Below are 57,671 nucleotides of genomic sequence, written 5' to 3'. Positions count from 1 at the left end.
ATTTTTATGAATCAAGTGACTGAGCAATGCCGCTTTTCGACCCTTGTCGACCGGGTGAACAGTTTGTTTAATTGTCGCCACAGTCGTATTGCGTGGTGCTACATCAATTTCAACAGGATTATTAAGTATATTTTTTACAAGCGATCGAATCTGCTCGGAAAAAGTGGCTGAAAACAAAAGATTCTGCCGATTTTTAGGCAGTAAGTTGATAATCCGTTTAATGTCATGGATAAAACCCATATCCAGCATTCGATCCGCTTCATCAAGCACCAGAGTATTAATCTGATCAAAAGAAATCGCTCGCTGCTGATGTAAGTCCAGCAACCGTCCGGGAGTTGCAACTAATAGTTCAACACCGCCCCGCAACTTCATCATCTGAGGATTAATTTTTACCCCGCCAAAAACAACAGCGGAACGCAATGGCAAATGACGTCCGTATTCTAAAATACTTTCATGGACCTGCGCTGCCAACTCTCTGGTTGGAGTTAATATTAGAATGAGAACCCGGTTGGATCTTGCCCGTGGCTTATCATGGATCTTTTGTAAAAGAGGCAGGACAAAACCTGCTGTTTTTCCTGTACCTGTCTGTGCGGAAGCCAGAACATCTCTTCCTCCTAAAACAGCGGGAATCGCCTGTGTCTGAATAGGAGAAGGCTTAAGGTATCCCAGTTCGCTGGTTGCCAATACTAAGGGCTCAATCAATCCCAGCTCTTTAAAACTCATAATTTATTCCTCGAATGCAATAGTTATTTACAATGAATTTTAATCCTATCCATTCAATGTGCTTTTTATAATGAGGGATTATACCATAATTCGAGATTAAATGTTTTATTCCAATTGTTTCCTAATTAGTCAGTAGCAACAAAGAAAAGCTGGATTACAAACCCAACTCTTAGTACAATGCAAGACCACATAGGCTTTATTAGAGACACAATGGATAACGAAATTCGCGAATTTATAGGCAAAACTCTGGCATCTCTTTCAGATATGGCAAAGGAAATTGAATCGGCAGATCCTTTGCAGACGATGCATGAAAAAGCAATTCGAGCCTATACCCTCCATTGTCATCAGGTATTTGCTAAGTTATCCGAATCAGAAAATGCCTCAGAAGCACTAGAACAAGCCCTTAAAAACAATTGGGAATTAATAAAAAAAAGCCTTCTTTCCTATACTGCCTTACCGTTTCACCCGGTGACGGCGTTCTGGTGCGATGCTGCAAAATGGGTTGCCTTATCCAAACCCAAATCTCAGGAACCTGCCAATCCCCTTTTATTTTTGATTCCTGATTTACAGTGCGTCGTCTCGGTGCATGAGGACTACCCTGATTTGCTGCCCGTCTCCAATCAGACGACAGGGAAATGGGAAATGGACCTGCTGAAAATTATATCCACTCACATCCTGAATGACGCGGGCACCCATTTGATTCCGCTGCGCTGCCTGCTCAGGCAAGACGAGGCAGTGGGTTTGCCAACAATTTATAATCCTTATATTGATGACGATACGGACCCCTCTGTGGTTCAATTGAATGAAAAAGAAATCTTCCGTATCTTCCATTTTTCATTGGATACCCAGACTATCTATGAGTCAAAGCAGCAGTTTGATGCTCTGGCGGCAAATAATGATGATTTATTAGGCCAGCTGACTTTGCTTCGCAAAAAAATGAAAGAAAACAGTGTTCATGGCCGTGGAAGCGAATTGGCGGCAGGTCAGTTTTTTGATAAAAGTCTTATGGATTTTATCACCTGGTATAATGCCATCGAAGATCATTCCAATGAACCGGTAGAAATTCACCAGTATATTCATAGACTCCGCGGTTTCAGCGGGCCTGTAATAAATCCATTCAACAAAGCTCTTATTGTCGAAACTCTTGAAATTGTCGAACAGCTGCCGCCAGAGGACAATGAATTTTTTCAGAAGTATTTTGCCCCTCTCAAAACCCTTGTTGCAATGGATAAGCCTGATGAACAGCAATTGGAAGAGGCTCGCCAAATTATTTATAACTTGCTGGTACAACTAGGTATTATTGCCTCTTCAATCAATATACCTCCCTTGCAAAGGGTGCTTCCGGAAACCCTTGCTGATAAGGTATCCAGCCTGAAACGCTATGCTTTTAAGAAAGATAATCGCGAAAATCCCAGCACCTGTCTTTCAATTTTAGGGACAAGACTGGATGAACTATTAATTAAACATCATGAGGCTTTGGCTAAAATAAAAACCAGCACAAACAGGCAGCAATCGCTGGCAGAAGAGGCCTTGAAAATTCTCAAAGCGGCGAAAGAAGCATTTCAGAGAAAACTCGATAATTCCGAACCTTTAAATGGTCATGATAAACTCCCTCTAAATTCCCAGGTTCTTGATAAATTACAAATCTCTTATTCTTTTCAGGAGCCTGAAGATTTAGACATTCTGGAAAGCCTTAGCCCCGATGAAATTACCAGCATTTGTAACGATGGAAGGCTCGCTGCCTCTTTACTTGATCCACACGTTAGAGATCAGTTAATTCTGTTCTCCCTGACCACCTCAACTGACAAATTGCATGCGCTACTGAAGGGTTTAAGCGTTTCTCTGCTTCCATTCCATAAAGCACTGGATAGGTTGATTCCATTGTTGCGCCATCTTTCAGAAGCTCTGGATGTAGAGCAATGCCGGGCTGTTTACGAAACCACGAAAGATTATCTGGTTCGATTATGCATAAACAGACCATCCCAATTCTCCTGGGACCTGATTGCTGAGCTTGATCAGCAAAAAAATAATCTTCTCTTGGGTTCAATTATCGATGAGCTTTCAAAACGGATTACAACAGCAGACTCTTTTTGCAAAGTCTATAGAGTAATCTCCACACATAACACCGAAAAAAGGACGGTTTTTTTCAATCAAATGCGAGGAAAGCTGCCGTCCTTGATGAACACAGTGAATAATCGAACACTGGTATACAAGAAATTGTCGCCTGAGCATCGGATGATAATATTTCCAAATGGCTTAGCCGATCAGTCTGTTCCGGTAAAAACGTTTAATGAGTTTAAATCGCTTTACTCTAATTTACATCACTATGAACAGACAGATTTGTTTCAAACTTATAAAAGCCAGCTAGCGGCATGGGTTCAATCATCAGCCCAATTATTACAGTTACTGAGGATTTTAATACCGGCACAATTTGATGAACTGCTTTCAGAAATTCAACTGGATAAACTGGAAAAAACAAGCCCCAGTGAGGTTCGTTCTGCACTTGAAAGCAAGCATGGGGGGAGTCTCTATATACCCAGACGGTATCTTCATTTGCTTGTCACATTAACTGATTTTTCCAACATCAGTTCTTTTCATAGTCTAGGTCATGCTATCCAACTCATTCATCAGGAGCGGCAGCGGGTCTTCCAAAGAGCCAGTGTGTTTACAGTGGACAGCTCCTCATCGGTAACTAGCTTCGCTCTGGAATCACTTGATGCCGAAGATCGCCAGTTTCTACTCAGCTCACAACAGCATATTAATACTCTTTTTGAAAGCGTCGAATTTCGTCTGGAGGGGTTTTCACGCATTGGTACTTATGCAGTTGCCAATGTACTTCAAGGCCTCAGTATCCAGCAACGCGATAGTGTTTTTGACAGGTATATAATACCCCACTTGAGGGATTTGATAAAAACAACGGCTGATTGGAAGAATTTATTGATTTATCTGTCTCCTCAGCAGAGGGAAATAATCAATCATTTTGTATTTCATAATCTTGCGAGTCTCAAACTATTCTCTGATATGAACTCTTTTAATAGAGCTCCCTTCCAGTATCTTGACGAAGAACAGTGCCGCATTATTTTCTCAACTCAAAAAGAGGTCTTACTGGAAAGCATTAAATCATTCCAATCATTCACTGAATTTCTGATAAAAACAGACCGCCCAAACAAAGAAAACAAAGAAATCTTTGATTTGTTTAAAAGCAGGTTCAGCCGCTGGCAGTGCAAGAGTGTATTCACTCTCGGCACCCTTTTTTCATGTCTGGGACCTTCCGAGCTCCAGGAGGCCTTCGGCCTGTTGAAAAGATTTATTCCTGATCTTATTAAATCAGCGAAAGATCTTGTTTCAATTGGCCGTTTTCTGACAAAAGCCCAGCTTCAGGAAATAAGCCCAAGGATTAAATTGGAAACAGATGGACATTCTATTGCACAGACTGCACTTGAACTTGGCACAATGAAACCAGGCGAATGGGCAGCAACCATAGAAACAATTTTTGATTTCCTTCCCAGGCAAATCCATTCAACTCAACAATTTTCCCGGCTCAGCAGCTTCTTAAGTAACACTCAGTGCCGAGATCTATTTTTATTATGCGTTGATAATTTAGTCAGTCTTTCTGATGTCAACGAGAGCATTGAATTTCTTAAATCATTGCGATTGACACAAGCCTGTATGATTTATCGAGAGGCTGGAAAGAAATGTCCGGAACTTCTAGGGACAGGTATTTTCGAATCTCTGGTTGATGCTTTTAATTCGGCTCCGCTGAGCAGCCTCTCACAAAAAGATTTCATCAATCTGGGCAAGTACTTATCAATTTCCGAATGCCAGCTATTGTTCTCTAAAACTATTCACAAAATTACACCGGCTTTAACAACGGCAAGCGATTACCTGAACCTGCTTCAATCATTAGAGTTTGACCACGCCTATATAATTTATTTAGAAATAGCCAGGAGACTCTCTGAGGATTTACATTTATCCAGAACCATTTTCTGTTTGCTGCTTGAAAGTTTAAATGGTGACCCGGATAAGTTTCTGAGAATTTGCAATAACCCCTATTTTCCTCTGTCCTGTTGGATTCGCAACCTGGATGATTTCATCTTCTTTATGGAGAAAAATTTATTTCTAAATACCGAATTGCTCTTCAAAGCAGCTACACCCATCCTGCAAACATTTAATCCATCAGCCAGTGAAATAGACAGGCTAAGACAATGTTTATCACCAGCCGAATGCGCGGCAACAATTAAATGTTTTCCAGCCCCGGAACAAGAGGGTCAACCCAGAATCGACTCTCCAGGTACCAACTCCCATGCTTTTTTTGGCTCAACGAAACGTAAAGCTGTCAATGAATGCAAAGACAACAAACGACTACGCCGGGAAATGATTGATTGTGGTCATACCTACAATCTACCGGATGAAGAGGAGCCTTCTTTAGCACGTTCGATTGAATCATTATTCACTGGATGGAATGAAACTTGTGACGACTGGTTGATGGAAGAAACCGAGAGTGAATCTATGGATTTCGAGACTGGATTTATAAGATAAATTTTGAGTTCACTCTGGTCTTTCACCTACGTTGTAGAAGGTCAGTAAAGTGGATAAATATACACCGCCATTTAGACAAATAAGAGGCCCAATGAGCAACGATATTCGATTATTTTTAGACAACAGCCTGGAAACACTTGCCAATGTGATTGCAGAATTTGATTCAATGGGCCCCTTGCAGAATATGCATGAAAAATCCATCCAGGCATATACTATACGTTGTGCAAAGCTGCTTCGTGAATTAATTGATTCGCAAAATCCATTAGAAGCATTGGAGCAAGCCCTTCGGAATAATTGGAAGTTGATAAGAAACAGCTTACTTTCATATACAGCCTTACCATTTCATCCATTGACCGCTATCTGGTGTGAAGCGGCGAAGCTGATAGCTTCTGCCAGATCCAGAGCCGAAGAACCTGTAAATCCACTTTTATTATTAATTCCTGAATTGCAGTGTGTAATTTCTCAGCATTTTGATTATCCTGATCTAACTCCGGTTTATAATCAGACAACTGGCCAATGGGAAATGGATCTCCTGAAAATTCTGTCAACACATATTTTGAATGATGCAGGCACTCATCTTATTCCCTTAAGCACCCTGCTTAAACTGGATGAAACAGTGGGCTTGCCGGTAATTTATAATCCCTACTTCGATGATGATACTGATCCGGCATCAGTTGAATTAAAGGAAAAGGAAACTTCCCGTTTATACCATTATTCTTTTGATACACAGATTATCTATGAAGCAAAGCAACGTTTTGATGTGCTTGCTGAAAATAATGAGGGTTTATTAGGTCAGCTAAGACTTCTGCGCAAGAAGATGAAAGAAAACAGCAGACAGGGAGGCCAGGGAACTGAATTGGAGGCGGGTGCGTATTTTGATAATAGCATGCTGGATTTCATCAGTTGGTATAATGAAATTGAAGATCATAGTGAAGAGCCCAATGAAGTCAGACTGTTCATTCAAACACTTCGTGATTTCAGCGGTCCTCTGGTAAGGCCTTTTAAAAGATCGCTCATTGTGAAGACCCTTCAAATCGTTGAACAATTATCTCCGGATGATAAAAATGTGTTTCAGCATTTTTTTGCTCCTTTGAAAACAATTGTAGCAATGAATAACCCCGGTCCGGAGCAACTGGAAGAGGCAAGGCAAATCATTTATCAATTGCTTGTGCAATTAGGTATTATCGCAACCGCCACACACAATAACCCTCTTCCTCATGCCATTCCCGAACCGCTCGCTCATAAACTAGGCAAGCTCAAACGATACGCGTTTAAAAAAAATAATCAGGAAGATCCCAACACCTGCCTCTCTATTTTGGGAACCAAACTGGATAATCTGTTAATCAGGCATTCTGAAGCATTATCTCGAATCAAAACGAGTGGTGACCGGCAACAAGTGTTAATGGAAAAAGCACTTAAAGATTTCCGATCAGTTAAAGAATCATTTAAGGAAAAACTGGATAAGGGTGAACCACTGAATGGTCATGACAAATTAATGTTAAATCGTAACATTCTCAATGAGTTGAATCTCAGACTGTCATTTGAGCATTCTCAGGACCTGGAAATTTTAGAAACGCTAAGTGCTGATGAGATTACCTCCCTGTGTACTGATGAAAGGCTGGTATTGTCTTTGCTTCACAGAAGGAATAGCGACCAGCTAATTCTCTTTTCCCTGACTGCATCAACCGATAAACTGTATGCGCTTATGGACGGTCTAAGTCAGTCATTACTTAATGGGGAACAAAAAAATCTGGAAAAATTAATTCCCTTGTTGCTCCATCTTTCCGATGCCTTTGAGATTGAGCAGTGCAAGTTGATATACGAAAGAATTAAGGACTATATCCTTCGTTTATGTACCGATAAAACGAGTATTTTTTCCGTTGATCTTCTTGCGCCGCTTAGACAGGCCAAAAAACAACTTTTGCTTGATACCATAATCAATGAACTTCCAGATTCGATTAAAACAGCAGCCTCTTTTTGTAAAGTTTATTCGCTGCTTCATACGAACAGCATAGAGAAAAATGAACTGTTTTTTAATCAAATGCGACCTAGACTTCCTGGTATGATGAGAACAATAAATGGCAGCACTCAGGTGTATAACAGACTAAAAGCCGAGCATCGTGATCTCATTTTTCCTGATGGTCTGCTGAATCAATCAGATAAGGTAAAAACGCTCAATCAGTTTATTGCACTTTTCAATAGCTTAAATTTTCAGGAACGAGAGCATTTGTTCGCCTCATACAAGCCTATGCTTCTAACGTGGATTAAATCATCAACTCATTTATTGCAACTATTTAAAATCCTGATATCGTATCAATTTGATGAGCTGCTTTCAGAAATACAGCTTGATAAACTTGAAATAAAAACGAGCTCACGAGAGGTACGCTCTGCACTTTCAAGTAAATATTCCAATCAGATTCCTCATAATTATCTTTCTTTGATTGTTCCTTTGACTAGCATTGAAAACGTTCATTCCTTTCAGTGTTTATGGGATGCCATCGAACCTATCTATCAAGAGCAACAGGAGGTAATGCGAAAGGTCCAGCGTTTTGACATGAGCGGCCCTCTTCCGGAAACAAACGCTGAGTATGAATTGCTTCTCAGTGGAGCAGATCGTCATTTTTTAAATATCTCCAGAGCCCATATTACTTATCTTTTTGAACGTATTAAATTTCGCATCGGAGGGTTATTACACAATTCCACTTATGTTATCTCACAAGTGCTGAAAGGACTGAGTGAAGCGCAGCGCGATAAAGTATTTGACAAATATATTCAACCCAAATTGGCTATTTTAATTCGCAAGCCTCAGGATTGGACAAATCTGTTATTTTATCTGAATCCTATTCAACGTCGAATTATTAACAAGTTTGTCTTTGACAATCTTCAGCTCTCGCAGCTATTTACTAAACAAAGTGATTTTATAGATGGCCCGTACAGATTTCTTGAACCCGAACAAAGCCATTTCATATTTTCAAGTCAGAGACACTCCCTGCAAAAATGTATTAATTCGTTTGGAGCCTTCACTCAGTTATTAAGCAATTTAGCCCGTCCCAAAGAAGAAAGTAAGGAGCTGTTTGATTTATTTAAAAACAATTTAAGCCGTTGGAAAGGCAAAGATGCGGACACTATCAGTCAACTCTTTTCTTGTTTAGAGGATACACAAATTCAGGAAGCCTTCGATCTCCTGAAAAGATTTATACCTGAACATATTAGCTCAGCAAGAAGCCTGATTTTAATTTGTCGGTCTCTGAACAAGAGCCAACTTCAACAGATACGCCCTAAAATAAAGTTTAAAGCAGACCAGTATTCGATTACAGAAACATTGCATGAGCTTCGCCATATGACTCCCGGTGAGCGTGCAGCAGCAGTGGATATTATTTTTGATTTTCTTCCTTCTCAAATCAATTCGCTCAAAGACTTTTCTGAGCTCAGTAAATTTCTAAGTTCAACTCAGTGTGGTGCTCTATTCATAATTTGTTTTGATAAATTATCGCCTCTTCTGTATGGGATGAATGAGTACCTTCAATTTATTCAATCGCTAGATTGGGTACAGGGCTTTTTAATCTATCATGAAGCTTGCAAAAAACGCCCGGAATTGATATCCGAAGCCGTCTTTAATACTCTGATTGGAGCATTTGTGGATGCTTCGCAGGGCGGTATTTCATTAAGCGTACTGATTGAGTTGGACAAATATCTACCCCCTGCGCCCTATCGGCTGTTGATCTCAAAAACGCTTCACCTAATCGCTCCTCGCTTAACGGCCATAGGTGATTATCTTAATTTCCTTGAATTATTGGAATTTGAAAAGGCTTGTCTGATTTATCCAGAAATAACCAGGAATCTTCCCAAGCCATTATCCCGCACTATTTTCTGCCTTATGCTGGAAACCCTTAATGATTCGCCGGACAAATTTTTAGGTTTTTGTAACAACCCTTATTTTCCTCTGTCGAATTGGCTTCATACCATCGAGGATTTCATTTATTTCATGCAAAGAGGTTTATTCCTGAATACCGATTTGTTTCTTGAGGCTGCCAAACCTTTTTTACAAACGCTCAATCCATCGGCCAGCGAGAAAATCAGGTTGAGTCATTGCTTACTCCCTGCTGAATACCAGAAGACAATTCAATGTTTTCCAGCGCTCAGCGAAAGTAATGAGCACGCTCAGGAGGACAGGATGCAATTCGATTACCCTGGCCGTAATCCACAAGCTTTTTTTGGGTTAAAGCGGAAAAATGCCGATGCTCGTATGAAAGATTGCAAACGGCAACACCGCGCGGAGCCTGGCCATGAACAACCACAGAGTACTTATTCCCTGGAGAAGACTGACGCCCTCTCAAACTCATTCAGTTCTATATTCGATGGAGGAATTGATGACTGGTTGAAGGAAGAACTTGAGAGTGAAGGTATGGAGTTTGAAACTGGATTTCTAAGATGAAATCCTCTCTCCCCTCAGGGGACACTGCCATTAAGTTAAGCTCAGTTGTATATAAACTGTCCTCCCCGCGAAGGCGGGGATCCATCTCTGAGCTCGCTATAATGCCAATTGAGGAATGGATTCCCACCTTCGCGGGAAAGACAAAATTTCTTTAACTTAATGGCAGTGAGGGTTGATTATAATCCCTATCTCTAGCTCTGCAGACGAAATCTTCAAAGGACGGCTACCATTCCTGCCAAATTGGCTTGCAATACTCAGGTAGTCTGGCCTGTCGCCCCAGGGATATTCTTGACATTCCCTCACCATGAAAATCAGAGCCGCTTGAGGCAAGTAACTGATAGCGAAGACAAAGCCCCGCGAGTTCCTGGGTTTCATTCGCCATTCCCTCACCTGAAACCACTTCCATACCCTCCCCGCCTGCATCCTTAAATACAGTGATCAGCTCATGCAGTTTGGTACGGGTTAATTTATATTTTGCAGGATGGGCTAACACCGCCTGGCCGCCAGCCTGGATAATTGTTTGTACAGCCGCTTCAATCGAAACCCAGGGGGTTGGTACATAGGCAATTTTTCCATGACCAAGAAAACGGCTAAATGCCGCCTGTTTTTCTACTACTCTACCCTCATCAATCAACAGCTGCGCAAAATGCGGACGACCAATTCGGCGATGGCCGGCTATTAAACTTACTTTATTGACGACATCTTCAATTCCAAGCTGAGTCAGTTTTTCCGCTATTTCCAATGCGCGTTGATGACGATTGGCTTCCTGGCTCTTAATGAGTGCACTTAAGTGTTCGCTCTGCAAATCCAGTTGATAACCCAGGATATGAATATCGTATTTCTTCCATCGCGTACTGATTTCTATCCCAGGAATTATACGAATCGCTTGGTGTTGCGCCAATTCGATGAGACGAATACTGCCTTCTATCGTGTCATGATCGGTCAATGCCATTATTTCAAGCTTTGCCTGGAGCGCTTTATGCAGTAATTCTTCGGGAGAGTGCAGACCATCAGAAAAGGTGCTGTGGCAGTGTAAATCAATCATTTGGGTATCGCTTTGGATTTGAAGAATGTAAACTCTTCTGGCTGTATAACAGATGATTATATCAGCTTATCTGTTTTTCCACACCCCCGGTTAATTCAAATTTTATACAACATGGATAAATAATTAAATATTCAGTAAAACACGCTTATGCACAACGCTGCTTGGAAATATTGACCGATATAGGCCAAGCCAAAGAGCCTGTAGAGGCCATAGAGAGGGTATTGTAGAGCTCCCGTAACTACCCAGGTTGTGGGCCGTCTCAACGTCATCCTGAACGCAGTGAAGGATCTCCTGATTCTGGCTCCGTTCCAGACAGTTTGCGATCCTTCGCTATGCTCAGGATGACGTACCAGATGCTCAGGATGACATAACCGGGGAACTGAAAAACCTGTTCAATTGGTCTCAACGTCATCCTGAACGCAGTGAAGGATCTCCTGAATCTGGCTCCGTTCCAGGCAGTTTGAGATCCTTCGCTATGCTCAGGATGACGTACCAGATGCTCAGGATGACATAACCGGGGAACTGAAACCTGTTCAACTGGTCTCAACGTCATCCTGAACGCAGTGAAGGATCTCCTGAATCTGGCTCAGTTCCAGGCAGTTTGAGATCCTTCGCAACGCTCAGGATGACGTACCTGGGGAGTTATGAATTCCCTTAACTTAATGAGGGGATTTGCTCTTAATTCACGCTTAAGCGCTTCGCAGGAATGACATAGGGCGACCGAGACAGCTTGCGAAATACCCATCACTTAGACTATCCTTAAAGTACGTTATTTAATCTCCATATTGCATTGAGCAGTACACTACATAACAAACATATTCGTTTGCCTGAACTAACAGTTGAAAGGCTAGCGAATCTATGTGGTATTTTCCACGAAAACGTCTCCCTTATTGAAGAAAAATTTTCTGTCTCGATTAAATCGAGCCAGAGCGGTTTTTCATTGTCCGGTCGTTCCCGAGACTCCATCAGCCAGGCTGGAAGCATTATTGTCGATTTATATGAAATGGCTGATGCGCCAATAAGTCGGGACGATGTTCAATCCCTGTTGTTAATTAAGGAATCTAAAAAACCTATGCATCATCCAGTCAGATTAAGCAGAAAAACGATCCTGGCTCGAAATCCCAGGCAGGCAGAATATCTTTCAAGCATTGACTCACATGATATTATTTTTGCTGTGGGCCCTGCCGGTACAGGTAAAACTTATCTGGCAGTTTCTAAAGCCATTGAATGTTTTGAAAAAGGCGAAGTTCAACGGCTTGTTTTTGTAAGACCTGCCGTTGAAGCAGGAGAAAAACTGGGTTTTTTACCCGGTGATTTGGTCGAAAAAGTATTACCTTATCTTCGTCCTGTTTACGATGCCTTATACGAGATGATCGGCTTCAAAGAAGCGCAGAAACTCATTCAAAGTGACGTTATTGAAATTCTGCCCCTGGCGTTTATGCGAGGCAGAACCCTCAATGAGGCATTTATTATTCTTGATGAGGCGCAAAACACAACGATTATGCAGATGAAAATGTTCCTGACCAGGATGGGATTTGGTTCTAAAACAGTAATCACTGGCGATATGACGCAGATTGACTTGCCTAAAAATATAGACTCCGGTTTAATTCATGCCGTAAAATTATTTGAAAAGCTGGACGATATTGCCATTCATACTTTTTCAAGCCGGGAAGTTGTCAGACATCCTCTGGTATCAAAAATTGTGGATTGCTACGAGCAGCAGCAATCCGAGGATGACAAACAATGACTTATCACGTTGACGTACAGGTAGCCTGCGAGAAACCCCTGCCCTTTGCAGAAGAAACAGTAATCAGTTGGGCACAAGCCGCATTACTCACTCATAAGCCCTCCGCAGAAATCACTTTACGATTTGTAGATGCCGGGGAAATTCAGGAATTAAATAACAGTTATCGCAAAAAAAACAAACCAACTAATGTGCTTGCCTTTCCAAGCGCTATTCCTGAGCATATAGAACTCGATTTCCCCTTTCTTGGCGATGTCATCGTTTGTCCTCAGGTGTTGGACGAAGAAAGCCGTGAACAGGAAAAATCGCTTGAATCCCATTGGGCTCACATCATCATTCACGGCGTACTTCACCTGCTGGGTTATGATCACATCGAAGCCAAAGATGAGCAACAAATGCAGCAACAGGAAATCCAATTGCTTGAACAATTCGGCTTTCCTAATCCCTATAACGAAGAGGATGATCATCTTGAATAAAGAGGACGAAGGCGGTTCGTGGTTTGTGCGACTGAAGCAGTTTCTTCAGGTTGAACCGCAAAACAAAGACGAATTAATCAGCCTTTTAAGAGATGCACAAATTCGCTCTCTTATTGACTCTGAAACCCTGGGGATGATTGAAGGCGTTATACAATTCAGTCAGATGCGTGTCAGAGACATTATGCTCCCCAAAAAGCAAATTACCTTCATATCACTTCATGATGATTTTAATAAAATAGTTGAGACAGTCACAAGCTCCGGTCATTCACGTTTTCCGGTAATGGATGATGATGAGGATGATATTATCGGTATTTTACATGCCAAGGATTTATTGAGATTTAATGGGCAGACTGAAGACGAATTTGATTTAAGTGATATTATCCGTCTCGCCACATTTGTACCCGAAAGCAAACGTCTTGATGTGTTGCTGAGCGAATTTCGAAATAACCGTAATCATATGGCCCTGGTCGTAGACGAGTATGGTGCTGTCAGCGGCTTCGTGACTATTGAAGATGTAATTGAACAGATTATAGGCGATATTGAAGACGAATTTGATATCGATGAAGAAGCCTATTTAAAAGCACACGGCGATTCACAATACATTATTAAAGCACATATGCCAATTGAGGAATTCAATGAGCAGTTGAACTGCCATTTCAGTGATGAAGTTTATGATACGATCGGCGGAATCGTGATGGCGGGTTTTGGATATTTGCCCAAGCGCGGCGAGATAATTACCCTTGATCAGTTTGAGTTTAAAGTTATTAATGCAGATGCCCGACGGATTAAACTTTTATCCTGTCTGGACAAACGACCACGCGATAAACATCTGGATCAATCGTTTGCTTTGTAATTGGACTTAGATCAATGACTTCCGGGATAAAATAGCATGAACAGTAATATTTTAATTGTTGATGATGACACAGAATTAACCGATCTTTTAGAGCAATATCTCGAACCAGAGGGTTTTAATGTAGTCTGTGTTCATGATGGAGACAGCGCAGTTAAAAAGGCGCTAAACCAATCCTTTGATGCCATTATTCTCGATGTGATGTTACCTAAACTCAATGGCTTTGAAGTATTAAAAGCTATCAGAGAGCATTTGGAAACCCCTGTTCTGATGCTTACAGCTCGCGGGGATGATATTGATCGTATAGTTGGCCTTGAAATTGGAGCCGATGATTACCTGCCAAAGCCTTGTAATCCTCGCGAATTAGTCGCGAGATTAAGAGCTATACTAAGACGAACTCAGAAAATCCCAGTTCATCGCCCTGTTATTGAGCATCATGACATCCTGGTGGACTGCTCCAAACGAATCGCCACCCATCATGGCGAGGTGATGGAATTAACCAATGCGGAATTCAATATATTAGAGATGCTGATTAAATCTCCCGGGCAAGCGTTTTCCAAGGAAGAGTTAACCGAGTATGCTCTGGGACGAAAATATACCGCCTATGACCGCAGTATCGATGTGCATATCAGCAATCTTCGTACAAAGCTTGGAGATAATCAGGAAGGCGAACCTTTCATTAAAACCGTCCGCGGCTTTGGGTATATGTTTAATGCGTAGTCTGTACTGGAAAATCTTTCTTTCCTTTTGGCTGGCTACCATTCTGATTATTATAACTACCGCTTGGGTAACCAGTGAAATTGCTCAAAAATCGTCAATACCGGCCCGCGAACACGTTTTTATGGACAGTTATGCCAATGCAGCCGTAGCGACCTTTGAATCAGGTAAACACACAGCTTTAAAAACCTGGCTGGCGCAGATTGGAATTGCCCGGCATATGGAATTGTTCTTAATTTGCAGCACCGGTGAAATTATTGGTAATCAGCCGCCGCCTCATGTAGTTAAAGACATTACTGAACATCTGGTTAAAGAAGAACTTGATGACGGCCTGATTAAATACGGAAATTTAATTATTGTCAGCCATGAGATCCTTTCAACATCAGGCAAAGCCTATCGTCTGGTGGCTGTCAGTGAAAAACCCCTTGCTCATTTTGTACAAATTCCCTGGGCAGGACTCACCATTCGTCTGACCATCGCCATTTTTATCAGCGGCCTTATATGCTACTTGCTCTCAATTTACCTGACGCAACCTCTTCGTTCATTAAGAATGGCCGCCAGATCCATTGCCACTGGTAAATTAAATACTCGGGTAGGCAGCTTCAAAGGACACAGCCGCGATGAAATTGCCGAACTAAGTGGAGAATTTGACCGCATGGCTGAGAAGCTGGAAGCGATCATCAGCTCCAAAGAACGATTGTTGCAGGACATCTCCCACGAATTGCGCTCACCTCTCGCCAGATTGCAGATAGCGATAGAACTGGGACGCAAGAAAGCTCAAAGCGCTGCAGATACAGAATTTTGCCGTATGGAAGTGGAGTGTCTCCGTTTAAATACCTTAATTAGTGAAATCCTGCAATTCGCACGCCTTGATAAATCCGCAGATGAACTGCAGCGTACACCCTGCAATATTAAAGAGTTACTTACCCGGATTATTGCTGATGCAAATTATGAATTTGCCAATTCAAAACCACTGGTAAGCTTACAAAAAAGTGTGGATTGCGTGCTCTATATTGACGAGCGCCTGATTCATAGAGCCATAGAAAACATCATACGCAATGGCTTACGTTATTCGCCTCCCAACGAACTCGTTATCGTCCATTTAGATATAGTAGAGGACAATTTGCTGATAGATATCTGTGATTACGGCCCGGGAGTTCCGGAAGACCAGCTCGAGAATATCTTCAATCCGTTTTATCGGGTCGACACATCCAGAGAAAAGAAAACAGGCGGATATGGTCTCGGCCTGTCAATTGCACAAAAAGCAGTGAAACTGCATCAGGGCCAGATTAAGGCCTATAATCGCCCTCAGGGGGGGTTGCAGGTAAGAATCATTCTACCTGTCTTAAGTAATCAGCCTGTTTGTGTATAGCAGCACAAAACCGTCTTTGCGAGCATAGCGAAGCAATCCGCCTTCAAATCTGGTTCGAGTTTCAATCGGGGTTGCTTCGCTACACTCGCAAAGACTGCAGGTTAGTTGCATATTCTATTTATGCAACAACGCTACTTGTCATTACTGCAATTACCCAGTATATTCCTTCCTCTTTTTAGTTTTAAATCGATTGTAAAATGAACGAAATCACTAAAAGCAACCCTTCGCTGGCCGTTTCTGAAATTCGCAAAATACTGCCTGATTTTAAGCCTCTGATTGGTATTGTATTGGGCTCAGGGCTGGGAAGTTTTGCAGAACAGATTGAAGACGCGGTGACTATCAGCTACGACAGCCTGCCAGGATTTCCCTGCACAACAGTCAAGGGACATAGCGGTAATCTGGTATTGGGTAGACTGGCAGGTGTTAATATCGCATGTCTTCAAGGCAGAGCGCACAGCTATGAAGGTCAGAACCATGAGATTGTCAAAAATTATATACGTACTCTTAAATTATTGGGATGTGAATATTTTCTTGCCACAAACGCTTCTGGCTCATTACGTGAAGAGGTGGGCCCCGGTGAATTAATGCTGATCACAGATCACATCAACTTTCAGCCAGGGAACCCTTTGATAGGCCCTAATGAAGAAGAATTTGGACCTCGTTTTTTCCCTTTGGATAACGCCTATGATCTTGAAATGCGGAATAAATTTCTGCAGATTGCAGAACAGACTCATATCAAGCTGCATGAAGGCGTCTACATTTCAGTAATTGGACCTAATTATGAAACAGCTGCTGAAATTCGCGCATTTCGTATCCTGGGTGCGGATGCGGTAGGCATGTCAACGGTGCCTGAAGTACTGGTCGCTAATCATTGTGGGATGAAAGTAGCAGTTATTGCCACTATTACCAACCACGCTACAGGGCTGGCAAGCTGCAGCCATAGTCATGATTCGGTAGTTGAAATGGCCAATGAGGCAGCCAAACGTTTAAATATTCTGGTTAAAGAATTTATTGCTAGTCTGGCATGAATATAGAAACTGGATTTGCAAACTTTTGTCGGGAAAAGCAGGATATTAAGACAGCACAGTCCCGGCAGGCTATTGTATCCTGCATTGATTTAACACTGCTCGATGAGAAAGCCACTGAACAGCAGATTCGCGAGCTGCAATTCAAAGCGAATCAGTATAAAGTGGCCGCTCTTTGCATCTATCCGCAACATTTAGCCTTTCTAGCACCCCAGAATATCTGCAAAAGAGCGACCGTGCTTAATTTTCCCAGTGGCGATTTGCCAGCGGCATTGGTGATGTCACAACTGGAAGACACTCTATCGACTTATCCAGTTGATGAAATAGATTATGTTTTTCCCTACTCGCTCTACCTGAAAGAATACAAACAGCAAGCACTTGAGCGCTGTCGGCAAGCTCTATCCCTATGTCAGCATCGAAATGTTTTATTCAAAGTAATTGTGGAAACCGGTCAGTTTACAGAGTCAGACTCTTTGTATACCCTGGCTCGCGAGCTTATAGATTTGGGCTGTGATTTCCTAAAGACCTCGACCGGCAAAATTGCCATTGGCGCAACACCCTTATCTGCCTACACTCTTCTCAAAGCTATTCAGGATTCTGGCGCCTCAGTCGGGTTTAAAGCCTCGGGCGGTGTTCGCAAAACTGAGGACGCATTTCTCTATGCTGAAATGGCAACGCTATTACTTAAAAAAGAAATCGCTCCTTCCTGGTTCAGAATTGGAGCAAGCAGTTTGCTGGATGAGCTGGTAACTGCCTGAGTTTAAAAACTGATAACCATTCCCAGCCATAAAATAAGACCGTACCAGGTATTGCTAATGAAGGCTCTGAAACAGGCAGCAGGCTCTCGGTTGCTGATTAAATATTGCTGATAGAGCAAATTGGCTCCTGCGGCTATCCAGCACAATGCCAGCACGCCATTAAACAACTCGGCACTGAGCAGTAAATAGAACCAAAGGGCATGAACGACTGCCTGCAATAAACCAATTATCAAACGGTCATTGTCTGCAAACAGAATAGCACTCGATTTAACTCCAATTTTCAAATCATCTTCACGATCTGCCATTGCATACTCTGTATCATAGGCGACTGTCCACAGAAAATTGATTAGAAGCAAACAGATTGCGATAGAATCCAGAGGAACATGAGAAGCAGCATAAGCCATGGGGATACCCATTGAAAAAGCCAATCCCAACACCACCTGCGGGGCCTGAATAAAGCGTTTGCAAAAAGGATAAACAATGGTGATGAGTAATGCGAATAAGGCATAATATGTGCAGGTCAGCGGTAGTTGAACCAGGATCATCAGGGCAGCAAACAGCAGAAAGAACAGGTAGACAAAGGCATTTTTAAGCGGGATCTCCCCTGCGGTCAAAGGCCGATGTTGTGTGCGTCGAACATGGCAATCAATTTTTCGATCAGCAATATCATTGATGACACAACCCGCAGCCCGCATTAAAATAGTGCCGGCTAAAAACTGCAGAAATAAAATCAGGGAAGGCTGGCCCTTATTGGCAAACCATAAACCCCAGGCGGAAGGACTCCACAGTAAGATAATTCCAACGGGTTTATCAAAACGCCCTAATCGATAATAGGCATGCCAATTCATTTTTTAATCCTCGACAAATCAGGTAATAAAATTTCTATCAGATAAAATGGAAAATGACCGTTGATAATAAATCGTGAATAACGTACCCAGAGTTTCGAAGCGTTTCGTATTAACTCTTCTTTAATCCAATAATATTCCTGAAAATTGTTATCGATAGAATAATGACTTAAAGACACTCGCTCCACATTTGGGCTGTTAAAAACGATCTGCCCCAGGGATTCCTTTTGTAATCGATTAAAAAAAGAGTTATTCTGCTCAAAAGTGGACTCTGGTATAACAGAGCGTGCAAACCAGCAGCATTGATTTCCTGAAAACATCATTATATCCCGATGAATTACACTTTCTTCCGAGATGCCTAAGAAAAATCGATCCCACCAATTGCGTTTTGTCATGACCTGCTGAATTAATTCCAGACGCGCATCGCCCGTCTCCTGCCTTAATTTCTCAGTCAATGCCGCTTTATGAGTCAGCCATGTCACCCACTCGGCTGGCGGTAATAGCGTTTGCATAGGAGAATTGTCTCATTCAAAATTTCGGCTAGTATAACATAAGAAACACAAGTTACTGACAGGCAATTCGGCTGATGCTGAGACGTCCGCTGGCGGATATATTCAAAGAGCGGGCGTTGTTACCCTTGCAGCCCGTTGCGGTAACGCTTAAATTCATGGCCCCGCTGGATGCAAAGCCCATACTATTGTAACTGACTATACTGGCATCGGCATTGACCCGTGTTCCTGAGGGCAAGGCTTCATTGACCTTCACTAAATCATTATTGCTATCGATGAGATTGTTGTTATTGGCATCCACAAATACAATCCAGCCCTGTGCCCATTGACTGGCAGAACCGCAGGTGGTTAAAGCGGCATTTCCTGCAGAGCACACCGATACTCGCACTCCACGCTTAATAGCTTCCATTCGAGCGAAATTTAAACTGGCTGACAATCGATTAACCATGGCAACTACTTTATTATTTTGGATTAAAGCATAATAACCCGGCACCGCCACGGTGATAAAAATGGCAGCAATGCAAAGTGTGACTATCAATTCGGTCAGAGTAAATCCTTTTTCAACTATCCTTTTCATGCTGATTGTTCGTTGAATTGCCTCTGATAATTATATCATACAGTTGAGATATACGACTAAGGCCGTGACAAGCTTTTGATTCGTCCCAATCGGTTGACGATCACATCGGAATATCTGTTCCCGGCAAAGAGTTTGAATCGCCCGCTCGATGCCGCCTGAGTAGGATTGGCTGCAAAAACCAGAAACTTGTCTGAAAGAAATCCCTGCCATTTAATGAGGACATTCCGGCAATTCCAGTGCCATTGGTGTTGCAATAAGCTGGTTTCATATCGATGATCAGGAGTATCAGCAAGCAAAACCATTCCTTTTGCCCAGTCATCACTGGCGGGCTCAGCCTGTAGTACCATGGGTTTTCCTGAAAGAATGGCATGATTTCTGGCAAAATGAAGCGCTTGAATCAGCTGATTCTGGCAGACATTTAAGCGAATCTGCTGATCATTATTTTTTAGTAAGGGTGAGATTATAGAGAATGAAATAAGGATGAGTGCCAGGCAAATCAGGCTTTCAATGAGCGTAAACCCGGAATAAAATTTCAGACGCAATCGGATTTCCTTTTCAGTAGTAAATGGGTTCTACACACTATCAGTCTCTGTCAGTTTAAAAGCGTTTTCAATTGCAAAAGATCCTTATAGGCCTTCTTTTTATCCATGGGTTTTCTTAATAAGTAGGCAGGATGATAGCTGACGATACAAGGAGTGCCATCATAATGATGCACGCTTGAGCGCATTTGCGCCATAGAGAGGGCCTCTTTTAATAGAAACTGTCCGGCAAAGCGCCCCACGGCTAATAAAGCTACGGGTTTAATTATCGCAATCTGCCTTGTCAGATACTGGCTGCAGCGGACAATCTCATCGCCATTCGGATCACGATTATCCGGCGGGCGGCATTTCAATACATTGGCAATGTACACTTCGTCCTCTGAAAAGCCTATGCTCTTAAGCATTTGGTCGAGCAATCCCCCCGCTCTGCCCACAAAAGGCTTTCCCTGTTGATCCTCATGATAGCCAGGCGCCTCTCCAATTACCATTAATCGAGCTTTTGAATTACCCCGCGCAAAAACGGTTTGCTTTCTGGTTTTATGCAAAGCGCATTGCTGGCAGGAAGCCACTTCCTGACAGAGAACATTCAAATCATCAGAATCCGGCGCTTTTGCTGGCTCTGTACGCTCCTGCCAAAGCTCAATTCCCATTTGCTGTAAGTAATATTGCTGTAATTCTTTATTCATCGATCAATTAATGCGGTGATTCATGTGAATTGTGCCAGATTAATGATTAAATTTCGACATCTATTCGGAACTGCTCAGGTAACATTCCGCATTGATTACTTAATGCTCTCTTAATATTCTTTTTTATATTAAAACTTAAGGTAAGAACTAAATTACAGCTCATTGATAAAATAAGAGGTTTTTTTAATTACTCTAGTCCCAACACTAAAAATATTAAACACCAGATTGTCGCATAACGATGTCCCGAGCTTACGCGCACACTGGAATTACGATGTTTATTTCTGCTATTTTAGTCACCAACTCATTTACAAAACTGCGTCTGTAACTCATCGCGACTGTTTGCGTGCTGGGATGGTCGGTATCTTTCTGCATTAGCCAGATTAGTCAGACTAGGAAATTCATGCGATTTATAACGGTGTAAAATACTTTCTGCCTCTTTCAACATTGCAAAGCAATTAAATTGCCATTTACTTGCTTCCAAAAGTGTTTGCAAGTCGCTAACTATGCCAGAAAGTTTGCAGGATCCTTTATTTTGAAACCTTCTGAGTTCGTATGCAAAAAACGACCTATCAGACTGATCTGTAAACATTTGATTAAAACTTCTTTTATGAAATCCTGTATCACTGTTCTTGTCCGCAAGATATATCAATTCAGAAATCAAGTACTTAACAGGATTGAGTCGGGGGAGTACAGATTTTAATACCCAATCATGATAATTCATCATACCAGGCTTTTGCAGCAGTGCTTCAAAATAGCTGATAACGCTTTGCTGTGACGTTGAAGGATTCATTGACAGCTGGGTAATTTCCGATATTAGATTCACATTGGTAGATCTATGCATTGCTCTATTCCGGCTTATAAAACTGAAGAATTTAAATTTAGATGTGAACATAGCTTTGTCGCGAAGTTCACAGTCCTTTATTTCCTCGAGTATCTCTTTCAGAATAGAATGGATATCAATGGGCTCATCCATTTTAGAAACAGCATGAAGAGTTTTCTCTAATTGAGTTGAAATTGTACTGGGCAAATCAGGAATTAAGGCTGATAAGCGAGCATATTTTTCTTCATTATCAATTAAATAACCTTTTTTTAAAGTACCTAATAAATGGCCAAGTGATGAAACCCTTTCTGCAGGCTTAACCATTTCAAGACTTAGAATTAACCAGCTAAAGCAATTGATATGGCGCCCATGATAATCGAGCATTTCCTTTGCACCTTCAAACTCAGTTGCCATGCGAATAAACGAGTCTTGCTGATTTACCAAGCTCTCAGGAAGATGCCTGACCCAGGTTTTTACGGGCCGTGTTGCCAAGGGCATCTCTTGTAGAAAACCAGCTACTTCCTCAAAAGTCTTTGCATCACGAATTCGTGGCTCAAGCCAGAGGTTGAAAAGATAATTTACTTTGTCCACTGTCAAGTCAATGTTTTGCAATTCTGCGGCGGTAATATTGAGTAATAGCTTCTTCATTGCCCAGAATCTAAATAATTTGGATATACTCTCCTGATCTGATAGAAGCTCGATACTCGCTAGTAAATCGCTTTTATCGCTTACAATATCATCAATTGAGCAATAATCCACCAGCCAGTCTCTGAGAGCACTTTGCTGAGCAGAAAATTGCTTTAAAAACCCTGTTAGTGACTTAAACTGTAATATCCACTTTCTTAGAACATTAGAAGCACTATGAGAGAATGGGAATATGGAGGAATAACTTGCTTTAATACTAATAGAATACAAAATAAAATCTAATTCCGATTGATTAAATTGATGGTTTGAAACCAGGGCTGATAATTCATTTTCACCCAGTACAGTATTCAATTGATTAATAAACTGTGAAAACTCTTCTTCATTCACAAACCAGTCTGCTGGATTTTTAATTACTAAATTAAAAAAATGCTTTAAAAATTGACTATTTTTCTGAACGATTAATTCATTGATGGCTTCAGATTTTGAAAACTGGCTCGGGAACTTTTTTATTAATAGTAAGATAAAGGAAGAGAGAAACGATGTGGCACCATCATATTGGTGAACAATCGCTAACCCTTCACTCAATGTCCTGCAAGAACCCAGTAAGCTTTCAGCAAGAAGTTCTCGAAATAGATTAGCACTTGCACCTCTCAGATGCCTTTCTAATGTATTTATCGACAAGGAGCTAGTGCAAACTTCTTTCCATCTTGGGGCAAGAAATTTCAAAATCTCTATCTGCTCGCTTTCAGTATAGTTATTCAATAGTCTGGCAATTGTTTCATAACTATATTCATCTACCGATACGGATTTTAGTTTTGCAGATACCGAACTCAAGAATTCTTTATACAGTTTTTCAGCAGTTTCTTCCTGTTTCCTTGTTTCCCGATAAGGGAAAACCATATCGAATAGTGTTTCAAAATCAATCACTAATTCTGCTGCCATATTACTTTTTTCTTCCATGCTCAGTAATGGATTGGCGATCACTTCTCTTGAATATAAGCGCTTCATTGCCCTGGGGCAGTTAATCCCATTATCTACATATAATTTGCGGCTACTTAAGGAAGTTAAAGCGCTCTCCATGAGTGATTGTAAATTGTCTGTTTGCTGTTCCTCTCCCATTAAAATAACAGTCTTTAATAGCGGATAACGGTCCACAAACAAATTCAAAGCCTGAGAAATCTCGAATGCGCAAGGCGTAATTTTTGGCCCTCCAAATGGGTTTAAAGCATTAAACTGCTGGCGCTCAGCTTCAGTAAACTGATCAGGGTCAACAAAACGCATCATCACTGCCAGCAGGTAGTCTTTTAATGTGGCATCTTCTAAATAAGCGGTCTTAGTGCTGAGATTATCAATCTCAGGGTTGGGCGGGAGACTTTTCCAGTAGTGATGAAATTGTATTGCAGCCCTTTTAGCCATCGCTTGATTGGCTAAGGCGTTTGTGCCCTTTCCAACCATGGAAGACTCATGCAGCTCTCGGGCTAGTTCCCTAAGTTTGGCAGCCAACGAATTATCCTGGTAAAAATAGATTTCTGCCTGCTTTAAATAATTATTTCCTTCATTACCGGCAATGCTATATAAAACCTTAATATCCCACTCACTTACACTAGGAAATCGAACTGCTGGATCTTTGGAGAATAATTTTTCTGGATGTGATACACTTCGTTCATAAATCTCACGAACAGGTACTAATTGACCATTTGCATTTAAGAAAAAATGCCTTGGATTAAAGCGGCCTTCCCCATTAACTTTTTCCTCTGTTTCATCTTTAAGTGAATAAACGGGCCAACACAGCAAATCTTCGCTTCTTCCAAGTAAGACACCACAAACTGCTTCCTCTTTTTCAGCAATCAAGTGGGCAATTTCGACACATAATTCATTTAAAGGGTAACCAGGATAGCAAAAATAATTAAATGGCTCTCTCTGGGTGTAGTTGGCTCTTCGAGCCAACAGCTCTCGCAGACAGGCTTTTATTTCCAGATCCGATTTTCCCGCCAGGTTTTTTAGGCTTTGAATAATAATAGCTTTGTCCCACAGCATTCGCACCACTGTGATTGTATCAATATGAGTAACTTCAATGTCTGATCTTGGTTGGTAACTAATTAGAAGTGTATTAATTTGATTAAAAAGTGACATAGTGAGTATGGTTGAAAAATATGTTTATATAATATCAAAACATACTTTTTTTTAGCAAATCATCATAGACAGGAAGATAATCTGTGATTACCAGGAAGTGGAGTTATAAGCCTTCCTTCTGATGCTATCTGGATTATGATCAAAACAAAAAATTCAACTCAATTATTAGATGAAACTAAAAAGCATCTCCCTTACAAATAAAGAAGGTACATTGGCAATTTAGTTACCGTTACGCAATGGATTGAGTCGCTCTTCATGCTCAGGGATGTGTTCATAACGCCCGAACATTGCAGCGGAATTGCTTGAATAAGCGGGAGACGGCTTTCCTATTAAAATTCCTGAGATAATCTGTTCTAATCGCCCCCTCGAAGAATGGGATCGATGCTCAAGCTCGCTTAAGGCTGTTTGCAACGCTTTAATTTTTTCGAGTGAAGTCAGCCGCTCAGATTCCATCGCTTTAATCAACTGTATTGCAGTTTTCCGTTTTTCTTCCAATAGTCGGCTCCCAAACGACACAAAAAGAGAGGAACTGCCAAAACCTGTCTGATCGAGATAGCCCTTGAGTTCATGAATAGCATAGCTACAATCGAATTTATCAAGCAACGCCTTCTCTTGCGGAGTGTAATGGGGCAATAAAGCCGAAAACTCTTCTTCAGTACAACCTAATTGGGTAGCTGAAAACCGGGATGGAATCAGTTTTTGAATTGTTTCCCAGCTAAAAAGAGTCTTAAGATCTGTAAGCTCACTTACAGATCCTATAAAGCGTTCCCAGGGAATTAAATTCAGATAGCGTTCTTTGTCTTTTTCTGGAATTAGCTCTGCAAATTGTGTAAATAGCTCTTTTGAGTCAATCAACGCTTTATACTTCGTGATTATTGTCAAGCGCTCGCGGTGAAGAGTCTCTTTCATGACATCTAGCAGTGTGGTGCTATTATTTACTCCTGTGGGAAACTTAGTGAACAACTGCTGTTGTAAAATTGCCTGTATTGGATAACAATTTTTCCAGCGGATATATTCATTTTTCCAGGTGTCAAATGAGTCTATATTGTCTTTTATCGGGTTTGCGATTAAATCCGAACATTCAACCCAAGCGGCAAAGGAATAGAAGTTATCGGGGGTTATCCATTGGTACAAATGGGGGCTGACAAAATTAATAATCGTCTTTCGCTGCCCACCTGTCTCTGTAAGAAGTGGTAAAACTTTTAGCGTATTTTCGCAAGAACCAAGCAATACGGTATATTTTTTTTTTAGTTTTTCAAAAACCAGGTCCAGTATCGAGCTATCGACCTTCTTTGTTAAGGCACAAAAATCATCTACTGTGTGGATATCAGGCGCCAGAATTTCGGCATATTGTTGCTTCAAAAAATTGAATGGGGCGCTCTTTAAATAGAACTTTAACAGATTGTATTTTTCCAGGGTATTATATTCCTGAATCAGCTTCTTAACATGCGCTTCGATAATCGCTTGTTGTTGCGCTTCAGGAACGAAAGAGAAAAGACGATGTAAACTGGATTCATACGGGAAGGCCGCAAGACGATCATGAATGAGGGGAGTGACTGATGACAGTAGCGCAGGGGTATTTTTCAGGCGCATCAAACAACTATAACTTTTTATTCGCTCTGCTATAAATACTAATCCTTCAGGACGAGCGGGAGCACCGCAATTGCTTTCTATGAGCAGCTGCATGAACTGTGAATCAAGATTGCCCTCACCATCGAATACAGGGGGGCGTTGGAACAATACTTCAAGCAAAGCAGGCAGTAAATCTGCCATTGCCGGCAACTTTTCTACGGGCTCATCTCGGTTATTTTGGATTAAAATATGATATAGCGCAGGATATTGGTTTAGAAACTCGGACAAAATATTAGAAAGCTGATCGGCACAAGGAAAGATGTCCTCTGCCAGAACACGCCTACCCTCCTCCTCAGTGATAGCGAGCTGCATATGAAAAAAAAGGGTTAGAAAGTAACTTTCCAAAGGTAAATCGTATCCATAGGTCTCAACTTTGATATCTTTCACAAAACATATTTCACCTGATGCAGTACCTTGCTCCTGAGGCATACTTAGCTCAGCTGGGAGCTGTTTCCAAAGGGTGTAAAAAGATTTCACCGCATCCCCAAGGACCTTATTGTTGGCCAGTTCTTCTGAACCGGCATCCGATACCGAGGCTTTTTTAAGTTCAGTCGCCAACTTTTTTATCGCAAAGCCTAATGAATTATTATCATAGCGCTGAATATGATTTTGTTTTAAAGCCTGGATAAAGGCCCTGCTCGCATCCCCTGCCACATTCGCCAGATTAAGAAAATCCTGCCCACCAAATTCGTAGGACAGCGTCGTTCCTTCCGGCTGAAAGTCCAGTAATACATGATTACTGTCCAGTGAGGCCGTTTCAAATACTTCCTGAATGGGGATTAACTTGGTATAGTTTTGATTGACTAAAAAGTTTTCAACCTCAAAATGACCATTGTCTTCAGTTTCAGATTTGAGAGAAAAACAGACCCTGTTTAAACCAGTAAGTCCCGGCATTAATATTTGACACACAGCCTCTCCTGGGCCAGCAATTCCTTCTGCTACCTTGAGGCAAAATTGATTGATGGGTAAAAAAGGGAAACGAGTATAAGCAATCTGTTCTGTTTTAAGCATTTTCCAGCGAAGGGCTAGATAATGCCTTATTTCTTGAACAACGCTTGCGGACAAAACGGAACTTTCATCGCCGGCAATAAGACGACTAAAAAAAGAAAAGCTGTATTGAGATTCGTCCTGTATCGTTTTAACTGTTGCTGCCTCAAGCCCTGGAGGTAATTCTATTGGTGTATCTTTGAAGGTTGTCAGAAAATCTTTAAACTGTTTTACTGTAATCATGAAATACACCACAAATTGTAATGCGCTATTTTAATGCAATCTGACCAAATTCTCAATTGTACTATTACAAATAAGAACTTCGTTTATCTGCTTAAATCGAGGGTCTTTATTAATGCAGGCGTAAACGCTGAGCCGCATTGCGTCTTCGCAGCGACGCAGGTTGAAAAATGTCTGGTCAGTCTCTTTTTTTCTTTACTTATCAGCGCTATAACATTCTATGCACATCGTTATCCACAGATTTTGTGGATAAGTAAGCCTGCCATTTCCTGCGTATATAAGTTAAGGAACCTTTGTAGTCGTGGAGTTTGAAGGGAGAATGTGTTTTAAAGTGGTGAAGCCAGGGGAAGGACCAAAAAACTTATCCACAAAAGGCCTGAATGTGACAGAACTTTTGGAAATGCATTCTATCTTCTTTTTTTTTGAAAAACCAGTCTTGACTTTTTTTCAGTGCTTTTTTAGAGGGCAAACACTTCGTTAACAACTTAATAATTAATAATAAATTACTTTTGACACGTTTATACTATTCTTACAGAATTGACCCCGCCTTCGGGACATAAGTATCTACCCATCACCTCTACGCCCTGCAGCTTGTGCGCAGGGTCCAGTGTTTCTCTATGAGTCTTCTGGATCCGTCGGACAAGGCCTGAGGAACCCCTCAATATTTATATAGTCAGCGTATAACTTAACAATTACTCAAATAGATCTATTATTGTGTCGTTCCCGCGTGGCATTGTTGCGTAAATAGAACCAAGCAGCAACCTGTTGTCTTTGCGAACAAAGTGAAGCAATCCAGATTGAAGCTTGAATAAAGTAAGGAGCTTGATTGCTTCGCTAACGCTCGCAAAGACGGTTTTTTATGTACCTATCTTCATTTACGCAACAATGCTTTTCCCGCGTAGTCGGGAATCTATTTCTCAAGATAACTCCTAACGTTGTTTGCAAGATGGATTTCCGCCTAAGCGGAATGACACTATTTAAAGTCATTTTGACCTGATAAGCTACCTATTTCTTGAATGAAATAATTAGAGGCTTATAGATTATGCAGATCTAGGCACTGATAGTATAACTGCAAGCATGCTCGTACCAATGATCCGTTGGTGTGGGCTCCTTTTGAGAATTAATCTTCCAATAATCCGTGGTGGAATCTATTTCCTGTAAATCACCCTCTCGAACGATATCCTGCAAGGGCTCTTCTCCATTTTTCAGGGACTCACAAAGCCGGGTCAAAGCCGTCCAGGCTTTATTTTCACAAATTTTAAGAATACGATTCACCTGATGAGGCAGCAAATCCCATTGCCCAAATAAGGCAACCTGATTCAATTCATTTTTATGTAATAAAGACTGCTCAAGTATTTTGAACTGGCGGCATAATTCATTAATATTTTTTTCAGTTTTATTTTTTAGTAATTCAACGAAGATACGAAATAAAATATGAGTTTCTCCCTTAATCAAACTCAAACTTTGCAAGGCGCGTAATGGGGAATGAGCAGAGTTCGCATGCCGTCCGTCTTTATATAAGCTTAAATCACTGCTTTTTTTTATCCATCCATAGGGAATGTCCAGAAATATAGGATAAATCGATTGAAAAATTCGCATGTTGGTTTTAACTGCTTTCTTCTCGATGACTTTAGGGAGTTGGCTATCAAATAGCCCGCCTGAATTTTTTGATGTCCTTACAGGGTCTTTTTTCTCGATTTCAACATCTGTGAAATACATATCCCTTAATTGTTCAATTTTTCTAGCACATATACCCTGTCTCAAACCAAGTTTTGCCAACTCTTCAAACCAGTCACGATTACCTCTGAAACAGCTGTAATAAATCGCTTCCTCGATACCAGAAAATTTTACATGCAGGTATTCTGCATTTTCAGCTCCGTTTTCAGAAAACTGATAGCGGGTGTCGATATAGCGTTTAGCGGCCTTATAGCCTTTTTTGAATAATTTATCCTGATCCTCTGCAGAGATATCAAATTGGGTCGCGCTCACATTCCCAATAGGAATAAGCACAGTTTGGCCACTATAATGCAACAATTTCAAACGGTCCTGTTCCCATCCGCTGACAGGGTCCCGTACCCCGGTGAGCAGGCCATAAATCCAGTTCCATAAAAAATTTTCTCTATAAATACGATGGACAAACCGATTCAAAATCCTTCGCTCTGGTCCATTATCAAATTGAAAAGCAACCAGTTTCAGACAATTCTCATGCTCTGATTTTAAAAAAGTAGTTTTATCATCGCTAAAGGCTTCTGTAGGCAGATTACTCAAAATCCCGCCATCATTATAAGTATTGCCATCCGGCAGCAAGGTCGGTTTAAAAACAATAGGAAAACTGGACGACATAGCCCCTGCTTTACTGACCTCTTTGTGCGGTGAATGCTCATAGGAAAAATAAACGGTTTTTCTTTTTTCTTTATTCGTTGCCGTTACGATAAGCTCTTCACCCAAACAACAATCAGGATACCCTTCCTTTAAGCGCTTTAAGGACTCAAAACTTATTACCCCTCGTTCAAAAACCTGATTGCGTAAGGCTTTGGCTGCTGCTTTCCCTGCAATCAGCTCATAATCGTATAAAATCTGATCTACTTTTTTTATAATCATGAAATCCAGTGCCGCTTTTAAGGCATCTGTATCCGAAATACCTGAGCTGTCAATATTATAATGGACAATGTTTTCTTCCTTAAACTGCTGAAAGAAAGTAAGAATTTCTGACCATGAATATCCGAGATAACACAGAATCGCCATAATGGCACCAGCAGAACTACCCGCGAATTTAGTGGGCTGTATTCCACTGTCCTGAAACGCTTTATAAGCACCGACATGCGCAAAAATCTTCGCTCCTCCTCCGCAAAAGACCATCGTGTCAATTTCAGGGCGTTTTTCAATTATTAATATTTCTCCTGTCTCCGGATGCTGGAATACTTCTGCTTTATCTTTTTTTAAGACAGGACGGAACGCATTGGGTTTGGACCGCTTTTTTTCAGGTTTTACAGACTCTTTTTTGTCCGTGTAGATGTTTACCAGTCGTTGCCATAAGCGCTGATACCAGGCAGGAGAAGTAATAAAGCGCTCCACCTTTCGGTATTCATACATGGCTTTCATACGCTTTTTAGGGTCTCTGACATGGATTGAAAAAGGATGCGGTGAATTTAGGATAGAATCGTATTCCTGATTTTCAATATCCAGAGAGGAGAGGCTTTCCACCATATCATCCGTTAATCGGAGACGCTTGGTATTTAATAGCGGTTCTTCCTGCGGATCGCCTGGCTGATGGTATTTGTTGATTTGTTTTGTGGTGCAAAATTGATTTAATCCAACTAGCAAACCGTATTGGCCCTTGCAAATTTCCAAACCATTAAGCTGATAATCAAAAGTAAGTTCTACAGGGGATAAAGGCCATTGATATGATTTTTTTCGATAAAATATCCAATTGATAATTCTACCCCACCAACTTAAACCTACCTCCGCAGTATAGCCTCGGTAATCAGTAGTGGCGGCGTCGCTTAAAAAAGCTCGATGGGCATTGTTAGCGTGGGATTTCCAAAACCAATGGTTGAATTTTTTGCGTGATTTGTCGCTTAGGCCATTGTAATCAATTATTATTTTCTCTTCATCGAATAAGTAATCAGCTAAAGAAAACTGATCATCGGGTGGTTGCCCGTTAATACGTAGCCATCCATAGTATGCAATCAAAACAAACTTTTTTAATAATTGGCTATTGGGGTGAAAGACACTGTTTTGAGAAATCAATTCCTTCAATACCTGGTCTCTGTCCATAGAGTAATCCTTTACTTAAGATGAGCTTCGATATCTGTAAATTCCAGGTTCTATAGATCCTGCCCAGTTGCTAAGCTGCTTATCTAATTTATAACTAGCATACTTTTTGTCAGAAATGAATAGCTAAATGACCAGGATTACTGAACATTCGCACAAAACGGAAAGATTAACCTTGATACAGCAGGTGTATCAAGGTTAATTTTATGACAGACTAGTCGATTTCCTGCAGAATTGCTTCAACTACTCTCGCGGGATTTGCTGCTCTGGTTATAGGGCGCCCCACCACTAAAAAATCGCTCCCTAGCCTGCTTGCTTCGAGTGGAGTGACTACCCGGCTTTGATCATCCCGAGAGTTCAAATCCAGTCGAACACCGGGCGTTACCGTAAGAAAAGATTTTCCACAAAGTCCCTTTATTTCTGGAACCTCGAAAGCCGAACAGACAACACCATCGACACCAGACTCACTGGCCATGCTGGCCAGACGCTGAACATGGCTATTTATCGACCCGGAAATACCCAAAGTCGAAAAGCTCTCCTCATTCATACTGGTTAATACGGTAACAGCAATTAATAAAGGTCTGTTCTGGTATCCTTCCAAAGCGTCTCTGGCTGCCTGCATCATCTGGCTTCCGCCACTGGCATGAACATTGATCATCCATACCCCGAGCTGAGCTGCTGCACGGCATGCCTGAGCCACCGTATTGGGAATATCATGAAACTTTAAATCAAGAAAAACCTTATACCCCTTATTAACCAGAGTATTCACGAATTCCGTGCCAAATAAGGTAAACATTTCACTGCCCACCTTAACTGCGCATCGACCTGGGTCGAGCTGCTCTACCAGATTCAAGGCATCCTGCCTGGTATCAAAATCCAACGCGACAATTAATTGAGCTGACATTTTAGGCCATCACCTCTGAAACCTGTTCCAGTGCTAGCTTCACTGCCTCAGCGACTGTTTCCTGCTCTTTGGATGTCAGATAGGGATGCATGGGTAAGCTTACCACACGTCCACTTGCCCGCTCAGAAATAGGGAAGTCCCCTGTTTTATAGTTTAAGAAGGACAATGCCGGCTGCTGATGCATTGCGATAGGATAATGAACTGCCGTGGGGATGCCTTGTTCTAGCATCGCCTGTTGAAACTCGTCACGATTATCTACTTCAATAGTGAATTGCGCATAAACACTGGTATTTTCTGAAGATAACTGAGGGGTTTTGACATGATCGGACAGCAGAGAAATATATCGGCTGGCCACCTGTTGTCTGAGTCGAATTTCATTAGGAAAGAGCTTCATTTTTTCTATTAAAATCGCTGCCTGGATCGTATCCATTCTGCCATTAATTCCAATACGGCGGTGGTTATAACGAGTATTTTGCCCATGATTGCGAATTTCAATCAGGCGCTCAGCCAGAATATCATCATCAGTGAAGCAAGCCCCGGAATCACCATAGCCGCCCAAGGGCTTGGATGGGAAAAAGCTGGTGCATCCTATTGTCGACAAGGCACATGAATAGCGCCCGTGATGAGTCGCACCAAAACTTTGGGCGGCGTCTTCGATTACCGCCAAACCATAACGCTTGGCGATTGCATTAACCGCTGTTAAATCCGCACACTGGCCATACAGACTGACAGGCATAATCGCTTTGGTACGTGAGGTAATCGCTGCTTCGATTTTTTGCGGGTCGATATTGTAGGTCAGAGGATCAATATCAACAAATACTGGTTTGGCCTGACACAGGGTGATCACTTCCGCAGTGGCAAAAAAACTAAAGGGGCTGGTGATCACTTCATCACCCGGCTCAATTTCAATAGCCATTAATGCCATAAGCAAGGCGTCAGTACCACTCGCATTGACAATGACATGCTTCACACCGGCGAACTCTGCTAATTTTTTTTCAAGCTGGGCTATCTCTGGCCCCATTATGTACTGTCCATGATTTAACACTGCGTGTATACCTTTTAAAATATCCGCTTCAATGAGTTGATATTGCTTTTTTAAATCAATAAATTGCATAATGTTCTCAGTAATTTTTGTTCGTATCAGGGTCTGACGGAATTCCAAAACTCGTCTTAATCACCCTCTAAACCATGCACAGGCTTCATTCTACCCCACTGTTTGCAACTTGGGCAATGCCAGTGAAGGTGCTTGCCTCCAAAACCACAATGACCGCAACGATAAACTGGCTTATTGTCCAGAAACTTGCTTGTAATATCGTATAACATTTGTAATTTGTCGCGTACTTTACCATGCGCTGTTTCAAGATGCCAAAAAATTAATCGATTTATACCCCTGATTGAAGGGTAACTGCCCAGTTTGTCGGCTACAAAATCCACAGCAGAATCCATCTCCTTTGTGTTACGCAGGTACTCGGCAATGACAAAAATAGTCGAAGCCCTCGGATGATTCTCCAGTGTTTGCTGAAGGAACTCCACGCATTCGTCCATAATTCCCAATTCTTTGTGGCAGATTACCAGCGGCTCAATAATTTCAGTAATAAACTCTGGATCCTGCTGAGGAACCCGCTTCAATGAGCGAATCGCCTGCTTGTACCGCCCATGTTTCATATCGAGAGAAGCTTGTAATAAGCTGGCGCGCACAGACATTTTATCAATGGCCAGTGCCTGCCTGGCGGCATTCTGAGCTTTTTCAATGGCATTATCTTTAAGCGCTTGTGTTGCAATTTCACAATAATAATGGGCTGCCTGACTATGCAAACTCTGTCCAGTGGATACTTCAAGCTTCTTGATGGTATCCAGGGCATTTTCCCAGGCTTTCTCTTGCTGATAAATAGCAAGTAAACCTTGTAAACTACAGATTTCCTTGCTGCCTCCCAGCTCCACGACTTCCAGAAAAATGCGTTCCGCACGGTCAAACACGCCAGCGCTCATATAGTCCTGACCAAGTGCGAGTAAGGCCTGTTTTCGATCAGCAAGACTTAATTGCGGTCTCGCAATCAGGTTCTGGTGAATTCTGATGGCCCGGTCAACTTCGCCGCGACGGCGGAAAAGACTGCCCAAAGCCAGATGGGTTTCAACCGTTTCACTATCAATTTCCAATAGCTTGATAAAAACATCGACTGCTTTATCAGGCTGTTCGTTAAGCAGATAATTTAATCCAACGACATATTCCCTTGATAGTTTATTGTTTTGTTCAGATTTCTTACCTGAATAATTACGGCTTGCAACCCACCAACCAGACCAGGCAGCAGCAGGTAATAACAATGGCCATAAGTTAATCATTAACACACTCCATTAATTCACTAGGTCCTGGATCCAAAGACAAGTGCTGCATTCAAAATACGTTGTTCAGAACAATGGCAATAGACTATCAAATTCAGCCCAATTAAAAAACCTTCTTAAAAGGCAAATTTAGTGCTCGAATTGGCGCTGCTCAATCAAACCGAAAAACGCTCACAATGCCTTAACATTTATCACCCATAGGGATATAATACCTATTTTTTAGTCGGGAGCTAAAATGCCCGGTCGACCCAGGCGTATTAAAAAATCCAGTAATCGGAGCTTAGATGTCCCTATGGCCAATTTAAGTATAACTGGCAGTGAAGACCTCCCAGAACCTTCTGTCACTTCTGGCGCTCAAAGTAGTCAATCTTCACATATGGATATCGAAAACCCGAGTAACAACAATGCTCAACTTAAGCCCATACCCCCCTTTATCAATCGATTTGAGGAAAAAGTTATACAAAGAGCAACGGAAAATCGCATTTCGCTACGAGAGCAAATGTGTAATGAGTTGAATCAGGCAAACATTACGCCTATGAGTATTGAAGGACTAAATGAAGAGGGTAAATTTCCTCGAAGTAAATTAGAGAAGTACATGCTTTACGGATTATGGGGGGTGGAAAAACCAGTTGCAAAACAACCAACCGCTACTGAACCTACAGCCGAATCCACGTCAGAAAAAATAGCACCAGCCCCTAATAGCCACTGCCAATAAGTTAAGCTCAATTGTATATTAGACTGTCATCCCCGCGAAAGGCGGGGATCCATCTCTGAGCTAGCCACAATGCCGACTGAGAAATAGATTCCCGCCTTTCGCGGGAATGACAGAAGTCCTTAATTTAATAGCCGTGCCCCTAAAGCCTACTGACTAAAATGCAAATGTAGCGGATGAATTGGGGACTTATTTGCGAGTCACATGAAGCTTCATGTGTCTTAACTTTTTAAATGTGAGCCAATATAGTACATAATTATCAATTTAGAGGTTTAAATGACAATAATTAAGCAAATTAGAAAACGCCGTGCTCGTCAAAGCAATATTTCAAACTTTGATGCTATTCGTCGAATGTTAGATGAGGCTGTGACAAACTTGAGTACAAATAATGGTGAGCAATTTTCAGATACTGATAGCATTACTATAAGCGTGACCGGGAGTGAGGTCACTATAACCAGAGGTAACAACACAACTCCCGCACCTGACTTTGTGACGCGATTTTGGCTAAAACTTCCAGAAAGAGCAAATGCCAACGACCGTAATCAACTCGAGCAACTCAAAGCCGACCTTAATGAGAAACAAATTTCGTATGAGAGTATTAAAGAACTAAAGGAGTCTGGTAAATCTCCTCGAAGTAAATTAGAGCGGTGTATGCTGTTTGCGTTTTGGAAGATCGATAGACCCGTTGTAAAACAAACGAATACAGCTGAATCCACTTCAGAAAAAACAGCACCAGCTCCCATATAGCCCCATCGCTATATCCATAGGATTGCCCTCCACAAAACCTGATTTACTCTGATTTGGAGGGCTTAGCTTATGGTAATTTGCGGACGCTTACATCACTTAGCAGACTCTAGTGTTGATCTTTTAGAGGGATATCTCGCAGGTTTTTGATTTCCTTTTCAGTGAGCCTGAGTTGATTGCGCATTTTTGAAAATTCAACTTTCAGGCGCCAATACTTGCCTAGTGCAAGAAAAAAACCAATGACAAGCCCCAAAGCTAGCATTATTGCCATTAACACTGCTATTGGCATGCTAAAGGTCTTTACGTATAAATTGATCGGCACGGAACTCGCGTTTAGAGCTGCAAATGTCACACCTACAATTATAAGAATTAAATAAACAAAAAACATAAGTAAACGCATTTTTATTTACCTTCCTATGCAAACAATGCATAAATTTACGAAGTATTATCATCCCTCGCAGGAGGACAATCAAGTCTTGGCATGGAACATATCAAAACCTGATTAAGAATTGTATAAATAAAAAAAAAGCGTAGTTAAACTACGCTTTTTTACTGGCACAAAGAATTAATCTTTGGTTGCCATTTTTTCTTTAAGCAGATCACCAAGAGTTGTCGAAGCAACTTCTCCACTTCTGGAGTATTTCTTGATGGCTTCAGCTTGTTCCTGAGCATCTTTGGCTTTAACAGAAAGGGCAATGCTGCGATTTTTCTTATCAACATTGATAATTTTCGCTTCAATTTCATCACCTTCCTTGCAGAAATGGCTGGCATCATCTACACGATCTTCAGATAACTCATTCGCGCGAATAGTACCATAGATTTCTGGAGCCAATTCAACAGTCACATTTTTAGCGTCAACGGCAGTAACACGTCCTTTGACAACGCTTCCTTTGGTAAACTCATCAACAAAGCTTGAGAAGTTATCACTTTCAAGTTGTTTCAGGCCCAGAGAAATACGCTCTCTTTCTGCGTCAATGGCTAAAATAACTGCTTCCAGCTCTTGTCCTTTCTTGAATTGCTTGACAGCTTCTTCACCAGGAATAGTCCAGGAAATGTCAGACAGGTGAACCAATCCATCAATATCGCCATCCAGACCAATGAAGATTCCGAAGTCAGTAATAGAACGGATTTTTCCGCTGACTTTCTGACCTTTGCTATGGCTTTGGGAGAACTGGTGCCAGGGATTGCCGACACATTGTTTCATACCCAGAGAAATACGACGTCTTTCTTCGTCGATCTCAAGTACCATCACATCAACTAAATCGCCCATTGAAACGACTTTGCTTGGGTGAACGTTTTTGTTAGTCCAATCCATTTCAGACATGTGAACCAGACCTTCAACGCCCTCTTCGATTTCAACGAAGCAACCGTAATCGGTAATGTTGGTGACTTTACCTTGCAGCTTTTTACCGACAGGATAACGATCAACCAGGTCAACCCAAGGATCATTACCTAACTGCTTCATACCTAAAGATACGCGATTACGTTCGCTGTCAAAGCTTAATACTTTAACTTTGACATCCTGACCTACAGTCAGTAATTCGGCTGGGTGCTTAACTCGCTTCCAGGAGATATCAGTGATATGCAGAAGACCATCAATACCGCCGAGATCAATGAATGCACCGTAGTCAGTAAGGTTTTTAACGATACCGTTAAGAATTTGACCATCATGCAGTGACTCAAGCAAGGCCTGACGATCAGCGCTGCTTTCTTCTTCTACAACAGCGCGACGTGAAACGACAATATTATTGCGCTTCAGGTCCATTTTAATCACTTTAAATTCTAATTCTTTGCCTTCCAGGTAAGAAGGATCGCGAACAGGTCTGACATCTACCAAAGATCCTGGTAAAAATGCGCGGATTGTACCAATCTCAACTGTGAAACCACCCTTGACTTTGCCCGAAATTAAACCAGTAACGGTTTCATTGTTTTCGTGACATTTCGACAGCTTGCGCCAGGCTTCCTGACGTTTGGCTTTTTCTCTTGATAACAGAGTTTCGCCATAGCCGTCTTCCACTGAATCAAGAGCTACTTCGACCGTATCACCGATGTTAATTTCCAATTGACCATTTTTATCGTGGAACTCTTCAACAGCGACAATACCTTCGGATTTTAAGCCAGCATTTAATGTGACAAAATCGTCGTCGATACCGATAACTTTTGCAGTGATAATTGCGCCAGGGTAAAATTGCGCACCAGCGATACTTTGTTCAAATAATTCTTTGAAACTTTCAGACATGTTAATAAACTCTTTAGTAAAAAAATGAAAGTGTAATTCCGAATTACCCTTCCCCCCATACAAACTGTTTGTAACTATCTTACAAACACTGGACTAAGCATAAGCAGCTTTTTGCCAATATGCAAATAATCCCTTCTTATTCGATCAGGTTGTTGAAATAATGACCTAATCTAGCGGAAGAACGAATGCCCATTTATCAATTTTAAAACATTATTAAAGACTTGTACAATCGTTAATCCAGTGGTGTCGACTAAAATCGCATCCAATGCCGGTTTTAGTGGTGCATGAACTCGTTTTGCATCACGATCATCACGCTGAGCCAATTCATCAATCACCTGCGCGAGGCTAACATCAATTCCACCATCTTTCAACTGATTGTAGCGCCGCTTTGCTCTTTCCTCTGCTGAAGCAAAAAGAAATATTTTAAGTATAGCCTCTGGAAAGACTACTGTTCCCATATCACGACCATCGGTTACCAGACCAGGAATTGTGGCAAATGCACGCTGCCGTTCAAGTAATGCTGCGCGTATTTCAGGCACTGCAGCAATAACCGAAGCATCTTGCCCGCATTGTTCGCTGCGAATATTCTCGTAAACATTCACTCCATCGAGAATGACTTGCTGCTCTTCAGCATCCATTTCAAATTTGACGTTCAGCTGATTGGCTAAACTAACAATCGCGTCCGCGTCTGAAAAAGGAATGCCTCGTAATCGAACTGCGTAAGCCAGCACTCGATATATTGCCCCGCTATCCAGCACATGCCAGTTCAAATGTTTTGCCACCATATGACATATGGTTCCCTTACCTGTTCCGCTAGGTCCGTCAATGGTTATTACAGGAGCTTTTTTCTCACGCGTCATTATGTACCTCTTGGATATTTAACTGTAAGGCTTGCGCAGTCTTGACAAAATCAGGGAATGAAGTGGCTACGTTCTTGCAATCTTTGATTACAATCTGGTCTTTTGCCAGCGCACCCGCAATAGCAAAAGCCATCGCTATTCGATGATCCCCATAACTTTTTATCTCGCCTCCCTGCAGTTTACCACCCTTTATAAATACGCCGTCTTCAAATGCCTGAGCCGTGATTCCCAGCTTGCTCAGTCCTTCAACCATCGCCCCAATGCGATCACTTTCTTTACTGCGTAACTCTTTCGCCCCATGCAAACGAGTTTGGCCAGAAGCACAGGCAGCAGCAATAAAAATTACCGGGAATTCATCGATTGCCAAGGGAACCAACTCCACCGGAATATCAATACCTTCCAGAGGAGCATGGCGGATATACAAATCAGCCACTAATTCCTCGCCAAAAAGACGTTTATTGCTTTGCTCAATAGAAGCTCCCATTTGACTAAGGATCTGAATAATTCCTGTACGCGTTGGATTAATGCCTACATTTCGGATGAGCACTTCAGAACCAGGAATTAAGGTAGCGGCCACAATGAAAAAAGCGGCTGAGGAAATGTCGCCGGGCACGATTATATCGGTCGCAATACATTCGCTCTCGGAATTAATTGTAATATGGTGACCACATTTTTGAATGGGATATGAAAACGTAGTCAGCATGCGCTCTGTATGATCCCGGGTAAACCCAGGCTCGGTAACCGTTGTTTCGTCTTTTGCATACATTCCAGCTAAAAGCAGGCAGGATTTAACCTGGGCGCTAGCTTCAGGCATCACATAATGAATTCCTTTTAGCTCCTGTTTACCGTTGATTGTAATTGGAGGTTTTCCATGCTCGGTGCTGATATCAGCGCCCATTTGAGTTAAAGGGCGGCTTACTCTCTCCATAGGACGTCGAAGCAAACTTTCATCCCCTGTCAGGATGCTGCTAAATGACTGGGCAGCCAGCAAACCTGCTAATAAACGCATGCTGGTTCCCGAATTTCCACAGTCAATAACCTGCTTGGGAGCGTTCAGACCATATTTACCCTTGCCATGAATAACTACCTGATGGTTAAAAGGGCCTTCGATTTCGATTCCCATGCTGCGAAAGGCCTGCAAAGTAGCCAGGCAGTCCTCCCCCTGCAGAAAGTTTTGAATACTGGTTGTGCCTTTTGCAATTGAACCAAGAATAATTGCGCGGTGAGAAATCGACTTGTCACCTGGAACAGAAATTTCGCCGGAAATTGCTTTAACCGGTGAACTCATTAAATCATAACTAGCATTCATTTTCATGTTCCTTGGCAAATACTGCCATAAAGTCAATCAGCTTCTCCACTGCAGCGAGCGGCATGGAGTTATACATGCTGGCTCTTAAGCCACCCACTGTACGATGCCCCGCCAGAGCAAGCAAGCCCTGGTCACGGGCCTTTGCGAGAAATTCATCTTCCAGCTGAGGCTTTTTCAGATTAAAACAAACATTAACCAGCGCTCGATCTTCTTTCCTTATCTTACAGCCATAAAAATCGGAAGAATCAATAAATTCGTACAACAATCTGGATTTAGTACAATTTAATTGATACAAAGCCTCAACTCCTCCCTGGCTTTTAATCCACTGGAACATTTTAAGCGCCAGATAGCAGTTAAATGTGGGCGGAGTGGCATACATTGAGCGAGTTGTGGTGTATGTTCGATAGTCAAGCATTCGCGGAATTGCGTCATTGCTTATTTCTTTAATTAAATCGTCTCGCACAATAACCAGCGTCAAACCGGCATTGGCTATATTTTTCTGTGCACCTGCAAATATCAGTGCATAGTCATTAATATTAATCGGCTCACTAAGCAAGCAAGAAGTCATGTCAGCGATTAAAGGGATATCATTAATAACAGGCGTTTGAGGAAATCGAAGTCCATTGACTGTTTCATTAGGGGTATAATACAAAAAACGAGTATCCGGCAAAATCTCCCAAGTGGAGCGTTCTGGTATCCGGCTATAGTTTTTATCAGCAGAACATACGCTATAGGCATTGCTTAGGCGGCAAGCTTCTTCATAGGCCATTTCTGACCAGATCCCTGTTTGAAAATAGCCTGCCTTTTGATTTTCCGACAAAAAATTTAAGGGAATCATACCAAATTGGCTACGCGCCGCTCCACCGATGAAGAGCACATGATAGTCACTGGGAATAACCAGCAGCTCTCGTAGAAGCGATTCTGATTCTTCCATTATCTGAGTAAATTCTTTAGTGCGATGGCCTATTTCCATCACCGACATCCCGGTATTGTTCCAGTCTAATAACTCAGCCTGAACCTCTGACAGGATTGCATCGGGCAGCATCGCAGGTCCCGCCCCAAAATTGTATCCTCTACTCATCGGAATCATCATCCATTTCAAAATCTTCTGAATCGCTATCAGCCTCACCCAGATCCTCAATGCGCTGCATTCCTACCACATGCTCGCCTGAGCTGACATTAATCAGACGTACTCCCTGGGTGTTTCGTCCAATAATGGATAGCTCATCCACTCTGAAGCGGACCAGCGTTCCTTTATCGGTGATGAGCATCGCCTCGTCTCCTTCACTGACCTGCAGCGCTCTTACCACTTTGCCATTTCGTTCATTAACCTGAATAGAAATAACGCCTTGACCGCCGCGACCGGACACACGGTATTCTTCAACATCGGTTCGCTTGCCATAGCCATTTTCAGTAGCGGTAAGGATGGTGCCTTCCGGTTTGGCGACAACGAGAGAAATAACCGATTGATCTTCGCCCAATCGTATTCCCCGCACACCACGCGCGGTGCGCCCCATTGGCCGGATTAATTTCTCGTCAAATCGAATCACCTTGCCCGCATCTGTAAAGAGCATAATATCTTTACTGCCGTCAGTAATATCCACACCAACCAGGCGATCATTTTCATCCAGATCAACCGCAATAATACCGCTGGCTCGTGGACGGCTGAAGGCTTCCAGAGAAACCTTTTTGACGGTTCCAAAACGGGTGGCCATGAACACAAAATATCCTTCGTTGAACTCTCTCACCGGCAACATGGCATTAATGGCTTCATCTTCTGCCAGGGGTAAAATATTCACAATTGGCTTGCCTCGAGAAATTCGGCTGGCCAAAGGCAGTTGATAGGCTTTAAGCCAATACAATTTGCCATGATTTGAAAAACAAAGAAGCGTGTCATGAGTACTGGCAATCACAAGACGTTCTATAAAATCTTCGTCTTTAACATTCGTTGCAGACTTGCCTTTTCCACCTCTTCTTTGGGCCTGATAGGATGAAATAGGCTGGTATTTGACATAGCCCTGATGGGATAAAGTTACAACAACATCTTCTTCAGTGATCAGGTCTTCAATAGTCAGATCTTCCTGTGATGCCGTAATTTCTGTGCGGCGCTCATCGCCAAACTGTGATTTAATTTCAATTAATTCATCTTTAATCACCTGCATCAATCGCTCGGGTGAGGCGAGAATATCCATTAAATCTTTAATCTGTTTGAGTAAATCTTCAAACTCATTAATGATTTTTTCCTGCTCCAGCGCAGTCAAACGATGCAATCTTAATTCAAGAATTGCCTGCGCCTGTGCTGGAGACAATTTATATCCATTACTTCCAAGGCCATACTCTGATGGGAGGTCATCAGGACGGCAAGCATCGCTTCCGGCATTTTCAAGCATGGCTTTGACTAAGCCTGGCTGCCACTCTCGGGCCAGTAGGGCTTCCTTCGCATCCTGTGGAGTGGGAGACTTTTTGATTAACTCAATCATTTCGTCAATATTGGCTAAGGCAATCCCCAGTCCTTCTAATAAGTGGGCTCGGTTTCGTGCTTTTTTCAGTTCGTAAATGGTACGGCGGGTAACGACTTCGCGGCGATGTTTGATAAAGTATTCAAGAATTTGTTTTAAATTCAGTGTTCGCGGTTGACCATCAACCAGGGCAACCATGTTGATACCAAACACATTTTGCATTTGGGTATGGGCATAGAGATTGTTTAAAACGACCTCAGCCACCTCACCGCGCTTTAGCTCGATCACAACGCGCATACCCTGCTTGTCCGATTCGTCCCTCAGTCCGGAAATGCCCTCAATCTTTTTATCCCGGACCAACTCAGCGATTTTCTCAACCAGACGAGCCTTATTTACCTGATAAGGAAGTTCATTAATGATAATGGCCTGGCGTCCGGAATGACTGTCGGTTTCAATTTCAGTTCTTGCTCGGATAGAAATTCGACCCCGACCAGTACGGTATGCCTCCAGGATGCCCGCTTTACCATTGATAATAGCCGCAGTCGGGAAATCAGGACCTGGAACGTATCCCATGATATCTTCAAGCGTTAAATCGGGCTCCTCTACCAGTGCAATACAGGCGTTGACAACCTCGGTTAAATTATGTGGCGGGATATTGGTCGCCATACCTACTGCGATCCCTGATGAGCCGTTGATTAGCAGATTGGGAATGCGCGAAGGTAAAACGACGGGAGCGAACTCTGTTTCATCATAGTTTGGACTGAAATCAACTGTTTCTTTTTCCAAATCCGCCAATAAGGCATGCGCGACCTTGGACATACGCACTTCCGTATACCGCATGGCAGCGGCCATATCCCCATCGACTGATCCAAAGTTTCCCTGACCATCAATCAGCATATAACGCATTGAAAAAGGCTGTGCCATACGAACAATCGTATCATACACCGCAGTATCACCATGTGGATGGTATTTACCGATTACGTCACCGACCACACGAGCGGATTTTTTATAGGGCTTGTTCCAATCATTCCCTAACTCGCTCATAGCAAAGAGGACTCGGCGATGAACCGGTTTTAAGCCATCGCGAACATCCGGCAAGGCGCGGCCGACGATAACACTCATAGCGTAGTCGAGATAAGACTGTTTGAGCTCGTCTTCAATATTGACCGGGATGATTTCTTTTGCTGAATTGATCATACTAACTGGCGTCCTTCTGCATCACTCAAAATAAACCACGAATTATACCACAAGCAGCCTTTTAATTGAATAAAAATGCCTTTGCTCGCAAAGTTCGCCTCTGAGACTGTTTTTGGATTATGCTTGTATTATCAGGAGACAATTAAATTTTGGCTAAAACGCTGTGAATAATAATCAAACTGCTTCATACTAAATCATAACACATGCCTAAATGATAAATTGACTCAACCCTGGCATTTTTATATAGTTCAGCGCTTAACGCAGCGCTGGCTGTCAACTGTTTATGAGGAGACACGATGACCGACAAAACCGCACAACTTAGTATTGACGGCCTGGAGCCTATTGAATTACCGATATTAACGCCTACTATTGGCAATGATGTTATTGATATCAATAAATTAGGTGAAGCAGGATATTTCACTTACGATCCCGGTTTTGTCTCTACAGCGTCCTGTGAATCCAAGATTACTTACATCGATGGCGATCAGGGCATCCTGTTATATCGCGGCTATCCCATTGAGCAACTGGCTGAAAAGAAAGATTTTCTTGATGTCTGTTATTTGTTAATGAACGGCGAGCTGCCCAATACGAATGAAAAAACCAGCTTTGTCAGCCTGGTTAATAACCACACAATGGTCCATCAGCAAATGTATAATTTTCTGAATGGATTTCGTCGTGACGCGCATCCTATGGCGATTATGGTCGGTATTGTAGGTGCCCTTTCTGCTTTTTATCATGATTCAATGGATCTTAATAATCAGCATGATCGCTATATTTCTGCTATACGGCTTATAGCCAAAATGCCTACGCTGGCAGCAATGAGCTATAAATATTCTGTGGGCCAGCCCTACATGTATCCCCAGAATAAAATGTCCTATGCAGAAAACTTTCTACACATGATGTTTGGCGTGCCATCAGAAGATACAACGCCTGATCCGGTTATTGTTGACGCGATGGATAAAATCTTTATTCTGCACGCAGACCATGAACAAAACGCATCAACTTCTACAGTGCGTCTGGCCGGCTCAACCGGAGCCAATCCCTTCGCCTGTATCTCTGCCGGTATCGGCGCACTCTGGGGACCTGCTCATGGCGGAGCCAATGAAGCCTGTCTGAACATGCTGAAAGAAATTGGCGATGTAAAAAACATCAATCACTTTATCAAACGCGCTAAAGATAAGGACGATCCATTCCGTCTGATGGGCTTTGGTCATCGGGTTTACAAGAGTTATGATCCGCGCGCTAAAGTAATGAGAAAAACCTGTTATGATGTGCTGAATGCCGTTGGCGCTCATGACTTGCCAATATTTAAACTCGCTATGGAACTTGAGCGTATTGCGCTGGAAGATGATTATTTCATTGAGAAAAAACTTTATCCCAATGTTGATTTTTACTCAGGGATCACTTTGAGTGCAATAGGTATTCCAACCAACATGTATACAGTGATCTTTGCACTGGCCAGAACAGTCGGCTGGATGTCTCACTGGATGGAAATGGTGGCCAGCAAATCACGTATTGGCAGACCACGGCAATTATATACTGGTGAAAAACAAAGGAATGTACCCTAGTTTTTTGGTTGGGCTTCAAAGCCCAACCTGCTATTTCATCACAAGCGCGCTCGCCGCTTCAGGTTCCTTACTTTTCAAAGGTGCATAATCACGCATATTGATCTCAAACTCACGGTATTTAAACCAGCTTTTCTGTTTTTTCCAGGGAAGTCCGATCGTCTCATCAGCAGCCCTGCATAAAACATTGTAATCCACCGCAGTCAAAGCCTTTAATGGCTCAGCAGCTTTCTCAAACTTTATCAACCAGTCACTATTGATTGCTCCAGGATCTACCTCAGAAACAATAGCAGTTTTTTCAAAAGTAATGCTAATTCCCAGTTTTTCTTCAAAAAATTTCTGAATCTTCTCGCGGCAATTAGTATCACCCAACACAGACAAGTCGGCCTCATTATCTCCTCCTGTTGACGAGATAGCTGAGTACTTTCCGCTCGGCTTTAAAAGTATCGCGGCATAAATTAGATTGTGTAAGACATTGTAGCTGTAAGTACCCGGACCATAAGTATCAAAAATAACACCCACCTTCCCTTCGAGCGCTTGCAGGTATTCCCGAGCGCGTTCGTCTTCAGGACGCTTTACCGCATCCAATTGCGGCATGTCTTGCAATAATTGGAATTGTGCTGAATCACAAGGCAGCTTCATTTTAGCAATCTTAATCCCGGCCGATTCACAAGTGTGATGCCGTACTTCTTTCTCAGAAGCAGTAACACCAATTAGTTCTGCTCTTTTCTTTACCTTATTGAGTTCGATACGTAAATCAATTAAAAATTGTCCGTTACCCATTCCCATATCCATTACGATATCATCATCCTTAATATTGTTAACGATATCTAATAAGTTGGGCGTGTTTTTTAAGGTTGTTTCTGTGTTATACGCATGAAGTTTACGGATTTTTTCCAGGCCTCTTTTGTTAGGCCATGAGTTCTTCTCAAAGAACGCTTTGTTCTCATGCTTGGATTTCATTAAATTCTCCTGTTGCTCATTTATGACACAATGATATGACTAAATTTTGCACATAGGAATGTCGAAAAACGGACAGAAGGAGACAAATAAGATTAATCTCTATTTAATTTGTATTTATTTTATACATTTTGTATGTTATTATTCTCCCATCATAAAGGAGTACTAATGAATATTGATCATATTTTACAAAACCCTAGCCTTGCTCATCATAATATTCTTCGAGAGATTTGTAATCCTCTTGAACAATTGGGTGTCAATTTTTTTGGTTATACCGCCGTCAATGCGCAGGGGGAAGCATTTTGTCTGGGATCCAAACCAGAATATGCATCAGAATATCTGCGATTAAATCATGCTCAGAATGATGTCCACTACCATCATGCTAAAGAAAAAAATCAATTTGAATACTCTTTCTGGGATTATCTTGAAAAAGACAGTCACACCCAATCACTCTATCAAATGGCGGCATTATTTGATCAAAGTCACACATTGACAATAACCTCACATGATCCACAGATGACCCACTGCTATCATTTCAGCGCATCTCTTAGTCAAACGGGCATTAATCAGATATATCTCGAAAAAATGGATTCATTGCATGCCTTTATTGCTTACTTCAAAGATTGTCTGCAAATGATTCCGGAATTAACTTCAGTCTATCAATTGCCTGTTAATATTGATATCGATCATGCTTCAATGGGGAAAAAAGTCGTCAATATAAAAGCCAATCTTAGAACGATGGAGCTTGAGCAAGTAGCGCAAAACAGCTTTGAGTGGACCAATAGTAATCATTATTTGTTGACCTCCAAAGAGCGGGAATTATTACAATGGATTCGTTTAGGCAAATCAGCTGAGTTAATTGCGAAAATCAAGGGCGTTTCTCGAAAAACGGTTGAGCGGCATGTGGCTTCCATTAAAGATAAGTTTGAATGCTATACCATGTATCAATTAGGGGAAAAAATAGCCCAGTCGGGATTGGCGAGCTTTCTTTCATTATCTTGTCAGCAAAATAAAAATTGGCGGGTAGCTTCAGCAAGCATATGAATAATTTAAATATTTTGATTATCATGCCAAACTTTTGAGGGTTTTTAGTAGCATTTTTGAACGAATAATGATAAATTGCCGAAATTAATTCCAGTTAGAATATTGTTTGCTCAAAGCATGAAAAGACTAATTTATTCTCTTATTTTGTTGTGCGTCTGTTTATCATCAATCCTGATTTTCAAGTTCTGGTCAAAAGATCCTGAACCCCAAATTATACCGCCAGCAGTGACTCAGACTGAACCAGTTCTTCCATTACCCCCCCCACTTCAGCTTAAACCTGCTCTTTTTAGCCAGTTGCCAGGCTGGAAAGAAACAAAAATAAAAAAATCATTTATAGCCTTTCAGAAATCCTGCAAAACCTTTTTGAAACAGGATCCGCTTGCTGATGCCGGGAGCAGTCAAATTCCATTGAAAGTCAAGGATTGGCTGCCAGCCTGTAAAGCAGCAGAACATAAATCCCTGATTTCAGAAAAACAAGCGCGATCATTTTTCAAAAAATGGTTTAAGCCTTATGAATTTTATCAGGAAAAATCCGTTGAAGGGTTATTTACCGGGTATTATTTACCCTTGTTGCACGGCAGCCTGGCTAAAACAGATGAGTTTAATGTGCCTATCTATGGGCTTCCTGACAATATTGTGACAGTTAATCCGGCCGACTTTGGTTATAAAGGGATTAATCGTCGACTCGTTGGCCGTGTAGTGAAGGGCAAACTTCTCCCTTTTCATGTACGTAAGGAAATTAATGAGGGTGTACTGAAAGAGAACGCCCCGGTGTTGCTCTGGGTGGATAGCCATATTGATCGCCTCTACCTGGAAATTCAAGGTTCTGGAATAGTCAAACTGCCAAACGGCGAAACCGTCTTTCTGGGATATGCAGGAGAGAACGGCGCCTCTTATACCCCGGTGGGCCGTGTGTTGATAGAAAAAGGAGTTCTGACTAAAGAAAATGCTTCGATGCAAAGCATTCGTGCTTATTTGGAATCTCATCCAGATGAAATACTACCGATTACCAATCAAAATAAATCCTTTGTTTTTTTCAAGAAGCTGAAGGATAGCGCCGCTATGGGTGCCCAAGGAGTGCAACTCACGCCAGGTTACTCTCTTGCTGTCGATCGGAAATGGATTCCTCTTGGAACTCCGCTGTGGCTAGATACATCACGTCCCACTCCCAATGATTCAACACCGCAATCATTCCAGCGTCTTATGATTGCTCAGGATACAGGCGGTGCCATTCGTGGCCAGGTGCGTGGTGATGTGTTCTGGGGAGAGGGAGAGGAAGCAACTTACACCGCGGGCCTAATGAAAAACCCGGGGCATTATTGGTTATTTTTACCCCGACAGGCTGCGGGGAAATTGCCAAAGCAATTTGATTGATCTCGGGGTTGAAATCAACCCTCACCCTAGCCCTCACTGCCATTAAGGAATTTGGTCATTCTCGCGAAGGCGGGAATCCATTCCTTAATTGGCATTGTAGCGAGCCCAGAGATGGATCCCCGCCTTCGCGGGGAGAATAGTTTATATACAATTAGCTTAACTTGATGGCATCCCTAGCCCTCTCCCAACTTGGGAGAGGGGATTTTCTAAATAATCCTCTCGCCCCTCAGGGGAGAGAGTTAGAGAGAGGGGGTTCTTAAGTTCCCTCGAAATAACATAAAATCATTACTGCTTAAACAAACTCCTCACTACCCCACTCACCTCGCCTGCAACGGGCATATTTTCCTGATTAATAATTTCATTGAGACTCACAATTCGATAGCCATTTTTCTGATACATGTCAATAATATCTCCTAAAAAATGACTATTAATCAGGTTGGCATGGATAAGTAATATTTGCTTGCTGGTTCCCGGGTGAAGCTTATTGGAGCGTGCTTCCGCTTTCAGAGTCTGCCCCCAAATGTAATTCAAATATCTTTTTTTCAGCGCAGGCAAACTTTGCGGGCGCAGACGATAGGGTATTGCGAAAAGCTGATTATTAAATATGAAATCCTTGCTGTCGATAGTCACCGGAGCAATGGTATAGTTCTTCTCGGCCAGAAATTGATATACTTTTTCCCGTTTGTCTCCCTTGCTTTCGGCAAGATAAGGGTATCGAAAATACTTAGGGCTGGTCATAATCCGTGACAGAATCTCATCTGCCTTATTCACATCCTCAATGTATTTTTCAGGTGTCACACTGTTCAGGCTTCGATGGGAATAAGTGTGATTTCCTAATTGAAATCCCTGATTACGAAACTCCTCCAGAAGCTCCCATTGACCCTTTTCAATACTACCGGCAATAATAAAACCGGTTGCCGGCACCTTATGATCAACAAGGGCCTGTAAAATGGCCATAAACCGATCATGCTCCCGCTGCAATTTCTTTGGATCATTATTAGCGGAGCCCACAAAAGGCAAGTCATCAATCGTTATCGCAATTTCTTTCCCGGCAGCTAAAAGATTAGAGCTGAACAATAGAAACATAGCCGCAACAGTAGACTTAATGTTCATGGATATCCTTGATAAAACAAGCCAGTAATCCTCGATGCAAAACCTGTGCCTTAAACGAGAGTGTTCATCAAACTGTGTCATGCCATGTCTGATTTTGGAGATCTCTCACTGCGTTCGAGATGACGGCGTACCTGCGAGTATTAACACAGTTTAATGAACCCATTCCCCCTTAAACAGGCTCCAGTAAACCCCTATCCCATAGACTGTTTAGAAAAGAGATATCCGAGCTATTCCCGGAATAATCTGATAATTGGCTGTTCGAAATAATCCGCTGACTGGCAATCAGTTTAACCAACTCTGGTGAAACATCCTGAATATTCCAGCGCTCTCCATTAACAAATAATTCGAGATTAGGGTTTTCGTAATAAGCAAAGCGGCTGAAGGGGTTTCGAGCCAGCTCTCCCGATTTTTTTAAGTAATTGGACAGTTTTGCTTTTTTCTTTTGCTTTTCACAGGGCAAAAAAGCCTCCGCCTGCTCATCCAGGCCCGTAACAAACTCACCAAACCAGGAGCAGAACGCTTCATTATCATCAATCAGTTTCTTTAGCAGATTCCTGGCTTGATCTACAGCTTGCTGTGGGATTTCAGCGCTGTTTTTCAATGTTGACCAGTTGGGATCTTTATATAATTGCGAAAAAATGGAACTATCCCAGAAATGTTGGCTAAAACTATCCAATAACTCTCTGGCCTGATAACTTCGATAGCCAAATGAATAAGTCATACATTCTTCTGAAAGCGATATACCATTATGAGCGACATGTGGCGGAAGATATAACATATCTCCCTCTTCCAGAATATATTCCTCTTCCACTTCAAATTGACTCATTATTCGCAGTTCAAGATTGGGTAGATAATTATCGGGCTGACAGTTTTGAGTCGTTAATAACCATCTTCTTCGCCCCTGAGCCTGATGCAGAAACACGTCATAGTTATCGTAATGCGGGCCCACCCCGCCATGCTCTGTCGCATAGCTAATCATGACATCATCGACCCGCCACTGGGGTAAAAAATTAAATGCGTCAAGAAGTTTTGTGACCTCTGGAATAAATCGATCGACGGACTGCACCAATAAGGTCCAATGAGAAGCCGGTAGTTTTTTAAAATCACCTGCGGAAAATGGCCCTCTTTTTAAATGCCAGTGCGGCGTTTTCCCTGGTATCTGCCAGACCAGACGGCTTTCAATCTCCTCCTCCATCGCTAATCCGGCTAACTCGTCCCCGCTGAGAGGACTGTCAAATTGGCCAAAGGCCTGACGAAAAATGAATGGTTTTTTTTGCCAATAATTTTCCAGGAATTCATTTTTCTCTATCGCGTCAAAAATTTTCATATAAAGCTCGATCTGGTGTTTAGCTGAATACATCAGGCAAGAAATTACCTACGGGGCTATAATTTTAATGGCACCATGTGATTTAGGGAGTGAAAAATGAATCATTATATTGCAAGGATAAGGAAAATGCTGCCTGCCCTGTTAGTTTTATTAGTGACTTTTGGATCAATTCAATCTGTACAAGCCCAAACAACTCCCAATAACCCACAAACTACTCTGGCAGGACAACAACTCGCTTACTATTATGGAGGACACTGGTATCGATATCCCGGAAATTATTATGGCCCTGGCTACATCTACTATGGCCCCCGCTATTATAATCGAACCTATTATCCCAAACACTATTATCGAAATTATTGGTCAGGATGGCGCCCATATGGCCATTGCCGGCAGACTTGTCTGATTAATCAGTGGAATGGGCAAGTTATAAAATGCGTCAGACGTTGTTAGCCTGGAACCAGCCCTTCCTCTGACCTTCGCCTGCGTACTGCTTAACGTGGATAACACGGACAAATCCCGGTACGCAGGCGCTATAAATCAGGCAAAATAATCAACAATCCCCTTTGTCTGTCTCGTTACAACATCCCCCTCTTCTTCCTGATGTTGAAAAAGTGTCTCATCGGGTTGATGAGTATTCTGCGGGCGCGAGCGTCGATCTCCGGTTTCAATATTCACTTCGGACAGCTGTACGCCCTGACTCATTAGCATTTCTCTTAATCTCGGAATCGATTGCTCAATTAAGTCCTGAACCTGGAGACTATGAGTGCTGATATCTATTTTAGCCGAATCCTCTGATAAATGAATTTTAACTTCTACCGGTCCAAGCTCTACGGGATTTAGCTTGAGTATGGCCTGATTAATCTTATGCTGACCTAACCATGTGACGCGTGCATTGAAATCATCTTGCCAGCTGCTTTCATTCACTTCGGCGGAAATCTCAAACCTGTTCGCTGCACTCACTGATGTTTTGCTTTCTGAATGAGAAGGCGCAAAATCTGGTTTAATTACTCTCACAAGAGTTTCTTTTATATCAGCATTCAGGTTTTTTTGAGGATCAATCGATTGATCTTCACTGACTGGCTCAGTCTCGATTATTTGATCAGTTGATGCCTCACTCTCGACTACCTGCGCTGATTTTTCCTCTGAATCTATGGGTGTAAATTCAATATCAGCCGCCCCTTTTTGCGGTATCTGATTATTGTTCTCATTATTGTTCTCAATAGGGCTTAGGCTAGGTTTTTGCATTTGATTTATAAGCGATCTGTCGGAAACAGGTGATTGTAACAACAGGTTTTCATCAGGGACTTTTTCTCCGACTTTTAACTGCTGAAGAGTCAAAGATTCATTATGAATAGCATTTAGCCAGGTCAGCGCTGGATTAACAAGCAGTTCTTCATCATCATCCTCACTGTCAGTCTCCACAGAAGATACATTCTCAAGAGGCAATGCAAGCGCCTCTTTGGGGCTTGAATCGGAAGAAAGCTCTTGCTCGACCGGGAGGCTTACCTCATTTTCGACAGGTTTCGTCTCAGAAAGAGGGCGTTCAGATAGATAGTCAGTAATTAATTCTAAAAAGTAATTGCTGATACCAGAAGGCCCAGCTTCAATTTCCCCACTGGTCTCAAGAGGAGGGATCTCATCGGATACCATAAAAAAGGAGTCTGGGGGAATCTGATTAATCATGAATGACATCCTGATTGTCATAAACATCGGGTATTTACATATTAATAGCAAATATCTTTTATTTTTGAAAATAAGTTTTTTCTTCTGCCTGGGTACAAGCCTTATTGTTTTCGATGAAAAGCTTGAATTTTTAAGCTATGATTAGCGTTTTTGAACTCTGGAGTGGATTTATGATAGTTGGACAAGATAGTCTTTCAACTCGCAGTCAATTAGAGGTCGATGGTAAAACTTACCATTATTACAGCTTGAAAGAAGCTGAAAACAAGCACTTTAAGGGTATTAACCGTCTGCCCTACTCTCTAAAAGTATTATTTGAAAATCTGCTTCGTTTTGAGGATGGAACTACTGTTTCTGTCGAGGATATCAGAGCATTGGCCGATTGGTTGAATACTAAAACCTCACAGCATGAAATTGCTTATAGACCAGCGCGTGTTCTGATGCAGGACTTTACCGGTGTTCCCGCTGTAGTCGATTTGGCAGCCATGCGGGCTGCTCTCGAAAAAATGGGCGGAAGTGCCAGTAAAATCTCCCCGCTCTCCCCAGTCGATCTGGTCATTGACCATTCTGTGATGGTTGACAAATTTGCCTCGGCCGATGCCCTGACTATCAACACCGAGATTGAAATTCAGCGAAATAAAGAGCGTTATGAGTTTCTACGCTGGGGGCAGAAAGCATTCGCTAATTTCCAGGTGGTGCCTCCTGGTACCGGGATCTGCCATCAGGTCAATCTTGAGTATTTGGGAAAAACAGTTTGGACCAGCGAATACAATGGCCATCCCTATGCTTATCCGGACACTCTGGTAGGTACCGATTCTCATACCACCATGATTAACGGATTGGGGGTCCTTGGCTGGGGTGTGGGCGGTATTGAAGCGGAAGCAGCCATGTTAGGCCAGCCGGTTTCCATGCTTATTCCAGAGGTAATCGGCTTTAAATTAACAGGTCAGCTGCGCGAAGGTATCACTGCTACCGACCTGGTGCTTACAGTCACTCAAATGCTGCGTAAAAAAGGAGTGGTTGGCAAATTTGTTGAGTTCTATGGAACAGGCCTTGCTGCTTTACCATTAGCTGATCGGGCGACAATTTCCAATATGGCTCCTGAGTACGGCGCCACCTGCGGCTTTTTTCCCGTTGACAAGGAAACCTTGCGCTATCTTGAATTAACTGGCCGAGACGAACATCGTATTAAACTGGTTGAAGCCTATTGCAAGGCACAGGGCATGTGGTATGACCAAAATACCCCCGATCCTGAATTTACAGATACGCTAAGTCTTGACCTGTCAACTGTTGAGCCGTCCCTGGCCGGCCCAAAAAGACCGCAGGATAAGGTCAATCTGGCTACTCTTCCCGGTGAATTTGACAGCTTCCTTACTCAATCTGGAAAAGCAGACGAAAAACAGAAAGAATTCCCGGTCAAAGGCAATTCATTCAAATTACGCCACGGTGATGTGGTGATTGCAGCAATCACCAGTTGCACCAATACCTCCAATCCAAGTGTTTTAATGGCAGCGGGATTAGTTGCTAAAAAAGCAGTTGAAAAAGGCCTGGCTCGTAAACCATGGGTTAAATCTTCTCTGGCTCCAGGCTCCAAGGTGGTAACTGACTATCTGAAACATGCCGGATTACAGCCCTATCTTGATCAGTTAGGCTTCAATCTGGTGGGTTACGGCTGTACAACCTGTATCGGCAACTCAGGTCCTCTGCCAGATGCAATCGCTGAAAGCGTCAGTGAGAACGACTTGGTTGTCTGCTCTGTACTGTCAGGAAATCGTAACTTTGAAGGCCGTGTACATCCTCAGGTTCGAGCAAACTGGCTGGCCTCTCCTCCACTGGTAGTGGTTTATGCTTTAACCGGCACAACCAGCATTGATCTTAATACCGAGCCTGTCGGTAAAGACGCCTCCGGTCAGGAAATCTATCTCAAAGATATCTGGCCCAGCAATGAGGAAGTGGCTGCAGAGGTTAATAAGGTGACTGGCGCCATGTTTAGAAAAGAATATGCCGAAGTCTTCCAGGGTGATGCTCACTGGCAGGCTATTAAAACCAGTAGTGGAACCACTTATGAATGGGATTCAAACTCCACTTATATTCAGCATCCGCCATTCTTTGATAGCCTGCCCAAACAGCCTGCACCGATTAAGTCCATCGAAGGCGCCTATGTTCTGGCTTTGCTGGGCGATTCAATTACCACGGATCATATCTCGCCAGCAGGTTCTATCAAGGCAAATTCGCCGGCAGGTTTGTATCTGAAATCCAAAGGCGTCAGTGAAGCTGATTTTAATTCCTATGGTTCAAGAAGGGGTAATCATGAAGTCATGATGCGTGGTACTTTTGCCAACATCAGAATCCGTAATGAAATGACTCCGGAAGTAGAAGGCGGCGTTACCCGCTACATTCCATCGGGTGAAACAATGTCAATCTACGATGCTTCAATGAAATATCAGGCAAATGGTAACCCGCTGGTAGTGATTGCCGGAAAAGAATATGGCACAGGATCGTCAAGAGACTGGGCGGCTAAAGGAACCAATCTCTTGGGTGTAAAAGCGGTCATTACAGAAAGTTTTGAACGTATTCATCGCTCCAATCTGATTGGTATGGGTATTCTCCCTCTGCAGTTCGAGGAAGGAACAAACAGAAAATCACTCCATTTAACAGGCGATGAGCGCATCAGCATTGCGGTGGATGATTCATTGAAACCTGGCGCCCGCCTGACTCTGCAGATTGAGCGAAGCAATGGCAAAAAAGAAGAGGTAAAAGTGCTTTGCAGAATCGATACTGTCAATGAGCTGGAGTACTACCGTCATGGCGGTATTCTGCAATATGTGTTAAGAAATCTCGCTCAATAAGAGATATGGGAGTTCTGCATTACTATGTAGCCTGGTTGGCGCTTGCGACAACCAGGTTTTTCAATCCTGCTATCTAATCCCCAATTTCCTGGAAGATAATTTAGAAAAGTATAACTTTAAATAAAACCCGGTTGGCGCAATGCGCCAACCAGGCTACCTGGAAATCTAACACAAATGTTTTTTCTGTCTAAGATTTAACAGGCCTTCATTGATTTTGTTCATATTAACTGCTAAATTTCGCTGTTACTTGCGAAAAGGGCTTTAAATGCAATCACCCAAAAAAGTTTTATCCATTTTTTCTCTGGTTATGATTAATGTGATTGCTGTTGACAGCTTACGAACGCTTCCCATCAGCGCTACGCTGGGTTTTTCTCTCGTCTCCTATTACCTGCTTGCCGCCTTTGCTTTCTTTATCCCGATTGCCCTGGTCGCTGCTGAACTGGCTACTGCATATCCTAATACTGGCGGACTTTATGTTTGGGTGCGCGAGGCATTCGGTAAACGTGCCGGATTTATCACCATCTGGCTGCAATGGATTTATAATGTGGTCTGGTATCCCACAATCCTTGCATTTATTGCGGCTACATTTTCCTATTTGTTTTCCCCGGAGCTGGCCAATAATAAGATTTACCTGTTAAGCACAGTTATCGGCCTTTTCTGGCTATTCACTTTTTTAAATTGTTTTGGCATGCGGCTCTCCAGTATTGTGAGCATATTAGGCGCTATTTTTGGCACAATTATTCCTATGCTCGGCATTATAGGCCTGGGTATTGTATGGCTCGTCCAAGGCCGTCCGCTGGCAGATGGAATTCATAATTCCTGGCTGCCTGACTTAAGCTCGCTGAGTAATTTATCGCTTTTTGCAGTCGTTCTCTTTGGATTAATTGGTATGGAAATGTCTGCAGTTCATGCCGAGGAAGTCAAAAATCCCCAGCGAGACTATCCGAGAGCAATTTTGTATTCCACTATTCTGATCTTCGCCACCCTTGTTTTTGGCTCACTCGCCATTGTAATCGTAGTTCCAAGCGGCAGCTTAAGCGTCGTATCGGGGTTAATTGATGCCTATGCTGTTTTCTTTGATGCCTATCACTTATCCTGGATGACAAAGGTCATTGCGATTCTGGTTATTCTTGGTGGATTAAGCGGTGTTTCAGCCTGGATTATTGGTCCGACAAAAGGATTGCTGGTTTCCGCGGAAGATGGCTCCCTGCCCGCTTATTTTGCAAAAGTTAATCGATACAATGCACCTGTCAGAATACTTATTGCCCAGGGTATAATTTTTACTCTGCTTAGTAGTGTTTTCATTCTCTTTGACTCAATAAACGCAGCCTATTGGGTTCTCAGCGATTTATGCGCGCAAATGGCATTGCTGGTTTACATCTTCATGTTTGCAGCTGCTATTAAATTACGTTACAGCGATCCGCAAAGACCGCGCGCCTATACAGTTCCAGGCGGAAATATCATGATGTGGATAATCGCAGGAATTGGCACATTATGTTGTTTATTCGCCATGCTCATCGGTTTTATTCCTCCCAGTCAGATTCCTATAGGCAATGTAGCTGCCTATGAAAGTTTTTTAGTGGGCGGTTTAGTATTATTTGTATTGCTGCCCTGGCAGTTTGCAAAAAAACATTAATTCTGGAAGGTACTCCCCTGGTACGTCATCCAGAGCGTGCGAAGGATCTCAAAATGCTTGGAACGGAGCCAGATTCAGGAGATCCTTCACTGCGTTCAGAATGGCGTTGGGACGATTTGATTGAATTATCGCTGTTTTTTTCAGTATAAGCATTGTAACTCCCCAGGTACGTCATCCAGAGCGTAGCGAAGGATCTCAAACTGCTTGGAACGGCGCCAGATTCAGGAGATCCTTCACTGCGTTCAGAATGGCGTTGGGACGATTTGATTGAATTATCGCTGTTTTTTT

The 57,671-nt window shown here is 42.3% G+C and carries 40 protein-coding genes (1 of these 40 running past the window's edge); 17 read left to right on the top strand and 23 right to left on the bottom strand.

From position 1 onward, the window contains the following. Window positions 1-723 carry the 5' portion of a DEAD/DEAH box helicase gene (locus E1O89_RS09765; protein WP_133140004.1) on the bottom strand. The gene continues 528 nt to the left of window position 1, outside the view, so 723 of the gene's 1,251 nt are visible here — the first part of the coding sequence; it begins with the start codon at window positions 721-723; the stop codon falls past the left edge of the window. 210 nt (window positions 724-933) lie between these two features. Here E1O89_RS09765 and E1O89_RS09760 point away from each other — a divergent pair, with 210 nt between their 5' ends. Beyond that, entirely contained in the window at window positions 934-5,262 is a 4,329-nt protein-coding gene (locus tag E1O89_RS09760; RefSeq protein WP_133140003.1) for a hypothetical protein, read from the top strand. A 91-nt stretch (window positions 5,263-5,353) separates the two neighbouring features. Beyond that, on the top strand, window positions 5,354-9,697 hold the full coding sequence (locus tag E1O89_RS09755; RefSeq protein ID WP_133140002.1) for a hypothetical protein: 4,344 nt from the start codon (window positions 5,354-5,356) through the stop codon (window positions 9,695-9,697). A gap of 223 nt (window positions 9,698-9,920) precedes the next feature. Here the strand turns inward: E1O89_RS09755 and E1O89_RS09750 are convergent, their stop codons facing one another. Continuing rightward, a complete protein-coding gene (locus tag E1O89_RS09750; RefSeq protein ID WP_133140001.1) occupies window positions 9,921-10,742 on the bottom strand; it encodes a PHP domain-containing protein in 822 nt (273 codons plus the stop codon). Window positions 10,743-11,814: 1,072 nt separating this feature from the next. Here E1O89_RS09750 and E1O89_RS09745 point away from each other — a divergent pair. The 7 genes from E1O89_RS09745 to E1O89_RS09715 all read left to right on the top strand — a co-directional run bounded on the left by E1O89_RS09745 (window position 11,815) and on the right by E1O89_RS09715 (window position 17,684). Then, window positions 11,815-12,489 carry a PhoH family protein gene (locus E1O89_RS09745; RefSeq protein ID WP_172458110.1) on the top strand — a complete coding sequence of 225 codons (675 nt, stop codon included), beginning with the start codon at window positions 11,815-11,817 and terminating at the stop codon, window positions 12,487-12,489. Continuing rightward, window positions 12,486-12,962 carry an rRNA maturation RNase YbeY gene (gene ybeY, locus E1O89_RS09740; protein WP_133140000.1) on the top strand — a complete coding sequence of 159 codons (477 nt, stop codon included), beginning with the start codon at window positions 12,486-12,488 and terminating at the stop codon, window positions 12,960-12,962. Before E1O89_RS09745 ends, ybeY begins: the two co-directional genes overlap by 4 nt. Beyond that, on the top strand, window positions 12,955-13,815 hold the full coding sequence (locus E1O89_RS09735; RefSeq protein ID WP_112218443.1) for an HlyC/CorC family transporter: 861 nt from the start codon (window positions 12,955-12,957) through the stop codon (window positions 13,813-13,815). The genes ybeY and E1O89_RS09735 overlap by 8 nt, the downstream gene beginning before the upstream one ends. A gap of 36 nt (window positions 13,816-13,851) precedes the next feature. Beyond that, window positions 13,852-14,532 (top strand): two-component system response regulator CpxR, encoded by a 681-nt coding sequence (cpxR, locus tag E1O89_RS09730; RefSeq protein ID WP_112218444.1) that lies wholly within the window; start codon window positions 13,852-13,854, stop codon window positions 14,530-14,532. Then, window positions 14,525-15,901 carry a two-component system sensor histidine kinase CpxA gene (gene cpxA, locus E1O89_RS09725; protein ID WP_133139999.1) on the top strand — a complete coding sequence of 459 codons (1,377 nt, stop codon included), beginning with the start codon at window positions 14,525-14,527 and terminating at the stop codon, window positions 15,899-15,901. Before cpxR ends, cpxA begins: the two co-directional genes overlap by 8 nt. Before the next feature lie 197 nt (window positions 15,902-16,098). Beyond that, window positions 16,099-16,929, top strand: coding sequence for a purine-nucleoside phosphorylase (locus E1O89_RS09720; RefSeq protein ID WP_133139998.1), 831 nt, complete (start codon window positions 16,099-16,101; stop codon window positions 16,927-16,929). Beyond that, the gene (locus tag E1O89_RS09715; protein WP_133139997.1) at window positions 16,926-17,684 is read left to right on the top strand and encodes a deoxyribose-phosphate aldolase; all 759 of its coding nucleotides are present in this window, start codon (window positions 16,926-16,928) and stop codon (window positions 17,682-17,684) included. The genes E1O89_RS09720 and E1O89_RS09715 overlap by 4 nt, the downstream gene beginning before the upstream one ends. A 2-nt stretch (window positions 17,685-17,686) precedes the next feature. On the opposite strand, the gene ubiA is transcribed toward E1O89_RS09715, so the two are convergent. The 11 genes from ubiA to lapB form a co-directional block, all read right to left on the bottom strand. Next, on the bottom strand, window positions 17,687-18,532 hold the full coding sequence (ubiA, locus tag E1O89_RS09710) for a 4-hydroxybenzoate octaprenyltransferase (RefSeq protein ID WP_133139996.1): 846 nt from the start codon (window positions 18,530-18,532) through the stop codon (window positions 17,687-17,689). After that, window positions 18,529-19,041, bottom strand: coding sequence for a chorismate--pyruvate lyase family protein (locus E1O89_RS09705; RefSeq protein ID WP_133139995.1), 513 nt, complete (start codon window positions 19,039-19,041; stop codon window positions 18,529-18,531). The genes ubiA and E1O89_RS09705 overlap by 4 nt, the downstream gene beginning before the upstream one ends. Window positions 19,042-19,093: 52 nt before the next feature. Further along, on the bottom strand, window positions 19,094-19,615 hold the full coding sequence (locus E1O89_RS09700; RefSeq protein ID WP_112218450.1) for a GspH/FimT family pseudopilin: 522 nt from the start codon (window positions 19,613-19,615) through the stop codon (window positions 19,094-19,096). A gap of 56 nt (window positions 19,616-19,671) precedes the next feature. Next, the gene (locus E1O89_RS09695) at window positions 19,672-20,157 is read right to left on the bottom strand and encodes a GspH/FimT family protein (RefSeq protein WP_133139994.1); all 486 of its coding nucleotides are present in this window, start codon (window positions 20,155-20,157) and stop codon (window positions 19,672-19,674) included. Between the two features lie 50 nt (window positions 20,158-20,207). After that, complete coding sequence (locus tag E1O89_RS09690; RefSeq protein WP_133139993.1) at window positions 20,208-20,840, bottom strand: uracil-DNA glycosylase family protein; 633 nt, start codon at window positions 20,838-20,840, stop codon at window positions 20,208-20,210. Between the two features lie 301 nt (window positions 20,841-21,141). Beyond that, window positions 21,142-24,342, bottom strand: a complete 3,201-nt coding sequence (locus E1O89_RS09685; RefSeq protein WP_133139992.1) for a hypothetical protein — start codon at window positions 24,340-24,342, stop codon at window positions 21,142-21,144. A 315-nt stretch (window positions 24,343-24,657) separates the two neighbouring features. After that, window positions 24,658-27,300 (bottom strand): hypothetical protein, encoded by a 2,643-nt coding sequence (locus E1O89_RS09680; RefSeq protein ID WP_133139991.1) that lies wholly within the window; start codon window positions 27,298-27,300, stop codon window positions 24,658-24,660. Window positions 27,301-28,347: 1,047 nt separating this feature from the next. Next, complete coding sequence (gene vpdC, locus E1O89_RS09675; protein WP_133139990.1) at window positions 28,348-31,074, bottom strand: Dot/Icm T4SS effector VpdC; 2,727 nt, start codon at window positions 31,072-31,074, stop codon at window positions 28,348-28,350. A 211-nt stretch (window positions 31,075-31,285) separates the two neighbouring features. Beyond that, window positions 31,286-31,975: an orotidine-5'-phosphate decarboxylase gene (gene pyrF, locus E1O89_RS09670; protein ID WP_133139989.1), complete on the bottom strand. Its 690-nt coding sequence runs from the start codon at window positions 31,973-31,975 to the stop codon at window positions 31,286-31,288. Between the two features lies 1 nt (window position 31,976). Further along, window positions 31,977-33,089 (bottom strand): DegT/DnrJ/EryC1/StrS family aminotransferase, encoded by a 1,113-nt coding sequence (locus tag E1O89_RS09665; protein WP_133139988.1) that lies wholly within the window; start codon window positions 33,087-33,089, stop codon window positions 31,977-31,979. A gap of 56 nt (window positions 33,090-33,145) precedes the next feature. After that, window positions 33,146-34,315, bottom strand: coding sequence for a lipopolysaccharide assembly protein LapB (lapB, locus tag E1O89_RS09660; protein WP_112218458.1), 1,170 nt, complete (start codon window positions 34,313-34,315; stop codon window positions 33,146-33,148). Window positions 34,316-34,607: 292 nt separating this feature from the next. Here lapB and E1O89_RS09655 point away from each other — a divergent pair, with 292 nt between their 5' ends. Both E1O89_RS09655 and E1O89_RS09650 read left to right on the top strand, forming a co-directional pair. Further along, entirely contained in the window at window positions 34,608-35,030 is a 423-nt protein-coding gene (locus E1O89_RS09655) for a hypothetical protein (RefSeq protein WP_133139987.1), read from the top strand. A gap of 273 nt (window positions 35,031-35,303) precedes the next feature. Next, a complete protein-coding gene (locus tag E1O89_RS09650) occupies window positions 35,304-35,774 on the top strand; it encodes a hypothetical protein (RefSeq protein ID WP_133139986.1) in 471 nt (156 codons plus the stop codon). A gap of 106 nt (window positions 35,775-35,880) precedes the next feature. Here E1O89_RS09650 and E1O89_RS09645 read toward each other — a convergent pair whose 3' ends face one another. The 6 genes from E1O89_RS09645 to gyrA all read right to left on the bottom strand — a co-directional run bounded on the left by E1O89_RS09645 (window position 35,881) and on the right by gyrA (window position 43,835). Beyond that, window positions 35,881-36,171 (bottom strand): lipopolysaccharide assembly LapA domain-containing protein, encoded by a 291-nt coding sequence (locus E1O89_RS09645; RefSeq protein WP_112218460.1) that lies wholly within the window; start codon window positions 36,169-36,171, stop codon window positions 35,881-35,883. A gap of 165 nt (window positions 36,172-36,336) precedes the next feature. Next, the gene (rpsA, locus tag E1O89_RS09640) at window positions 36,337-38,010 is read right to left on the bottom strand and encodes a 30S ribosomal protein S1 (RefSeq protein WP_112218461.1); all 1,674 of its coding nucleotides are present in this window, start codon (window positions 38,008-38,010) and stop codon (window positions 36,337-36,339) included. 170 nt (window positions 38,011-38,180) lie between these two features. Beyond that, entirely contained in the window at window positions 38,181-38,870 is a 690-nt protein-coding gene (cmk, locus tag E1O89_RS09635) for a (d)CMP kinase (RefSeq protein ID WP_133139985.1), read from the bottom strand. Next, window positions 38,860-40,179 carry a 3-phosphoshikimate 1-carboxyvinyltransferase gene (gene aroA / locus E1O89_RS09630; RefSeq protein ID WP_410054768.1) on the bottom strand — a complete coding sequence of 440 codons (1,320 nt, stop codon included), beginning with the start codon at window positions 40,177-40,179 and terminating at the stop codon, window positions 38,860-38,862. The genes cmk and aroA overlap by 11 nt, the downstream gene beginning before the upstream one ends. After that, complete coding sequence (gene serC / locus E1O89_RS09625) at window positions 40,169-41,260, bottom strand: 3-phosphoserine/phosphohydroxythreonine transaminase (protein WP_133139983.1); 1,092 nt, start codon at window positions 41,258-41,260, stop codon at window positions 40,169-40,171. The genes aroA and serC overlap by 11 nt, the downstream gene beginning before the upstream one ends. Continuing rightward, window positions 41,253-43,835 (bottom strand): DNA gyrase subunit A, encoded by a 2,583-nt coding sequence (gene gyrA, locus E1O89_RS09620; protein WP_133139982.1) that lies wholly within the window; start codon window positions 43,833-43,835, stop codon window positions 41,253-41,255. The genes serC and gyrA overlap by 8 nt, the downstream gene beginning before the upstream one ends. A gap of 296 nt (window positions 43,836-44,131) precedes the next feature. Here gyrA and gltA point away from each other — a divergent pair, with 296 nt between their 5' ends. Then, the gene (gene gltA / locus E1O89_RS09615; protein ID WP_133139981.1) at window positions 44,132-45,403 is read left to right on the top strand and encodes a citrate synthase; all 1,272 of its coding nucleotides are present in this window, start codon (window positions 44,132-44,134) and stop codon (window positions 45,401-45,403) included. Window positions 45,404-45,433: 30 nt separating this feature from the next. Here the strand turns inward: gltA and E1O89_RS09610 are convergent, their stop codons facing one another. Further along, complete coding sequence (locus E1O89_RS09610; protein ID WP_133139980.1) at window positions 45,434-46,363, bottom strand: hypothetical protein; 930 nt, start codon at window positions 46,361-46,363, stop codon at window positions 45,434-45,436. A 165-nt stretch (window positions 46,364-46,528) separates the two neighbouring features. Here E1O89_RS09610 and E1O89_RS09605 point away from each other — a divergent pair, with 165 nt between their 5' ends. Together E1O89_RS09605 and E1O89_RS09600 are read left to right on the top strand one after the other, a co-directional pair. After that, window positions 46,529-47,404 carry a helix-turn-helix transcriptional regulator gene (locus E1O89_RS09605; protein ID WP_165483118.1) on the top strand — a complete coding sequence of 292 codons (876 nt, stop codon included), beginning with the start codon at window positions 46,529-46,531 and terminating at the stop codon, window positions 47,402-47,404. A gap of 117 nt (window positions 47,405-47,521) precedes the next feature. Further along, complete coding sequence (locus tag E1O89_RS09600; protein WP_133139978.1) at window positions 47,522-48,778, top strand: murein transglycosylase A; 1,257 nt, start codon at window positions 47,522-47,524, stop codon at window positions 48,776-48,778. 285 nt (window positions 48,779-49,063) lie between these two features. Here the strand turns inward: E1O89_RS09600 and E1O89_RS09595 are convergent, their stop codons facing one another. Together E1O89_RS09595 and E1O89_RS09590 are read right to left on the bottom strand one after the other, a co-directional pair. Beyond that, complete coding sequence (locus tag E1O89_RS09595) at window positions 49,064-49,891, bottom strand: polysaccharide deacetylase family protein (protein ID WP_133139977.1); 828 nt, start codon at window positions 49,889-49,891, stop codon at window positions 49,064-49,066. Window positions 49,892-50,060: 169 nt separating this feature from the next. Beyond that, window positions 50,061-51,218 carry a cupin domain-containing protein gene (locus E1O89_RS09590; protein WP_133139976.1) on the bottom strand — a complete coding sequence of 386 codons (1,158 nt, stop codon included), beginning with the start codon at window positions 51,216-51,218 and terminating at the stop codon, window positions 50,061-50,063. Window positions 51,219-51,314: 96 nt separating this feature from the next. Between E1O89_RS09590 and E1O89_RS09585 the strand changes: the two genes are divergently transcribed. Further along, complete coding sequence (locus E1O89_RS09585) at window positions 51,315-51,668, top strand: hypothetical protein (RefSeq protein ID WP_133139975.1); 354 nt, start codon at window positions 51,315-51,317, stop codon at window positions 51,666-51,668. Window positions 51,669-51,755: 87 nt separating this feature from the next. On the opposite strand, the gene E1O89_RS09580 is transcribed toward E1O89_RS09585, so the two are convergent. After that, a complete protein-coding gene (locus E1O89_RS09580) occupies window positions 51,756-52,901 on the bottom strand; it encodes a flagellar hook-length control protein FliK (RefSeq protein ID WP_165483117.1) in 1,146 nt (381 codons plus the stop codon). A gap of 170 nt (window positions 52,902-53,071) precedes the next feature. On the opposite strand from E1O89_RS09580, the gene acnA reads away from it, so the two are divergent. Continuing rightward, on the top strand, window positions 53,072-55,747 hold the full coding sequence (gene acnA / locus E1O89_RS09575; RefSeq protein WP_133139973.1) for an aconitate hydratase AcnA: 2,676 nt from the start codon (window positions 53,072-53,074) through the stop codon (window positions 55,745-55,747). Window positions 55,748-56,012: 265 nt separating this feature from the next. Then, the gene (locus tag E1O89_RS09570; protein ID WP_133139972.1) at window positions 56,013-57,383 is read left to right on the top strand and encodes an amino acid permease; all 1,371 of its coding nucleotides are present in this window, start codon (window positions 56,013-56,015) and stop codon (window positions 57,381-57,383) included. Window positions 57,384-57,671: the final 288 nt, after the last annotated feature.

It is taken from the genome of Legionella genomosp. 1 (genome assembly GCF_900640215.1).
GTDB classification, from domain to species: Bacteria; Pseudomonadota; Gammaproteobacteria; order Legionellales; family Legionellaceae; genus Legionella_C; species Legionella_C quinlivanii_A.
This window is presented reverse-complemented; position numbering and strand designations above follow the sequence as displayed.

Coding starts and splice junctions, on each gene's coding strand:
- E1O89_RS09650 (WP_133139986.1), top strand. CDS start 35,304: ATGACAATAATTAAGCAAATTAGAAAACGCCGTGCTCGTCAAAGCAAT.
- E1O89_RS09665 (WP_133139988.1), bottom strand. CDS start 33,089: ATGCAATTTATTGATTTAAAAAAGCAATATCAACTCATTGAAGCGGAT.
- E1O89_RS09570 (WP_133139972.1), top strand. CDS start 56,013: ATGCAATCACCCAAAAAAGTTTTATCCATTTTTTCTCTGGTTATGATT.
- vpdC (WP_133139990.1), bottom strand. CDS start 31,074: ATGGACAGAGACCAGGTATTGAAGGAATTGATTTCTCAAAACAGTGTC.
- E1O89_RS09685 (WP_133139992.1), bottom strand. CDS start 24,342: ATGCTGTGGGACAAAGCTATTATTATTCAAAGCCTAAAAAACCTGGCG.
- E1O89_RS09705 (WP_133139995.1), bottom strand. CDS start 19,041: ATGCAAACGCTATTACCGCCAGCCGAGTGGGTGACATGGCTGACTCAT.
- cpxR (WP_112218444.1), top strand. CDS start 13,852: ATGAACAGTAATATTTTAATTGTTGATGATGACACAGAATTAACCGAT.
- ubiA (WP_133139996.1), bottom strand. CDS start 18,532: ATGAATTGGCATGCCTATTATCGATTAGGGCGTTTTGATAAACCCGTT.
- E1O89_RS09745 (WP_172458110.1), top strand. CDS start 11,815: ATGCATCATCCAGTCAGATTAAGCAGAAAAACGATCCTGGCTCGAAAT.
- E1O89_RS09755 (WP_133140002.1), top strand. CDS start 5,354: ATGAGCAACGATATTCGATTATTTTTAGACAACAGCCTGGAAACACTT.
- E1O89_RS09680 (WP_133139991.1), bottom strand. CDS start 27,300: ATGATTACAGTAAAACAGTTTAAAGATTTTCTGACAACCTTCAAAGAT.
- E1O89_RS09600 (WP_133139978.1), top strand. CDS start 47,522: ATGAAAAGACTAATTTATTCTCTTATTTTGTTGTGCGTCTGTTTATCA.
- E1O89_RS09655 (WP_133139987.1), top strand. CDS start 34,608: ATGGCCAATTTAAGTATAACTGGCAGTGAAGACCTCCCAGAACCTTCT.
- E1O89_RS09715 (WP_133139997.1), top strand. CDS start 16,926: ATGAATATAGAAACTGGATTTGCAAACTTTTGTCGGGAAAAGCAGGAT.
- E1O89_RS09720 (WP_133139998.1), top strand. CDS start 16,099: ATGAACGAAATCACTAAAAGCAACCCTTCGCTGGCCGTTTCTGAAATT.
- E1O89_RS09580 (WP_165483117.1), bottom strand. CDS start 52,901: ATGATTAATCAGATTCCCCCAGACTCCTTTTTTATGGTATCCGATGAG.
- E1O89_RS09750 (WP_133140001.1), bottom strand. CDS start 10,742: ATGATTGATTTACACTGCCACAGCACCTTTTCTGATGGTCTGCACTCT.
- gyrA (WP_133139982.1), bottom strand. CDS start 43,835: ATGATCAATTCAGCAAAAGAAATCATCCCGGTCAATATTGAAGACGAG.
- serC (WP_133139983.1), bottom strand. CDS start 41,260: ATGAGTAGAGGATACAATTTTGGGGCGGGACCTGCGATGCTGCCCGAT.
- E1O89_RS09595 (WP_133139977.1), bottom strand. CDS start 49,891: ATGAACATTAAGTCTACTGTTGCGGCTATGTTTCTATTGTTCAGCTCT.
- ybeY (WP_133140000.1), top strand. CDS start 12,486: ATGACTTATCACGTTGACGTACAGGTAGCCTGCGAGAAACCCCTGCCC.
- E1O89_RS09610 (WP_133139980.1), bottom strand. CDS start 46,363: ATGAAATCCAAGCATGAGAACAAAGCGTTCTTTGAGAAGAACTCATGG.
- E1O89_RS09605 (WP_165483118.1), top strand. CDS start 46,529: ATGAATATTGATCATATTTTACAAAACCCTAGCCTTGCTCATCATAAT.
- E1O89_RS09760 (WP_133140003.1), top strand. CDS start 934: ATGGATAACGAAATTCGCGAATTTATAGGCAAAACTCTGGCATCTCTT.
- E1O89_RS09590 (WP_133139976.1), bottom strand. CDS start 51,218: ATGAAAATTTTTGACGCGATAGAGAAAAATGAATTCCTGGAAAATTAT.
- pyrF (WP_133139989.1), bottom strand. CDS start 31,975: ATGTCAGCTCAATTAATTGTCGCGTTGGATTTTGATACCAGGCAGGAT.
- rpsA (WP_112218461.1), bottom strand. CDS start 38,010: ATGTCTGAAAGTTTCAAAGAATTATTTGAACAAAGTATCGCTGGTGCG.
- acnA (WP_133139973.1), top strand. CDS start 53,072: ATGATAGTTGGACAAGATAGTCTTTCAACTCGCAGTCAATTAGAGGTC.
- cpxA (WP_133139999.1), top strand. CDS start 14,525: ATGCGTAGTCTGTACTGGAAAATCTTTCTTTCCTTTTGGCTGGCTACC.
- E1O89_RS09690 (WP_133139993.1), bottom strand. CDS start 20,840: ATGAATAAAGAATTACAGCAATATTACTTACAGCAAATGGGAATTGAG.
- E1O89_RS09585 (WP_133139975.1), top strand. CDS start 51,315: ATGAATCATTATATTGCAAGGATAAGGAAAATGCTGCCTGCCCTGTTA.
- E1O89_RS09700 (WP_112218450.1), bottom strand. CDS start 19,615: ATGAAAAGGATAGTTGAAAAAGGATTTACTCTGACCGAATTGATAGTC.
- gltA (WP_133139981.1), top strand. CDS start 44,132: ATGACCGACAAAACCGCACAACTTAGTATTGACGGCCTGGAGCCTATT.
- E1O89_RS09645 (WP_112218460.1), bottom strand. CDS start 36,171: ATGCGTTTACTTATGTTTTTTGTTTATTTAATTCTTATAATTGTAGGT.
- cmk (WP_133139985.1), bottom strand. CDS start 38,870: ATGACGCGTGAGAAAAAAGCTCCTGTAATAACCATTGACGGACCTAGC.
- lapB (WP_112218458.1), bottom strand. CDS start 34,315: ATGATTAACTTATGGCCATTGTTATTACCTGCTGCTGCCTGGTCTGGT.
- aroA (WP_410054768.1), bottom strand. CDS start 40,179: ATGAATGCTAGTTATGATTTAATGAGTTCACCGGTTAAAGCAATTTCC.